At 70.9% G+C, this 57,067-nt stretch carries 50 protein-coding genes and 2 pseudogenes (1 of these 52 cut by a window edge); 34 read left to right on the forward strand and 18 right to left on the reverse strand.

The features are described from left to right. Window positions 1-259 (reverse strand): transposase (locus tag ACFU5K_RS03815; RefSeq protein WP_384056378.1); only part of this gene is annotated, 259 nt, incomplete at its 3' end. Between the two features lie 154 nt (window positions 260-413). Here ACFU5K_RS03815 and ACFU5K_RS03820 point away from each other — a divergent pair. The 3 genes from ACFU5K_RS03820 to ACFU5K_RS03830 all read left to right on the forward strand — a co-directional run bounded on the left by ACFU5K_RS03820 (window position 414) and on the right by ACFU5K_RS03830 (window position 4,958). Continuing rightward, complete coding sequence (locus tag ACFU5K_RS03820) at window positions 414-1,658, forward strand: EfeM/EfeO family lipoprotein (RefSeq protein ID WP_384056381.1); 1,245 nt, start codon at window positions 414-416, stop codon at window positions 1,656-1,658. Beyond that, window positions 1,655-2,866 (forward strand): iron uptake transporter deferrochelatase/peroxidase subunit, encoded by a 1,212-nt coding sequence (gene efeB, locus ACFU5K_RS03825; RefSeq protein ID WP_384056384.1) that lies wholly within the window; start codon window positions 1,655-1,657, stop codon window positions 2,864-2,866. The genes ACFU5K_RS03820 and efeB overlap by 4 nt, the downstream gene beginning before the upstream one ends. Window positions 2,867-3,062: 196 nt before the next feature. Next, window positions 3,063-4,958: a phospholipase C gene (locus tag ACFU5K_RS03830; RefSeq protein ID WP_384056387.1), complete on the forward strand. Its 1,896-nt coding sequence runs from the start codon at window positions 3,063-3,065 to the stop codon at window positions 4,956-4,958. Between the two features lie 267 nt (window positions 4,959-5,225). Here the strand turns inward: ACFU5K_RS03830 and ACFU5K_RS03835 are convergent, their stop codons facing one another. Further along, on the reverse strand, window positions 5,226-6,476 hold the full coding sequence (locus ACFU5K_RS03835) for a maleylpyruvate isomerase N-terminal domain-containing protein (RefSeq protein WP_384056390.1): 1,251 nt from the start codon (window positions 6,474-6,476) through the stop codon (window positions 5,226-5,228). Beyond that, window positions 6,473-7,054, reverse strand: a complete 582-nt coding sequence (locus ACFU5K_RS03840) for an RNA polymerase sigma factor (protein WP_384056393.1) — start codon at window positions 7,052-7,054, stop codon at window positions 6,473-6,475. The genes ACFU5K_RS03835 and ACFU5K_RS03840 overlap by 4 nt, the downstream gene beginning before the upstream one ends. 289 nt (window positions 7,055-7,343) lie before the next feature. Here ACFU5K_RS03840 and ACFU5K_RS03845 point away from each other — a divergent pair, with 289 nt between their 5' ends. The 3 genes from ACFU5K_RS03845 (at window position 7,344) to ACFU5K_RS03855 (ending at window position 9,340) form a co-directional block, all read left to right on the forward strand. Continuing rightward, the gene (locus tag ACFU5K_RS03845) at window positions 7,344-7,718 is read left to right on the forward strand and encodes an STAS domain-containing protein (protein WP_327115874.1); all 375 of its coding nucleotides are present in this window, start codon (window positions 7,344-7,346) and stop codon (window positions 7,716-7,718) included. Window positions 7,719-7,800: 82 nt separating this feature from the next. Further along, the gene (locus ACFU5K_RS03850; RefSeq protein WP_384056395.1) at window positions 7,801-8,337 is read left to right on the forward strand and encodes an EF-hand domain-containing protein; all 537 of its coding nucleotides are present in this window, start codon (window positions 7,801-7,803) and stop codon (window positions 8,335-8,337) included. A gap of 550 nt (window positions 8,338-8,887) precedes the next feature. Further along, complete coding sequence (locus ACFU5K_RS03855) at window positions 8,888-9,340, forward strand: ATP-binding protein (RefSeq protein WP_384056398.1); 453 nt, start codon at window positions 8,888-8,890, stop codon at window positions 9,338-9,340. 118 nt (window positions 9,341-9,458) lie between these two features. Here the strand turns inward: ACFU5K_RS03855 and ACFU5K_RS03860 are convergent, their stop codons facing one another. Continuing rightward, window positions 9,459-9,794 carry a hypothetical protein gene (locus ACFU5K_RS03860; RefSeq protein WP_384056676.1) on the reverse strand — a complete coding sequence of 112 codons (336 nt, stop codon included), beginning with the start codon at window positions 9,792-9,794 and terminating at the stop codon, window positions 9,459-9,461. 278 nt (window positions 9,795-10,072) lie between these two features. Here ACFU5K_RS03860 and ACFU5K_RS03865 point away from each other — a divergent pair, with 278 nt between their 5' ends. The 3 genes and pseudogenes from ACFU5K_RS03865 (at window position 10,073) to ACFU5K_RS03875 (ending at window position 12,270) form a co-directional block, all read left to right on the forward strand. Then, window positions 10,073-10,498 carry a DUF2809 domain-containing protein gene (locus ACFU5K_RS03865; RefSeq protein ID WP_384056400.1) on the forward strand — a complete coding sequence of 142 codons (426 nt, stop codon included), beginning with the start codon at window positions 10,073-10,075 and terminating at the stop codon, window positions 10,496-10,498. 67 nt (window positions 10,499-10,565) lie between these two features. Further along, window positions 10,566-10,816, forward strand: a pseudogene (locus ACFU5K_RS03870) (MFS transporter); the annotation flags it as partial. Between the two features lie 107 nt (window positions 10,817-10,923). Further along, a complete protein-coding gene (locus tag ACFU5K_RS03875; RefSeq protein WP_384056403.1) occupies window positions 10,924-12,270 on the forward strand; it encodes a hypothetical protein in 1,347 nt (448 codons plus the stop codon). A gap of 82 nt (window positions 12,271-12,352) precedes the next feature. On the opposite strand, the gene ACFU5K_RS03880 is transcribed toward ACFU5K_RS03875, so the two are convergent. From ACFU5K_RS03880 to ACFU5K_RS03900, 5 genes are all read right to left on the reverse strand, one after another. Next, entirely contained in the window at window positions 12,353-13,540 is a 1,188-nt protein-coding gene (locus ACFU5K_RS03880) for a flavin-containing monooxygenase (RefSeq protein WP_384056406.1), read from the reverse strand. 103 nt (window positions 13,541-13,643) lie between these two features. Beyond that, window positions 13,644-14,228, reverse strand: coding sequence for a hypothetical protein (locus tag ACFU5K_RS03885; protein WP_384056408.1), 585 nt, complete (start codon window positions 14,226-14,228; stop codon window positions 13,644-13,646). A gap of 9 nt (window positions 14,229-14,237) precedes the next feature. Beyond that, a complete protein-coding gene (htpX, locus tag ACFU5K_RS03890; RefSeq protein ID WP_384056411.1) occupies window positions 14,238-15,149 on the reverse strand; it encodes a zinc metalloprotease HtpX in 912 nt (303 codons plus the stop codon). 84 nt (window positions 15,150-15,233) lie between these two features. Beyond that, complete coding sequence (locus ACFU5K_RS03895; RefSeq protein ID WP_384056414.1) at window positions 15,234-15,899, reverse strand: pyridoxal 5'-phosphate synthase; 666 nt, start codon at window positions 15,897-15,899, stop codon at window positions 15,234-15,236. Window positions 15,900-16,042: 143 nt separating this feature from the next. After that, the gene (locus ACFU5K_RS03900) at window positions 16,043-16,690 is read right to left on the reverse strand and encodes a TetR family transcriptional regulator (protein ID WP_384056416.1); all 648 of its coding nucleotides are present in this window, start codon (window positions 16,688-16,690) and stop codon (window positions 16,043-16,045) included. 444 nt (window positions 16,691-17,134) lie between these two features. On the opposite strand from ACFU5K_RS03900, the gene ACFU5K_RS03905 reads away from it, so the two are divergent. Together ACFU5K_RS03905 and ACFU5K_RS03910 are read left to right on the forward strand one after the other, a co-directional pair. Next, window positions 17,135-17,947: a VOC family protein gene (locus ACFU5K_RS03905; protein ID WP_384056419.1), complete on the forward strand. Its 813-nt coding sequence runs from the start codon at window positions 17,135-17,137 to the stop codon at window positions 17,945-17,947. A 234-nt stretch (window positions 17,948-18,181) separates the two neighbouring features. Further along, the gene (locus tag ACFU5K_RS03910; RefSeq protein WP_384056422.1) at window positions 18,182-20,548 is read left to right on the forward strand and encodes a PQQ-binding-like beta-propeller repeat protein; all 2,367 of its coding nucleotides are present in this window, start codon (window positions 18,182-18,184) and stop codon (window positions 20,546-20,548) included. A 14-nt stretch (window positions 20,549-20,562) separates the two neighbouring features. Here ACFU5K_RS03910 and ACFU5K_RS03915 read toward each other — a convergent pair whose 3' ends face one another. Further along, complete coding sequence (locus ACFU5K_RS03915; RefSeq protein WP_384056425.1) at window positions 20,563-21,243, reverse strand: hypothetical protein; 681 nt, start codon at window positions 21,241-21,243, stop codon at window positions 20,563-20,565. 211 nt (window positions 21,244-21,454) lie between these two features. On the opposite strand from ACFU5K_RS03915, the gene ACFU5K_RS03920 reads away from it, so the two are divergent. Then, on the forward strand, window positions 21,455-21,988 hold the full coding sequence (locus tag ACFU5K_RS03920) for a hypothetical protein (protein ID WP_384056428.1): 534 nt from the start codon (window positions 21,455-21,457) through the stop codon (window positions 21,986-21,988). Between the two features lie 81 nt (window positions 21,989-22,069). Here ACFU5K_RS03920 and ACFU5K_RS03925 read toward each other — a convergent pair whose 3' ends face one another. From ACFU5K_RS03925 to ACFU5K_RS03935, 3 genes are all read right to left on the reverse strand, one after another. After that, a complete protein-coding gene (locus tag ACFU5K_RS03925) occupies window positions 22,070-22,225 on the reverse strand; it encodes a hypothetical protein (protein WP_384056431.1) in 156 nt (51 codons plus the stop codon). A gap of 207 nt (window positions 22,226-22,432) precedes the next feature. Further along, window positions 22,433-25,396: a BTAD domain-containing putative transcriptional regulator gene (locus tag ACFU5K_RS03930; protein ID WP_384056434.1), complete on the reverse strand. Its 2,964-nt coding sequence runs from the start codon at window positions 25,394-25,396 to the stop codon at window positions 22,433-22,435. 396 nt (window positions 25,397-25,792) lie between these two features. Further along, the gene (locus ACFU5K_RS03935; RefSeq protein WP_023587141.1) at window positions 25,793-25,996 is read right to left on the reverse strand and encodes a cold-shock protein; all 204 of its coding nucleotides are present in this window, start codon (window positions 25,994-25,996) and stop codon (window positions 25,793-25,795) included. A 285-nt stretch (window positions 25,997-26,281) separates the two neighbouring features. Here ACFU5K_RS03935 and ACFU5K_RS03940 point away from each other — a divergent pair, with 285 nt between their 5' ends. The 4 genes and pseudogenes from ACFU5K_RS03940 (at window position 26,282) to ACFU5K_RS03955 (ending at window position 30,616) form a co-directional block, all read left to right on the forward strand. Next, window positions 26,282-27,160, forward strand: a complete 879-nt coding sequence (locus ACFU5K_RS03940; RefSeq protein ID WP_384056437.1) for a menaquinone biosynthetic enzyme MqnA/MqnD family protein — start codon at window positions 26,282-26,284, stop codon at window positions 27,158-27,160. Window positions 27,161-27,482: 322 nt separating this feature from the next. After that, window positions 27,483-28,692 (forward strand): annotated as a pseudogene (locus ACFU5K_RS03945) (serine/threonine-protein kinase); the annotation flags it as partial. A gap of 72 nt (window positions 28,693-28,764) precedes the next feature. Then, window positions 28,765-29,964, forward strand: a complete 1,200-nt coding sequence (mqnC, locus tag ACFU5K_RS03950) for a cyclic dehypoxanthinyl futalosine synthase (protein ID WP_384056440.1) — start codon at window positions 28,765-28,767, stop codon at window positions 29,962-29,964. Between the two features lie 7 nt (window positions 29,965-29,971). Beyond that, entirely contained in the window at window positions 29,972-30,616 is a 645-nt protein-coding gene (locus tag ACFU5K_RS03955; RefSeq protein WP_384056443.1) for a hypothetical protein, read from the forward strand. A gap of 78 nt (window positions 30,617-30,694) precedes the next feature. Here the strand turns inward: ACFU5K_RS03955 and ACFU5K_RS03960 are convergent, their stop codons facing one another. Then, the gene (locus ACFU5K_RS03960) at window positions 30,695-31,576 is read right to left on the reverse strand and encodes a DUF3152 domain-containing protein (protein ID WP_384056446.1); all 882 of its coding nucleotides are present in this window, start codon (window positions 31,574-31,576) and stop codon (window positions 30,695-30,697) included. Window positions 31,577-31,766: 190 nt separating this feature from the next. Between ACFU5K_RS03960 and ACFU5K_RS03965 the strand changes: the two genes are divergently transcribed. Continuing rightward, complete coding sequence (locus ACFU5K_RS03965; protein ID WP_384056448.1) at window positions 31,767-32,459, forward strand: demethylmenaquinone methyltransferase; 693 nt, start codon at window positions 31,767-31,769, stop codon at window positions 32,457-32,459. 33 nt (window positions 32,460-32,492) lie between these two features. On the opposite strand, the gene ACFU5K_RS03970 is transcribed toward ACFU5K_RS03965, so the two are convergent. Beyond that, complete coding sequence (locus tag ACFU5K_RS03970; protein ID WP_384056450.1) at window positions 32,493-33,011, reverse strand: GNAT family N-acetyltransferase; 519 nt, start codon at window positions 33,009-33,011, stop codon at window positions 32,493-32,495. Window positions 33,012-33,108: 97 nt separating this feature from the next. Here ACFU5K_RS03970 and ACFU5K_RS03975 point away from each other — a divergent pair, with 97 nt between their 5' ends. Together ACFU5K_RS03975 and mptB are read left to right on the forward strand one after the other, a co-directional pair. Then, window positions 33,109-34,392, forward strand: a complete 1,284-nt coding sequence (locus ACFU5K_RS03975; protein WP_384056453.1) for a geranylgeranyl reductase family protein — start codon at window positions 33,109-33,111, stop codon at window positions 34,390-34,392. Window positions 34,393-34,466: 74 nt separating this feature from the next. Then, window positions 34,467-35,942 carry a polyprenol phosphomannose-dependent alpha 1,6 mannosyltransferase MptB gene (mptB, locus tag ACFU5K_RS03980; RefSeq protein ID WP_384056456.1) on the forward strand — a complete coding sequence of 492 codons (1,476 nt, stop codon included), beginning with the start codon at window positions 34,467-34,469 and terminating at the stop codon, window positions 35,940-35,942. 58 nt (window positions 35,943-36,000) lie between these two features. On the opposite strand, the gene ACFU5K_RS03985 is transcribed toward mptB, so the two are convergent. Then, window positions 36,001-36,825: a C40 family peptidase gene (locus tag ACFU5K_RS03985; RefSeq protein WP_384056459.1), complete on the reverse strand. Its 825-nt coding sequence runs from the start codon at window positions 36,823-36,825 to the stop codon at window positions 36,001-36,003. Between the two features lie 925 nt (window positions 36,826-37,750). On the opposite strand from ACFU5K_RS03985, the gene ACFU5K_RS03990 reads away from it, so the two are divergent. The 15 genes from ACFU5K_RS03990 (at window position 37,751) to recQ (ending at window position 55,909) form a co-directional block, all read left to right on the forward strand. Next, window positions 37,751-38,110: an NADH-quinone oxidoreductase subunit A gene (locus ACFU5K_RS03990; RefSeq protein WP_003967084.1), complete on the forward strand. Its 360-nt coding sequence runs from the start codon at window positions 37,751-37,753 to the stop codon at window positions 38,108-38,110. Between the two features lie 18 nt (window positions 38,111-38,128). Then, entirely contained in the window at window positions 38,129-38,683 is a 555-nt protein-coding gene (locus ACFU5K_RS03995; protein WP_014154689.1) for an NADH-quinone oxidoreductase subunit B family protein, read from the forward strand. After that, complete coding sequence (locus tag ACFU5K_RS04000) at window positions 38,680-39,390, forward strand: NADH-quinone oxidoreductase subunit C (protein WP_384056462.1); 711 nt, start codon at window positions 38,680-38,682, stop codon at window positions 39,388-39,390. The genes ACFU5K_RS03995 and ACFU5K_RS04000 overlap by 4 nt, the downstream gene beginning before the upstream one ends. Next, window positions 39,390-40,748: an NADH-quinone oxidoreductase subunit D gene (locus ACFU5K_RS04005; protein ID WP_384056464.1), complete on the forward strand. Its 1,359-nt coding sequence runs from the start codon at window positions 39,390-39,392 to the stop codon at window positions 40,746-40,748. The genes ACFU5K_RS04000 and ACFU5K_RS04005 overlap by 1 nt, the downstream gene beginning before the upstream one ends. A 29-nt stretch (window positions 40,749-40,777) precedes the next feature. Then, entirely contained in the window at window positions 40,778-41,611 is an 834-nt protein-coding gene (gene nuoE, locus ACFU5K_RS04010) for an NADH-quinone oxidoreductase subunit NuoE (RefSeq protein WP_384056666.1), read from the forward strand. Next, the gene (gene nuoF / locus ACFU5K_RS04015) at window positions 41,611-42,984 is read left to right on the forward strand and encodes an NADH-quinone oxidoreductase subunit NuoF (RefSeq protein WP_384056467.1); all 1,374 of its coding nucleotides are present in this window, start codon (window positions 41,611-41,613) and stop codon (window positions 42,982-42,984) included. The genes nuoE and nuoF overlap by 1 nt, the downstream gene beginning before the upstream one ends. Beyond that, the gene (locus ACFU5K_RS04020) at window positions 42,981-45,488 is read left to right on the forward strand and encodes an NADH-quinone oxidoreductase subunit G (protein WP_384056470.1); all 2,508 of its coding nucleotides are present in this window, start codon (window positions 42,981-42,983) and stop codon (window positions 45,486-45,488) included. The genes nuoF and ACFU5K_RS04020 overlap by 4 nt, the downstream gene beginning before the upstream one ends. Next, the gene (gene nuoH, locus ACFU5K_RS04025; protein WP_384056473.1) at window positions 45,485-46,900 is read left to right on the forward strand and encodes an NADH-quinone oxidoreductase subunit NuoH; all 1,416 of its coding nucleotides are present in this window, start codon (window positions 45,485-45,487) and stop codon (window positions 46,898-46,900) included. The genes ACFU5K_RS04020 and nuoH overlap by 4 nt, the downstream gene beginning before the upstream one ends. Beyond that, the gene (nuoI, locus tag ACFU5K_RS04030) at window positions 46,893-47,483 is read left to right on the forward strand and encodes an NADH-quinone oxidoreductase subunit NuoI (protein WP_384056476.1); all 591 of its coding nucleotides are present in this window, start codon (window positions 46,893-46,895) and stop codon (window positions 47,481-47,483) included. The genes nuoH and nuoI overlap by 8 nt, the downstream gene beginning before the upstream one ends. Further along, window positions 47,480-48,334 (forward strand): NADH-quinone oxidoreductase subunit J, encoded by an 855-nt coding sequence (locus tag ACFU5K_RS04035; RefSeq protein WP_384056479.1) that lies wholly within the window; start codon window positions 47,480-47,482, stop codon window positions 48,332-48,334. Before nuoI ends, ACFU5K_RS04035 begins: the two co-directional genes overlap by 4 nt. Beyond that, window positions 48,331-48,630 (forward strand): NADH-quinone oxidoreductase subunit NuoK, encoded by a 300-nt coding sequence (gene nuoK / locus ACFU5K_RS04040; RefSeq protein ID WP_327115797.1) that lies wholly within the window; start codon window positions 48,331-48,333, stop codon window positions 48,628-48,630. Before ACFU5K_RS04035 ends, nuoK begins: the two co-directional genes overlap by 4 nt. A 12-nt stretch (window positions 48,631-48,642) precedes the next feature. Further along, the gene (nuoL, locus tag ACFU5K_RS04045; RefSeq protein ID WP_384056482.1) at window positions 48,643-50,538 is read left to right on the forward strand and encodes an NADH-quinone oxidoreductase subunit L; all 1,896 of its coding nucleotides are present in this window, start codon (window positions 48,643-48,645) and stop codon (window positions 50,536-50,538) included. 2 nt (window positions 50,539-50,540) lie between these two features. Beyond that, window positions 50,541-52,151 carry an NADH-quinone oxidoreductase subunit M gene (locus ACFU5K_RS04050; RefSeq protein WP_384056485.1) on the forward strand — a complete coding sequence of 537 codons (1,611 nt, stop codon included), beginning with the start codon at window positions 50,541-50,543 and terminating at the stop codon, window positions 52,149-52,151. Continuing rightward, window positions 52,148-53,812: an NADH-quinone oxidoreductase subunit NuoN gene (nuoN, locus tag ACFU5K_RS04055; protein ID WP_384056488.1), complete on the forward strand. Its 1,665-nt coding sequence runs from the start codon at window positions 52,148-52,150 to the stop codon at window positions 53,810-53,812. The genes ACFU5K_RS04050 and nuoN overlap by 4 nt, the downstream gene beginning before the upstream one ends. Before the next feature lie 120 nt (window positions 53,813-53,932). After that, window positions 53,933-55,909, forward strand: a complete 1,977-nt coding sequence (gene recQ, locus ACFU5K_RS04060; RefSeq protein ID WP_384056491.1) for a DNA helicase RecQ — start codon at window positions 53,933-53,935, stop codon at window positions 55,907-55,909. 16 nt (window positions 55,910-55,925) lie between these two features. Here the strand turns inward: recQ and ACFU5K_RS04065 are convergent, their stop codons facing one another. Continuing rightward, entirely contained in the window at window positions 55,926-56,534 is a 609-nt protein-coding gene (locus ACFU5K_RS04065; protein ID WP_384056495.1) for a Uma2 family endonuclease, read from the reverse strand. A gap of 188 nt (window positions 56,535-56,722) precedes the next feature. Further along, on the reverse strand, window positions 56,723-57,067 hold the final stretch of the coding sequence (fahA, locus tag ACFU5K_RS04070; protein WP_384056498.1) for a fumarylacetoacetase. 882 nt of this gene lie beyond the right edge of the window; only the last 345 of its 1,227 coding nucleotides appear in the window; its start codon lies off the right edge, out of view; the stop codon is at window positions 56,723-56,725.

Genomic DNA, 57,067 nt, shown 5'->3' on the forward strand with positions numbered 1-57,067 from the left:
TGACCGCGACCGCGTAGGTCAGGCCGCGCTCGGTCAGGCCCTCGCGAAAGCCGGTGGCGTCGCCGTATCCGGCGTCGGCGACGACCGGCAGGCCGAAACCGACCTGCTCTCCACGCCATGCACTCTGGATACTGCGGTCACCGAACTGCCCACCACGGCGGGCCTTTACGCCTGGCGGGCACCGGCCGAAGTGCCCAACGCGCTCGATACATTCAATCCCTAGGCACCTATGGTTATCGCCGCACTGTCGAAGCCTCACCGGTCGTGGCGCCGCCAGATGGCTGGATGAACTGCGGACGAATTCTGGCTTTTCCTATGGTCAGGACCTGGTCAGGAACGCGGTTGCGGCCCGTTCGGCCCGCTTAGGCTCATCTGCGCCGCCTCAATTCGTACGACTCCCCCGGAGGCCCGACGTGCCCGAAGCCGCCCTCGACACCGAAGCCGGCCCCGTACCGCCTGCACCCCGCAACTCCGCTCGGCAGCGCACCGCGCTGCTCGCGGGCGGCGCTCTGGTAGCCGCGGCGGCCGGTGTGCTCGCGGCGGGAGGCACCAGCACGAGCGCCCACAAGCCGACTCCGGCCGACGGCCTGCGCCACACTACCGTCGAGGTCGCAGCCTCGGGCTGTGGCCGCGGCTGGACCCACCCGGAGCCCGGGCGCCAGGTGTTCGACCTGAGCAACACCTCCAGCACGGCGGCCGAGGTGTACCTGACCGACCCGAGGACCGGCGCCGTCTACGGCGAGGTCGAGGGGCTTGCCCCCGATACCGTCCGCTCGATGCCGGTGACGCTCGGAAACGGCTTGTACGCCTTCAAGTGCCTGCCCGATGACGCCGACGCCGTCACCGGCCCCACCGTGCGCCTCACCGGCTCGACGGTGACCAGCGGTCCCGCTGCCGTGCCCGTCTCCCAGCAGGACCTCATCCCGCTGACACTGGCCTACCAGAAGTGGATCCAGGGCCGCACCGTCGAGCTGGCGCGGAAGACCGACGTGCTGCGCTCCGCCGTGGACCGCGGGGACCTCGCCGCGGCCCGTGCCGCCTGGATGCCCGCGCACCTGGTGTACGAGCGGATGGGCGCGGCCTACGGCACCTTCGGCGATGCCGACGCCGCGATCAACGGGACCACGGCCGGACTGTCCGGTGGGGTGCGCGACAAGGACTTCGCCGGGTTCCACCGCGTGGAGTACGGGCTGTGGCACGGCGAGTCGGAGAGCAGTCTGCGCGGCCCTGCCGACCGGCTCGCCACGGACGTACACGCGTTGCGCGGCAGCTGGCCCGACCAGCGGATGGACCCGGCCGACGTCGGCCTGCGCGCGCACGAGATCCTGGAGAAAACCATGCAGTTCGAGCTGACCGGCCGCACCGACTACGGCAGCGGCACCAACCTGGCCACCGCCCGCGCCAACCTCGATGGCACCCGCGCGCTCCTCGGCTATCTGCGCCCGCTGCTGAAGACCCGCGACACCGGCCTCGCCGGGCTCGACTCCTGGATGGACCGCACCCGGCACACGCTCGACGGCTTCGACCACGACGACCACTGGACCCCGCTGGCCGGTCTCACCCGCGCCCAGCGGGAGAAGACCGACGCCGATCTGGGAGAACTGGTGGAGCGACTGGCGAACGTCGCCGCCCTCACCGACGCACGGAGGACCGCGTGAGCACCGTGGGCCGCAGAGGCTTCCTGGCCGGCGCGGCCGCCGTGGCCGGCACCGGACTCGTGGCCGCCGACCGGGCCGCCGCCACCGCCGCACCGGAGCGTACGAGCGCGAGCGTGCCCTTCCACGGCCGCCACCAGGCCGGGATCACCGCCCCGGCGCAACGCGCCACCGCTCTCGTCTCCTTCGACGCCACCGCCGAGAACCGCCGCGAACTGACCGACCTGCTGCGCACGCTCACCCACCGAGCCCGCTCCCTCACCGCCGGCGGCAGCCCGGACTCGCTCGGCATCACCGCCCCGCCCAAGGACTCCGGCACCCTGGGCACCGACATCCCGGCCGACCACCTGACCGTCACCGTCGGTGTCGGTGCCTCGCTGTTCGACGACCGCTACGGCCTGAAGAGCCGCAAGCCGCACCGGCTCACCGCCATGCCGTCCTTCCTGGACGACGACCTGGATGCCGCCTGGTGCCACGGCGACCTGAGCGTGCAGTTCTGCGCCGCGAGCACGGACACCGTTCTGCACGCCCTGCGCGACGTCACCCGGCACACCCGCGGCGGCATGCAGGCGCGCTGGCGGATGGACGGCTTCGTCAGCCCACCCCGCCCGTCCGGCACCCCGCGCAACCACCTGGGCTTCATGGACGGCACCGCCAACCCAGACATGGGCAACTCCCGTGAGATGGACCGCCTGGTATGGGTGGGCGCCGGCGGCGGCGAGCCCGGCTGGGCGACCGGCGGCAGCTATCAGGTCGTCCGGCTGATCCGGATGCTGGTGGAGTTCTGGGACCGGGTCTCTCTCCCCGAACAGGAGCGCATGTTCGGCCGTGCCCGCGACACCGGCGCCCCGCTGGACGGACGCCATGAGAAGGACGCCCCCCAGTACGCCCAGGATCCCAAGGGCGACGTGATCCCGCTGGACAGCCACATCCGGCTGGCCAACCCACGCACCTCGGCCACCGAGGACCAGTGCATCCTGCGCCGCAGCTACAACTACGACCGGGGTCTGGACAGCAACGGCAACCTCGACATGGGCCTGATGTTCTGCTGCTACCAGCAGGACCTGGCCCGCCAGTTCGAGACCGTGCAGAAGCGGCTGGCCGGCGAGCCGCTGGCCGACTACATCACCCCGTTCGGCGGCGGTTACTTCTTCGCCCTGCCCGGCGTCCGGGACGCGTCCGACTGGCTGGGACGGGGACTGCTGGCCTGATCCCGCCCACCCGTACCGGTCAAGAACAGACTAAAAGACCATGGGCAATTCCCTGAAGGACCATGGGACGTTCTTGACCGGCCGTTCGCTCACCCGCCTTGCCGCTCCCTCAGCATTGAGGACATTCCCCCCCGCAGGTGCCATGACCACGGATGTCGTGGCAGCGGAACGCAGTGCACTCGAAAGGCGAGACAGCATGATCGGCACAGGTAGAACCCCCGGCACGCGAGGCCGGCTGGCTCGCGTGGGCGCCCTGCTCGGCGTCGCCGTCCTGGCGACCGCGGGCGGCGCCGCCCCCGCCTTCGCCGCCCCCGCGCACGGCGGCCACGGCATCTCCGCCACGCGCACCGCGACGCCGATCAAGCACGTGGTCGTGATCTACGACGAGAACGTGTCGTTCGACCACTACTTCGCCACCTACCCCAAGGCCGCGAACACCGACGGCACGAACTTCAAGGCCGCGGCGCACACCCCGAAGACGAACAACCTCCTCAACTCCGGTCTGCTGAAAACGAACCCGAACCTCTACGCGCCCAAGCGGCTGTCCAGCGCGCAGGCCATGACCTGCGACCAGAACCACTCCTACGGCCCCGAGCAGTACGCGGCCAACGGCGGCAAGGCCGACAAGTACGTCGAGAACACCGAGGTCAGCAAGTGCACCGGGCTGTTCGGCGAGCCCGGCCTGGTGATGGACTACTACGACGGCAACACCGTCACCGGCCTGTGGAACTACGCCCAGCAGTACGCCCTCAACGACAAGTCGTTCAGCTCGGTCTACGGCCCCTCCACTCCCGGCGCGCTGAACCTGGTCTCCGGTCAGACCCACGGCGTCGTCTCGGTCGACCCGGCCTCCGGCACGGAGAACCCGAAGCAGACCACGAAGCCCGACTCGTACGCCGTGATTTCCCCGGATGCCAAGGGTGTGGGCACGCTCATCAACGACCCCGACCCGGCCTACGACGACTGCGCGGACAAGGACCACACCTCCACCAGCGCGCTCGCGGCGATGCAGGGCAAGAACATCGGTGACCTGCTCAACTCCAAAGACGTGAGCTGGGGTTGGTTCCAGAGCGGCTTCCGCCCGTCCACCGCCTGGGACGGAACCAGCGGCGACTACGCGAAGTGCGCCGGCACCACCCACACCAACGTCGGCGGCGCGGCGGTGGAGGACTACAGCCCCCACCACAACCCGTTCGCCTACTACAAGTCGACGGCCAACCCGCACCACCTCGCCCCGAAGAACATCGCCGAGGTCGGGCACAGCGGGCGAGCCAACCACAACTACGACCTGACCGACTTCGACGCGGCCCTGAAGGCCGGGAACCTGCCCGCGGTGAGCTTCCTGAAGGCCGCCGAGTACCAGGACGGCCACGCCGGCTACTCCGACCCCGTCGACGAGCAGCACTTCCTGGTCAAGGAGATCAACGCGCTCCAGCAGTCACCTGAGTGGAAGTCCACCGCGGTCGTGGTCACCTACGACGACTCCGACGGCTGGTACGACCACGTCACCTCCAAGGTCCTCAACGGCTCCAAGGACTCCACGGCCGGCTCCAACGGCAAGGCTCTCGACAGCGCCGCCTGCCAGGCGGGCCCGGCCGCCAAGGGTGGCTACGCGGACCGCTGCGGACCTGGCACCCGGCAGCCCCTGCTGGTCATCTCCCCCTACAGCAAGGTCAACAAGGTCGACCACACCGCCACCGAGCAGGCGTCGATCACCAAGTTCATCGAGAACAACTGGTACGCCGGCCGCATCGGCGACGCCTCCTTCGACCAGCGGGCCGGCAGCCTGAGCGGCATGTTCGACTTCCGCCACCCCAACAACAAGCAGGTGCTGCTGAACATGGACGGCTCGGTCAAGTCGGTGAAGAGGATCCCTCACCACAGCGGGGCTACCACGGCCGTTTCCGACAAGACGCCGTACCCGCCGTACGTACAGGACCTCAACGCGCAGAACGTCGCCGACAGCAGTTCGGCCTCCCCGGCGCTGCCGATCGCCCTCGTCGCCGGCCTCCTCACCGCGGGCGCGGCAAGCGGAGCGTTCGCTCTGCACCGCCGCAGGAGTCGCACCAAGCACACCGCGGCGGCCCTCTGACCCCTGCCGTTTCGACACCCGGGCGGCCGTGACCCGTTCGCTCTCCGTAGCGAGCGAGGCCGGATCGCGGCCGCCCACCCCGCATCGGCGCGGTGTCCATCGCCTCTCAGCGCGCAGGCCCCCGATGACAACGCGACCGTCCGCTCAGCCTGTTCCGCCCGCCTGGCAGCGGTCCCGGCTCCCTAGGTGGCCGTGCGCTGGTCTGTCGCGGGCAACCTGCAGGCGGGGGGTCTGCTGGGTGCCTGGCTAGCCCGGTCTGCCAGGCCCCTACAGCCTGCTGAGCGAGGCCGCGGCGAACAGCACGTCGCGGATGGCCTCGCGGTCGCCCTCCTGCCCGGCGGCCGCCTCCACCGGGGGCACGTGGCCCGCGACCAGCTGGCAGAACTCCACACCGTCGAGTGCCACCTGCGCGACCGTGTGGTCGGGGGAGCCCAGGGCGGCCGGTGAGTCCAGCGCGATGTACCAGTCGCCGCCGCCGCGGCCCTCGACCTCCAGGTGGAGGGAGCGGCCCGGTGCTCCCGCGCTGACGAGCTGGCGGGCGGGCGAGGCCAGACCCGCACGACGGCGCCCGGCCAGGGTGGCGGGCAGCAGCCGGGCCGCGAGGTCGATCATCCGGTGGAGGTGGGCGGCCGACGGCGGCTCGTACGGATAGTCCACCGCGTCCGCGATGTCCTCGCCGTGCACCCAGCACTCGAAGGCCCGCTCCAGGAGCGAGTCCTGCAGCGGGAGGGCGAAGCCGCCGTACGGGACGGAGAGTTCGGCGACGCCGCGGCCCGCGAAGGACACCGTGCGCACGAGGGCGTGACTCTGTTCGCGCCACGGCCCCCGCACGGTCCGGGTGGGCGGGCGGTGGGCTGCCGACCAGTGCGCCTCGGTGCGCTCGGTCGGTGACAGCGGCCTGTCGCCGCCGCCGAGCGGGTCGTCCAGGCCGAGTGCCCTGGAGACCAGGCCGTCGACCGCCATCAGATGGCTGATGACTCCCGCGACCGTGGTCTTGCGGTTCACCTGGTGGTCGCCCTCGAACCACTTCAGCCGCACCGGCGCGTGCCACTCCGAGTCGCCGATGTCCCGCAGCAGCGCGTCGAGCCTGGCGGTCTCCGCGTCGTACGGGACGGCCCAGTCCGGCACCGGGATGCGCGCCGGACGGCGCCCCAGGCAACCCTCCAGGACCCTGGAGCGCAGCATCGGGTCCAGGTCCAGCGTGCCGTCGGTGTGCAGCAGGCCCACGGCGTCGCGCAGCCGCAGGGCCTCGTCCGCGCACCGGGCGCACCCCGTGAGGTGTTCCTCCACCGCCGCGGTCTCCTCGGCGGAGCAGGCGGCCAGGGCCCAGGCTCCGAGCAGTGACTTCAGGACCCGGTGAGGGAGCGCGGGTGGGGCTGGCGGATCCGGCGGCACCGGTGGGGCGGGCTCCGCCGGTGGCAGGTACTCCCGGTCGTCCGCGGCCGCCCTCGGGCCGGGTATGCGCCGTTCGGCCGGCGCCTGCCCGTTTCGGTCGTCGCCGCCGTCGGACCCGCTCATGACGCGGGTCCGTAGCCGGGCGGTGACGAGCCCGCCGGTGTCCGGGCGGCGGCGGTGGACAGCAGTTGCAGTCCGAGCCGCAGCCGGCGCCTGGCTTCGTCCCCGGTGACACCGAGGTCGGCGGCCGTCTGGCGGTAGTCACGGCGCTGGATGTAGGCGAGCTCCAGGGCCGCGCGCAGCGGGGCGGGCATGGAGGCGACGATGTAGTCTGCGCGGGCGGCGGCGGTCGCCCGGAGCACCCGCTGCTCCAGTTCCTCGTCCCGCTCGCCGGCCTCGGGTCCCTCGCCCGCACCCTGGGCGACGCGGAGTCTGCGCACGGCCTCGCGGTGTGTGAGTCGCGCCACCCAGGAGCGCATCGAGCCGTTCCTGGGGTCGTAGGTGTCGGGGTGCTCCCAGACGTGGCCGAAGACCTCGCGGGTCACCTGGTCCGCGGCGTCCTCGTCCTCGAGCATGCGGTGGGCCTGGCTGTGCACGAGCGCGGCGAACCGGTCGTAGAGCTCGCCGAGGGCGGCCGCCTCGCCGCGCGCCAGCCGCTGCTGCATCCGGCGGTCCCAGCGCGGTGGTGCGTCCTTCACCATCAGCCCCCAGCCCTGTTCCCCGCGTCACGTCGAATGTAGTCGGCGGCCTGGTCCGAGCACGGGTGTTTCCAGCAAGTGCGTCCCCCGACTGGCCTCGGATGATAGGGAATACTCCAAACCTTGCCACTTGCTGACCGTGCAAACAGGCTGCAAGTGATCGCTTCTGATTGGATCCAGCGTCCGGCCCGAGGGGCGGAACGGGGTTTCGCTCACGGCCGAACGGGCAGCCGCGAGGAGGAACGGTAAATTCCGGATCCTCCGGAACCTCCGGAACGAGAGGCCTGGGCGCGTGACGCTGAAGGTGTACGAGACCGAGCAGGACGCGTGGACCGTGCTGCGGATCCGTGGCGAGCTCGACCTCGTCAGCTCACCCGTCGTGCGGCAGTCCGTACACGGGGCGGTCGCCGCCGGCCGTCACGACGTGGTCCTCGACCTCTCCGGTGTCCTCTTCTGCGATTCCAGCGGCGTCAACGTGCTGATCGCCTCCCGCCGCCTCATGAAGTCCTGCGGCGGCCGCCTGCGGCTGATCCTCCCGGACCGCGGCGCGGTGGACGGCTCCCACGTCAACAAGGTGCTCGGAGCCCTCGGTGTACGACGGCTGTTCGACTGCTACCCCGACGCGGACGCCGCGACCGACGAGGAATCCCAGCCACTCATCGCCTGACACGACCGGCGAGTACCGGGTTGTAACACCCGCAGAGGGATTCGGTGACACCTGACGCCCATCGGCGTCGTACGCTCCCCGCATGGACAGCGCAGAGTACGAGCGCAAGATCGCACACCGTTTCGCCGCCTTCGACCAGGACGGCAACGGCTACATCGATCGCGCCGATTTCAACGCCGCGGCGGCCCGCCTCCTCACCGAGTTCGGAACGACGGCCCGCTGCGACAGAGGCCAGGCCCTCTATTCGGGCGCCGAGGCCTTCTGGCAGGGCATGGCCGGTATCGCCGACGTGGACGGGGACCAGCGGGTCACCCGGGGGGAGTTCGTCGGAGGGGCCGTCAAGCGCCTGCGGGACAACCCCGACCGCTTCGCGGAGATCGCGCGCCCCTTCCTGCGGGCGGCGCTCTCCGTCGCGGCCGGAACGGACCCCGAGGGCGCCGCGGGTGCCTCCGCCCCGGTCGCATCGGTGGAACGCGCCCTGCGGGTGCTGGGCGCCGCCGACGACATCGCGAGCGTCGCGGCCCGGAGCCTGGACACCGACCGGGACGGACGGATCGTGGAGGAGGAGGCGGTCGCCGCGCTCTCCGCGTACTTCACCGTGATCGAACCCGACGCCTAGGAATCACACCCAACACGCCCAACAGCGCGAACAGTTCGCGCCGACCCGCGGGCCGGACCGGGCGCCTGCCCGGCTTGGCCCGAGGGGCCGCCCGGCGGAGAAGTGGCTGACCGGGGGCGTACGGAACGTCATCGGTGGGTGACGCGGCGCTGCGGCGGCGCTGGTCCGTCCCGGGCGCGATCCGTCACCGGACGCAGTCGCCGAGCGCCGCTCGGGTACGCTCCGTTGGATGCGAGTGGTAATGGAACCCGAGGTTCCGGGTGTGGCCCCTGCGGCAGGCCCTGCCGGTGAAGGATGCCCTGCTCGCGGCCCACGGAGCTGCGCCGGGCCGGCCGGGGGCACGCCTCCCCGGGTGCGCGGGCGCGGCTGTTCGACTCTACGCAGCAGGCGTCGCACAGTATGCAGCACGCGTACTCCTTCGCGCTGGAATATGCCCGAAGCGCTTGTTGCGGTGACTGTACGTCAACCATGCTGTCTCACAGGGGAGTCACGTTCTGTGACCCTGAGGAGGCGCTAGGCGATGTGTCCGCCGGTTCGGATGGTGTGAGCGGTGCAGGTGCTTCAGGTGCAGCTTGAGGTAGGGGCGGATCCCGCGGAAGTGGGACGGGCCCGCAGATGGGCACGCTCCCGGCTGATCGGGTCCGGGATGGAGGACGACGAGCCCATCGCGGAGACGCTCCTCCTGCTGATCTCGGAGCTCGTCACCAACGCGGTCGTCCACACGGGCTGTCCGGCCGTGCTCCGCATGCTGTTCGGCTCCACGGGCTCCTCGGGGACGGTCCGGGTCGAGGTGGCCGACACCAGTTGCCGGCCACCGCAGCCGCGTCATGCGCAGGGCGGGGACACAGGCGGCCGCGGGCTGGAGCTCGTGGACGGCCTTGCGGACCGCTGGGGCTGGCAGCCGGAGGGCGCCGGGAAGCGGATCTGGTGTGAGGTGGACCGGGGCGGCCCCATGATGGTCCCGGTGATCCAGGAGCAGCCCGGCGACCGGGCGCGGCTCTGAAGAACCGGTCCGCGCGCGGAGGTGTGGCCTGTGTCGGCCTTCGAGGTCCCGCCGTCGTGGTCCGTCCGCTCGCACCAGCGGCCGGACCAACCCGGGACGTGGCAGGTCCGGCAGGCTCTCAGCCCTTCCAAGGCTCGACTGTGTCAGCTTTCTGAGCGCCTGAATCCTTGCGTACCGCAAGCAGGAACAGGACTGCAGCGGCGGCGATGAAGCCGAAACCGACGCTCGTGCAGGCCATGACCGTCTCGAAGGAGGCGTCGGCGATCCGCGGGATGCCGTTGACGAGCATGAGGGCGTAGATGCACAGAAGGCCGTAAGCGCGAAGCCGCAGCCCGCCCCGACGCTTCCGCATCCATGGCGGCGTCCACCCTGCCAGTATCGACACCGATACCGGCAGCACGAGCGCCGTGGACACTACCAGCGCTATCCAGTGGTACAGCGGATTGCCGTTCACCCTGCCCCTTTCGTAGGCGATCAAAGCCTACGGAGGGTTGGCGAGGCCCGTCCATGACGAAGAACTTCCGGCGAGCCCATCCGGTCAGGGCACCAGGTTCTGTCCGGCGGGACCGGGCCCGGCCGGCACCCTGGGCGCTGTCGAAGATCCGCTGGGGAATGCCCAGTTCGAAGGGCAGGATGCCGTCCAGGGCGAGTACGACGACACGGTGCGGCATGCGGTCTCCTGATCCTCGGCGGACTGGCCGCCCGCCGCTCCGGGCTGATAGACGTCCTGCCATGGAGGTGAAGCCGGTGGAACAGCCGTTCATTCCCCGTCCGTCGGCGCACCGCGCGACGGCGGCGGCAGCCGCCCTCCTCACGGTGGCGGCGGGGCTCGGCGTCCGGGCGGTGACGGGCGGGGACTTCGCGAAGTACGCGGGGGACGCGCTCTACACCGTGCTGGTCCATGCGGTGGTGGTGTTCCTCGCCCCGCGGGTGCGCCCACCGGTGGCGGCCGGGGCCGCGCTGGCGTTCAGCTGGGCGGTGGAGTTGGCCCAGCTCACCGACGTACCGGCCCAGTTGTCCCGGCGGAGTGTGGTGGCGCGGCTGGTCCTCGGTTCGACGTTCAACGGCCCGGACCTCCTCTGGTACGTGGTGGGAGCCGGGTTCGCCTGGGCCGTGCACGCCCGGGTCGTGTCGTGGCGCTCCGGGACGCGGCCGTGACCGGCTTGGCCCGATCCCTGCGAAGAGTGTCTGCCCGGCCACTCGTCGCTGCGGCGCACCGGGCCCGATGCTGGGCCGCGTGAATCGGACAACCGACAGCGCGGCCGTCGCCGGCACCCCGCACGGGCTCCCCGGCCGACGGCGTATCCACCGGGCGTGGATCGTCGCAGCCGTCACCTTCGTGACGATCATCGGCGGCGCGGCCTTCAACTCCCTCCCGGGCTGCTCATCGACCCGCTCCACACGGAGTTCGGGTGGTCGCGCGGCGAGATCGGTCTCGCGGTCTCCATCGACATGGCGCTGTACGGGCTGACCGCGGCGCCGGTTGGTGGCACTGACTGCACAACCCCGGACCTTCCTTGATCGTCCAACTCTCGCCGGGGGCATGTCGGTCTCCGGCGGAGCACACCAGTCACTGGAGAAACATGAGACCCGTCTCCGTCCACCCGTTCGTACGCCGCGGCGCCTGCGCGGTCGCGACGGCCGGAATCCTGCTCGCCGGGATGTCCGCGCCTGCGTCCGCCGCCGAGACCGACCAGCTGTGGATCGCCGCGCCGCCCGAGAAGAATCTGGAGGCCGGCGGGGAGACCGGCACCCCGGTCGAGGTCGGCCTCTACCACGACAACGACAACTTCACCGTCACGGAAGGCCGCCTCACCGTCGACATCTCCGGTATCGCCGGGGTGGCGGACGTGACCTGGCCCGAGAACTGCGCCCCGACGGGCACGACGGCCGTCTGCAGCGTCCCCGAGGTGCCCACGATCGGATCGGACTACACCCCTCAGGTGCTGCTGAAGGTCCGTGCCGCGGAAGGCGCCGAAGCGGGTGCGCACGGCCGCATCACCTACGCCGCGATCGCGACCGGCGGCCCCCAGGGGACGCTGGAGGCGCCACGCGACTCGTTCGACACGACGGTCACCGTCGGATCGGGCCCCAACCTCGTCCTGAACGGCCTCGCCCCGATCGGGGACGCTCAGCCGGGTTCGGGGTACATGGTGCCGTTCTCGGTGACGAACGAGGGCAACGAACCCGCCGAGGGGTTCACGCTCGGCATGGTCGCGTCGCACGGCCTCGGATTCGACTCGGCGTACGACGCCTGCGTGTACACACAGGCGGGCGGCGTCGACGACGCGCCGTCGTCCCACGCCCAGTGCACCTTCGACCAGGTGCTCGAACCCGGTGACAGCTTCACGCTGCCCCAGCCGCTGTGGATCGCCGTCACCGGTCATGCGCTCCGGGAGCGCCTCGACGTCCACGTCCAGCCCGGGGGCGGTGCCACCGACATCGACACGGGGGACAACTACGGGATCGTCGCGGTGGACGCGGTCAACACGGCCGACTTCTCCGTGCGCGGTTCCAAGGTCTCCGGCGCAGCCGGCGAGACCGTCAAGGCCCGCCTCACCTTCCGCAACCACGGGCCGGCCTGGCTCGGCAACCTCGGCTCGGGCGACTCGGTGGCCGTCGTCGACTTCACCGTCCCCGAGGGCGTCACCGTGACCGGGGTGCCCGCCGCGTGCGACCCCCGGACGGCGGACGGTGGCTACCACCCGGGTCGCCTCGGCGCCCCGCGATACGTGTGCGACATGCCGTACTGGGTGCTGGAGGACGCCGTCCGCACGTTCCGCTTCAGCCTGCGCGTCGACACCGTCGTCCCGGACGCCAAGGGTCGTGTGGCCCTGAAGCCGGTGATCACGGGCACGGGCTTCCCGGACGACCCGAAGTCCGGCAACAACCAGGGCTGGGTCACGGTCAACCCAGCCCCGGCGGCGTAGGGGAGAACTCCGGCGGGGCCGGGCCCCGGTTCGGTTCCGCAGGGCCTGGCCCCCCGGGCGCCGGCCGTCCCGGCGACCGGGTTCAGTGCTTGGCGAGCCGCGCGGCTATCTTCCGTGCGTCGCGGGCTATTTCGCGGAGCATGCCGCTGATCGGGTTGGTGAATCCGGTGAAGTAGAGGCCCGGTGCCCCCTCCGGGGTGCGGGCGCCGTGCACCACGGGACGGCCCCGGGCGTCCAGCACGCCCAGGTGCCCGACCAGGTCCTCCAGGGCGCGCTCGTAGCCGGTCGCCGCGATCACCGCGTCGGGGGTGATCCGGCTGCCGTCCGCCAGCACCACGGTGTCCCCGTCGAACGACTCGACGGTCGCCACGGGCACCACCTGTCCGCGCTTCACCGCGTCGATCAGGCCGACGTCCTGGACCGGGATCGCCCCTTCCTTGACCCGGGAGTACAGCCCGGTGTCCGGACGGGGCAGGCCCTGCGCGGCCAGGTCGGGCACGGAGACGCGGGTCATGAGACGCCCGGCCCGGTCGACCAGCCGGACCGGCAGCCTGCGGACCAGGACGGCGGTCGCCTGCGCGGGCCAGCCGGCCGTGGAGCGGCGCACGATGTGCGGGACCGTGCGGACGGCGATCCGCACCCGGGCGGCGCCCCCTTCGACGAGGTCGACGGCGATCTCCGCCCCGGTGTTGCCGATGCCGACGACGAGGACGTCCTTACCGGTGTACGGCGCGGGGTCGCGGTAGTGCGCGGCGTGCGCCAGTTCGCCGGTGAAGTCCTCGCGACCTGGCCAGGCGGGTACGCGCGGGGTGTGGTTGAAGCCGGTGGCCACGACGACCGCGCGACCGGTCAGCACCCGGCCGCCGGTCGCGCTCAGCTGCCAGCCGGTGCCGTCCGCGGTCCGGTCGACGCGTGAGACCTCGACGCCGGTGACGATCTCCAGTTCGTGGTGGGCGGCGTACTTCTCCAGGTAGCGCACCATGTCGTCGCGCGACACCCACCGGCCGAACCGTCGTGGCATGGGCAGCCCCGGAAGGGCCGACCAGCGCCGGATGGTGTGCAGGTGGAGCCGGTCGTAGTGGCGGCGCCAGGAGGCGCCGACGTGGGCCGACTTCTCCAGGACCACCGCCCGTACGCCCTGCTCCCGCAGGGCCGCGGCGACGGCGAGGCCGCCCGGGCCGCCGCCGATCACGTAGACCGGCCGGCCGTCGGTGCGTTCGGTGGGGGTGGACTGCTGGGCGTCGCGGGGGGTGGATGTGCTGTCTGGCATGGTTCGGAGCGTAATCGGACATGAACATGATGGGTTCCGGTACGGGTGGGAATCGGTTGCGAAATGATCACGGGCGGGCGATTCGGCGGGTACGGGCGCCTGTTCAGATTCCGGGAGCGCCCCAGACCGGGAACCAGCGCGCGAGGTCGCCCTCCACCCGGAGGTCGTCGCCGAGCACCGCCCGCACCTGGAGCTCGAGTTGGCTGTCGCGCTTCTCCCCACCGCCCGGCACGGGGGCGAACGGGTAGAACGTGCCCCGCTTGTAGAGGTAGACCAGCGCCAGCGAACGCCCCTGCGGATCACGGAACCCGATCAGCGAGCAGAGCAGCTGCGGTCCGAAGCCGCCGTCCTGGAGCAGGGTGTTGACCGCGTGCAGGTCGTTGACGAGGCCGGCCGTGTCGTCGGGTGCGTGGCCGGCCAGCAGCCAGGTGTAACCGTAGTCGTCCCGGCTGAACTCCACCGGGATCCCGCCGCGCCCGGTGTCCGCGTCCAGCAGGTCCCGTACGTCCTGCCGGACGCGGGCGAACGCGCCGCCCTCCACTCCCGCGAAGCACACCGAACCGAGCCCGGTCGGGGTGAAACCAGTAGCCGCCTGGAGGGTGAGCGCCGCGGAGGGCACGGCGAAGAGCTGGTCGAGATCGGGGCGTACGGGCTTGCTGCGTCCCAGGATGCTGTCGAGCAGGCCCACGGGACCTCCTTACGGGCGGGACAGGTCCGCGGAGATGCGGGCCAGCTGGTCCAGGCGCTGTTCGAGGGTCGGGTGGGAGGAGAGCAGACGGCCCAGGCTCTCCTTGGTGGCGAAGGCGGGCACGAAGTAGAAGGCGTTGTAGGGCTCGGCCTTGCGCAGGTCCTCCGTGGGGATCCGGGCCATCTGCCCGCTCACCTTGGTCAGTGCGGAGGCGAGTGCCGAGGGGCGGCCGGTGAGCAGGGCGGCCGTGCGGTCGGCGGAGAGCTCGCGGTAGCGGGACAGCAGCCGGGTCAGCAGGAAGCTCAGGGCGTACACGGCCGCGCTGATCAGCGGGATGAGCATGATGATGATGCCCGCCGGATCGTTCCCCCGGCTGTTGCGGGCGAGGCCGCCCCACAGGGCGACGCGTGTCACGATCCCGGCCAGGACCCCGAGGAACGAGGCGATCGTCATCACGGCCACGTCGCGGTGCGCGACGTGCGACATCTCGTGGGCCAGGACGCCTTCGAGCTCCTCGGGCTCCAGTCTGCGCAGGAGCCCGGTCGTGGCGCAGACGAGGGCGGATCTCTCGCTGCGGCCGGTAGCGAAGGCGTTCGGCACGTCGCTCCGCGCGACGGCGACCCGGGGTTTGGGCATGTCGGCCAGGGCGCAGATCCGGTCGACCGCACCGTGCAGTTCGGGCGCCTCCTGCGGGGTGACCTCCCGGGCGCCCATCCCGTAGGCCGCGATGCGGTCGCTGAACCAGAACTGGGCGACGAAGAGGCCGCCCGCGATGATCAGGACGATCGGCCAGGCGCCCCGCAGGACGGCGAGGAGCACGCCCACCACGACGACGTACAGCAGCCCGATGAAGAACATCGTGCTCACCATGCGGGTGGTCAGCCCGCGGTCAGGGGCGTATCGGGAACGGGCTCGTGCCATGGGTGCCTCCAGCGGCTCACCTGTATCCCATAATGCTCCTTTCCTGGGCGAACCGGACCAGTGCGGGGTTCCGGGGCGCCGTGGTCACGGCCAGAGCAGCTCGCGGATCCAGTCCTCGCCCTCCCGGCGGTAGCGCAGCCGTACGTGGCGCCGCCGTGCGTCCCCCTGGAAGAACTCCACCTCCTGCGGCTCGACCACGTACAGCGTCCAGGTCCTCGCCTCGGTGTCCGGATCGGCCTGCGCGCGCTCCCAGGCGGCCTCCGAGGCCCTTACGAGGTCGTCGCGGGAGGGCAGCACCTCGCTCTGCGAGCCGGTCAGCGCTGAGGCCAGCGCACCGGCCGACCGCGCCCGCAGATCCGCCCGGCTCTCCTCCCTGCCGGCGGCGACGACCGTGCCCCGCACCCGTACCTGGCGGCCCTGGGCGGGCCAGTAGAAGCCCAGGGCGGCGTGGGGGCGGGCGGCGACCTGGCGCCCCTTCGTGCTGGTGGAGTGCGTGGCGAAGTGCCAGCCGCGCCCGTCCGCGTCGTGCAGCATCAGTGTCCGCAGGTCGGGGCGGCCCCCGGCGTCAGCCGTGGCCAGGGTCATCGTGTGCGGCTCGGTCTGCCCGGCGGCCACCGCCTCGGCGAACCAGGAGTGGAAGAGGGGGAGGGGGGCGGCGGGCGCGGTGCCGGGCTCGAACGGGGGGAGTGGCACGTCCCAGACGCGCTGCGCTCGGAGCAGTTCGCGGAAGGCCTTCTGTGCATCGCTCATGACCCCATTCCATCGTCCCGGGGCCGGGTGCGGAAACGCCGAAGGCGGACCACGCGTGTGGTCCGCCTTCGGCGCGACAGGACATGGGGAGCCGCGAAGGGTGTGCGGCTCCCGGTGTGAGGAGGGGGAGTCCTGGCCGGCGCCTACCTGACCGGCTTCTTGCCGGTGATGCCCAGATGAACCAACAGGGCAAGGTTCGAACGGAGTTCTGCCTGCTTGACGCCCCAGGTGGTGAAGCCCTTCTGGTGCGAGGCGGCCCCCGCGAGCATGACGACCAGGGCGCCCGCGACGGCTGCGGGGCTGACGTCCCTGTCCACCCTGCCCTTGCTCTGCAGTTCCTTGACCGCGTCGGTCAGCGAGCTGGTGACCGAGTTGAGGACCTTCATGCGGATCTTGTAGAACCGCTTGTCGCCCTCGGCCGCGCCGAGGTCGACGACCCGGAGGATCGCGTCGTGGTGGCGCCAGAAGTCGAGGAATCCCTCGACGAGTTCTTCGGAGGTCTGCCAGCCGGCCTTGCCGACCCAGGAGCGACCGCCGACCAGTTCGGTCAGTCCGGCACTCTCCTTGGCCATTTCCTCGGCGAGTTCGAGAACGGCGCCCTCGACGTCGGGGAAATACTGGTAGAAAGTCGCGGGTGAAGTCCCCGCCTTCCGGGCCACGTCGATGACTTTGACGTCCCGGTACGGCGAGGAGCTGAGCATCTCGCTGAGGCAGTCGAGCAGCTTTTGCCGCGTCTCCTGACCTCGCCGACCAGCCACGCGGCCGTCGACGGTGCGCACTTGTCCTGTCATGCCGTCAGCTTACCGAGGGGTGATCCGAGCGCGATCTGGCCGACTGCAAATGGGGAACGGGCCAGTGCGCACGGGGTGAACAGCGCAATTTCCGAGGTGCCGGAGTGTATTTTTTTTTGCGCCGGTGCAATGGGTAATTGAATTGCGCTTCTTCCGCGCCGGGGGATGTGCTCCGGTGTGATGTTGTTATCAACAGCCTGTGGATAACTTCGGTGGACAACTCGCGTCCACCGGCGGTGCGGAACCTTCACGATTCGGGCAAATGTTCTATTCGGCCCGCTCGGAGCGCGCCGCGCGGCCCCCGACGTTACGTTGAGTGTGACGGGGGTCACCGCTGCCCTCGTGGCGGCGCGCCGGGAACCCCGGTCGTCCCCACTCCGGCCCGGACCTCTGGGACTCCTCTGCGACTCCTCTGCGACTTTCTGCGACGGAAGGATCCGGGCCATGGCCGTGTTCGCGTCGGTGCCGTGCTGGGTGGACGTACAGCTCTCCGACCTCGAAGCGGGCAAGCGCTTCTACGGCGGGCTCTTCGGCTGGACCTTCCGGGCGGGCGACGGAATGCCCTTCGCCGACGCCTACAGTGAGGGGAGAATCGTCGCCGCGCTGGCCGCCAAGAAGGACGGCCGTATGCCGACGACCTGGGGTGTCTACTTCTCCACCGACGACATCCTCGCCACCGTCGCCGCCATCCGGACTGCGGGCGGGCGGATCATCACCGACCCGGTGCGAGCCGGCCGGGCCGGGGTCCTGGCCCAGGCCGCCGACCCGGACGGTGCGGTGTTCGGCCTCTGGCAGGCGGGCGACCGCGCGGGCTTCGAGAAGCAGAACGCGCCCGGCGCCTTCTGCTGGACCGAGGTGTACACCCGTCAGCCGGAGCGTGTGGACGCCTTCTACGAGGAGGTCCTGGGCTTCCAGGGCACCGACATCGAAATCCCGGAGCCCTCCGGTGGCACGGGAGCGGCGGAGGGGTTCCGGATGTGGTCCCCCGCCGGCACCGAACCGGGCGACGACACCGCGATCGGCGGTCGCGCCGTCATCACGGACGCTTTCCCCGAGATGCTGCCCAGCTATTTCCTCAACTACTTCGCCGTCACGGACTGCGTCCGCACCGCCGAGACCACCGTGCGCCTCGGTGGCCGGATCACGGCCCCGCCCATGGACATCCCGTACGGGCGGATGGCGGTGCTGCAGGACGACCAGGGCGCCGTATTCGCCGTGCTCCAGCCGGCCGAGTCGCTCCCCCGAGCCGTGGCCTGACGCGGCGGCGGGTACGGCCCGGGACACGCCCTGCTCAAGGAGGATCGCGCCGCTGTCCTGAAAGGATCGGAGTGCCACAGGACACCCCGATCCGCCCCCGGGTTCGCAACCGGGCCGCGAGCCAGGAAGAATCAGGGTGCGCACCGCCAAGTGGTGTCCAGTGGTGAGACGCTGCAAGGGGCGTGTTTTCGCGGGCTTCTGTTTCTGAGGTCCGTACGGGGAGGTGGCAGGCAAGTGGAACAGCTGACGCAGCATGACCCGCGGCGGATCGGCCCGTTCGAGGTGCTGGGACGGCTCGGAGCCGGGGGCATGGGGCTGGTCTACCTCGCGCGGTCGGCGTCGGGCCGACGGGTCGCGATCAAGACCGTTCGTACGGAACTGGCCGAGGACCAGCTGTTCCGGGTCCGGTTCACGCGTGAGGTGGAGGCCGCCCGCGCGGTCAGCGGCTTCTACACCGCCGCCGTGGTCGACGCCGACCCCAGGGCCGCCGTGCCCTGGCTGGCGACCGCCTACGTCCCCGCACCTTCCCTCGAGGAGATAGTGAGTGAGTGCGGGCCGATGCCCACGCAGGCCGTGCGCTGGCTGGCCGCCGGGATCGCGGAGGCCCTGCAGTCGATCCACGGGGCCGGACTCGTGCACCGCGACCTGAAGCCGTCCAACGTCCTCGTGGTCGAGGACGGACCCCGGGTCATCGACTTCGGCATCGCGTCCGGCGTCTCCAACACCCGCCTGACCATGACGAACGTCGCGGTGGGCACCCCCGCCTACATGTCCCCCGAGCAGGCCCGAGACTCACGCAGCGTGACCGGCGCGAGCGACATCTTCTCGCTGGGCTCCACCCTCGTCTTCGCGGCGACGGGGCACGCCCCCTTCCACGGGGCGAATCCTGTCGAGACCGTGTTCATGCTCCTGCGGGAGGGCCCCGACACCCAGGGGCTGCCCGACGACCTGCGCCCGCTCATCGAGTCCTGCATGCAGATGGACGCGACCCGGCGGCCCAGCCCGGCGGACCTGCAGGCCCAGCTGGCCCCCCACCTGTTCGGATCCGGCAGCGACGACAGCGGGACGGCCTCGGCCTGGCTGCCGACCGTGGCGACCGCGATGATCGAACGCCGCCGCGGCGGCGGCCGTACCGTCGTCGCCCCGCCCGCACCGGTGGCCGTGCCGCCGCCCCCGCGGCAGCCGCCGCCCGGAGCAGGCCGTGGGGCGGCGTGGGGCAACGGAGGCGAGCCGCGGACCGCGCCCGCCCCGGTGACGGCTCCGGTGCCCGACGGGGGTCCCGTGAGGCTGTCCGGGGCGAAGGTGCCGATCGGGCCCGGCCCGCGCCCGGTGGACGTGCGCGGGCCCGCCGCCGCGCACGCCGACCCGGCCACCGGCTGGGTGCGTCCGCCCGGCGGGCAGTCCGCGACACCGCCCACCGCGCCGGTGGTGCCCGCCCCCGCGCCCGCCCCGGACGCCGCCCCGGAGCGCTGGAGGCCGTGGCGCTTCCGCATGTCGAACGACGTGTGGGGCACGCCCGTCGTCGTCGGCGACCTGCTGTACGTGACGTCGTTCGAGGTCCACGCCCTGGACGTGGGCAACGGACGGCGCCAGTTCAAGACCCGGGACGTGGCGTGGTCGATGGCCGTCGACGGCGGCCGGATCCACGCCTCGGACGGCCCTTCGCTGTACGCGCTGGACGCGGCGACCGGCGCCGAGCGCTGGCGGCTCTCCACGGACGCCTGGGTGTACTCCCTCAAGGCCGACCGGGGCACCGTCCTGACCGCCACGCGCGGCGGCGGCGTGCAGGCGTGGGAGGCCTCCAGCGGCGAGAAGCTGTGGGAGACCAGGGGCGTCCAGACGGACTTCGAGACGCCGGAGGCGGGGCCCGTCATCCACGACGGCACCGTGTTCCTGTGGCAGGAGTCGCGGCTGCGGGCCGTGGACGCGCGCACCGGTGCGGAGCGCTGGTCCTACCCCGTCGGCGACGCGGCGTCCTGCGGCGGGGTGCCCGTCCGGGTGACCCCCGCACCGGACGGCTTCGTGTACGTCGCGGCGGGCACCCGGGTACTGGCCGTGGACAGCGTTTCGGGACGCGTGCGCTGGCACTTCGAATCACCGGCCGTCTTCCTGTCCCCGCCCGCCTTCGCGCCCGGCCCGGCCGTGACCGGCGGCGGGGTGTACCTCGCCGACTACCTCGGGACCGTGTACGCCCTGGACGCCTCGACCGGCAAGGACCGTTGGCGGATCGCGACGGAGGCCCGCCAGTCCGTCGAGCCCGTCCTGGTCGGCGCCGGAAACGTCCACGTCGGCAGCGGCAGCGCGCTGTACACGCTCGACGCGGTCACCGGGACGCCGAAGTGGCGTTTCGCGGCGGGCGGCGAGGTGGTCGGCTCCCCGGTCGTCGCCGACGGCCGCGTCCACTTCGGTTCGGCCGACCACGTGCTGTACACCCTGGACGCGGCGGGGGGCCAGCTCCGCTGGAAGCTGGCCACGGGCGGAGAGATCACGGGTTCCCCGGTGGCGCAGGCGGGCGTCGTGTACGCGTGCAGCAAGGACCGCTGCGTGTACGCCCTGGACGCGCTGAAGGGCACGGGCACGGGGAACCGGGCGCACGCCTGACGGGCGTCGGCGGTTCAGGGGTGCGGCGGGTGATACCGGTCGCGCTCCCCGTCGTCGTCCCGTCCGGGATGCGTGTCCCCGTCCTGGACCGGGTAGGCCGCGGTGTCCTCGTCGGCCGGTGACGTCCGGTGGCGGCCCGGTCCCGTGTACGGGTCCGCCTCAGGTTCCGGCCCCGGCGACGTCATCGCGGCCGGACCGGGTTCCTGCGTGGGTGGCCAGGTGTCCGGACGGTCGTCCGGCGGTACGGGATACGGCTCGACGGCGTCCCTTCGGCGGGGCCCCCGGCGAAGGCCCGACATCACCAGTGCGCCCAGCAGGAGCAGCACACCGCCCGCCAGTGCCTGCGCCACGCCCCACCCGAGCCCGGAATCCTCACCGCCGACCGTCAGGCTTCCCGCAGCCTGGCCCTGGCGGACCATCCACAGGGCGGTGAAGCCGAGCACGATCAGCCCCGCGAGGGCCACCACCCAGCGCGAGCGCAGAATGACCCCTACGAGGGTCATCAGGGCGGCGAAGAGGAACGGCAGCAGGATCGAGGCGATCACGGACGACGAGGCGCCGGTGATGCCGCCGAACAGGTCCTGGACCCGGTAGTCCCGGCCCAGGCGGCCGTCGTACCAGCTGTGGAAGGGGCTCTGAACCGCTGCGGCGGCGCCGACGAGGGCGACGACGGAGCCGAGGACGTTACGGACCATCGTCAGCCTCCCGGACCTTGGCGCACGGCTGTGCGCTCCGCTCCCCGGACCGACGCTACGCCCGGCCGATCTTCCCTGCCATCGGAGACCATGACGAGATCGTGACAGGGCCATGATGAGGCTGCGGGTGGGCGTCCGGAATGCTGTGAGTTACGGTGTCGCGTTCGTGCGACGGCCTCAGAGGCCGACTACAGCAAGGGGGGCTGCGTCGATGATGCGGCGACGGATCAGGTTCGCGGCGGTACTGGTCGTGGTGGTGCTCGCGCTCACCGGATTCTCCACCTCCAGCCACGGAGGCCGGAGCGGCAAGAGCCGAAGCGGCGGCTCCGGTGGTGGCGGATGCTCCAACTCCAGCAAGAGCAACGGCGGTTACCACGACTATGACGACGACTACGACGACACCTCGTCGAGCTCGTCCGGCGGCTCCACCTACGAGTCCGCCACCCCCGAGGCCACCGCCTCGGAGGACCCCGCGCTGCGCGTGATCCGCTGCGCCGGGCCCAGGAAGGGCAGGCGCGCGGGATCGAAGTCCTCGTCGGTCGAGATCCGCTCGACCGCCACGAGTGAGCACCTGTACGACGTGGTCGTGACGTTCGTCGATGCCAAGGGGCTGACGGTCGACACAAACAGGACCGAGGCCGAGGTCAAGGCCGGCGAGTCCAGGATCGTCACGGTCCCCATGGACAGCCCGCGTCTGGTCTCCCGCGTGAAGCGCTGCCTTGTCACGGCGGAGCTGCGCTACTGACCGTGCCCGTGGTGCGCACACGCCACGGCCGCGACGGCTCCCCCTCCGCGCCGCCGCGGCCGCTCCCCGTGCGGTTGAGGTCTAGTTGGCCGGCTCCGAAGTCGCGTGCATGTCGTCCGTGGTGGCCTCGCCACCGGTCGCGTGCATGTCCTTCGTCGTGATCGTGCCGGCGTCGCCGCCCGTGGCGTGCATGTCCTGCGGCCTGATCTCAGGGCTCTTCTTCGCTGCGTCCGCCATGCTGATCCGCTCCCGTTGTGTCGAGTGGCTGAGGCCCGCCCGGCTGTTCCCCCGTGGACTGCCGGGCGGGCGTACCAGGGCCGTTCACGATAGTGCGACGGCCACGACATCAGCCCGCCTGCCCCCCGTTGCGACGGGTTGACGTGGTAGAGACTGCCGGACCGCGATAAACGAATGATGAACGGCGCCGCCCGGACCGCCCGGCCCTCAGACCGTCATGGAGCTGCCGGAGGAGAGCAGGGCCCTTACGTCGTCGGCCTCGTGCGACCCCAGCTCGTCGTAGATGCTGAGCGCCTCGTGCCAGCAGGCCTCCGCCCGCCCGATCTGGCCGATGCCCGCGAGGGCGCGGCCGAGCACGGTGAGGACGTTGCCCCGCCGCCACGCACCGCCGATGCCGCTCAGGGCGGTCAGGGCCTGCTCGGCCTTGGTCGCGGCGTCCGCCGCCGCTCCGGCCGCCAGGTCCACCTCGGCCAGCCGGAAGAGGGTCATCCCCTCCCACAGGCGCTGGCGGCTGTCCCGGAAGACGTCGAGTGCCTCCAGGAGGCTGTCCGCGGCCTCGGCGAACTGACCGCTCTGCGTGTGGGCCATGCCCAGCGCGTAACGCCCGTTGGCACTCCGCAGGGCGTGCCCCATCCCGTCGTAGATCGCCGTGCCCTCCTGGGCGAGGGACACCGCACTCGTGATCCGGCCCGTGGCCAGGTGGATGCGCGACAGATTGCACAGTGCGCTCGCCTCGCCGGGCCGGTCGTCGATGCGCCGGAAACTGGCGATGGCCTGGGTGAGGTACTTCTCGCCGTCCTCGTGGCGGCTCTGGTAGAGCGCCATGATCCCGCGCGCGTTCGCGGCCCAGCAGCCCGGCAGCGGGTCCGCGTCCGCGTCGACGAGCCGCATCACCTGCTGCGCCTCCGCCTCCGCCTGGTCGAACCTGCCCGAGGTGTGGTGGACGTCGGCGAGCGTCATCAGCGCCCTGACCTCGGTACGCCGGTCGCCGCCCGCCCGGGCGGCGTTCAGCACCGAGATGGCGACCTTCTCGTACTGCTTCGCGTCGGCGCCGGACTCCCCGAGGTCGAGCGACGCCCACAGCAGGTCCACCGCCCTGCGCAGGGTGCCGGGACCGTACGACTGCTGTACGCAGGAGAGCAGCGGTTCCGCTTCGGCGTACAGCCAGTCCAGTGCCGTGTGCCGGTCGCCGAAGAACAGACCGGGGTGCTCGGTCGTCTCCAGGTGGTCCACGAGGCGGTCACCGGGCCGCTCCAGTGCGTAGACGCCCGCGGCCGTCGCCAGGTAGAAGTCCAGGAGCCGCGAGAGCGCCAGGTCCCTTTCCACCGGCGGGTTCTCGTCCCGCTCCGCGCACGCACGCGCGTAGAGGCGCACCAGGTCGTGGTACCGGTAGCGGCCCGGGGCCGCGGATTCCAAGAGGCTGGTGTCGACCAGTGACTCAAGGAGGGCCTCCGCCGTGCGGGTGTCCAGGTTCAGGAGCGCGGCCGCGGCGGCGAGGGAGATGTCTGGCCCGTCCGCCAGGCCCAACAGCCGGAAGGCACGCGCCTGGGCCGGCTCCAGCTGGCCGTACCCGAGCTCGAAGGTGGCCTTCACCGCGAGGTCGCCCGCCTGGAGTTCGTCCAGCCGCCGGCGCTCGTCGGCGAGCTTCGCCGCGAGGACCGAGACCGTCCAGGTGCGGCGCGAGGCGAGCCTCGAGGCCGCGATGCGGATGGCCAGCGGCAGGAAGCCGCAGGCGGCCACCACGTCCAGGGCGGCCTCGCGCTCGGAGTGGACCCGCTCTTCGCCGACGATGCGGGTGAAGAGCTGCAGGGCCTCCTCGGGGGACATCACGTCCAGGTCCACCAGGTGCGCGCCGGCCAGGTCGACCATGCGGACCCGGCTGGTGACCAGCGCGGCACAGCCCTCGGTTCCGGGGAGCAGGGGCCGGATCTGAGCCGCGTCGTGGGCGTTGTCGAGCAGGACCAGGACGCGCCGCCCGTCGAGGGTGGAGCGGTAGAGGGCCGCCCGTTCGTCCAGGGAGTCCGGGATGGCGGAGTCTGCGGTGCCGAGGGCCCGCAGGAAGGCGCCGAGCACCGTCTCGGGCTCGGCGGCCCGCGCCCCCGCGCCCTGCAGGTCGACGTAGAGCTGGCCGTCGGGGAAGTGGCGGCGGGCCTGGTGCGCGACGTGCACGGCGAGCGTCGTCTTGCCGACCCCGCCGATGCCGGCCAGGGCGGATACCGCCATGACCGACCCCTCGGCGGTCGCGAGCCGGCCCCCGAGCTCGCGCACGAAGGAGGAGCGGCCGGTGAAGTCCGGGACCGTGGCGGGCAGCTGGGCGGGACGGAGGGGTGCGGGCGCGGGTGCCGCCGTCTCGCCGGCGGCGTGGGCCAGGTCCTCGTCGGCCCGCAGGATCCGCTGCTGGAGCGCTGCCAGTTCGGGGCGCGGGTCGACGCCCAGTTCCTCGGCGAGCAGTCTGCGGGTGTCGGCGTACACCGCGAGGGCCTCCGCCTGCCGGCCGCTGCGGTACAGGGCGACCATCAGCAGCTCGCGCAGCCGCTCGCGCAGGGGGTGCGCCGCGGTGAGCGCGGTCAGTTCGGAGACGGCCTCGGCGTGGGAGCCCACCTCCAGGTCGAGATCGAGCCGGGTCTCGAGGAGCTGGAGGCGCCACTCCTCCAGTCCGGCGCGCCGGTTGTCCGCGTACGGGCCGGGGAGGGAGGCGAGTGCTTCGCCGTCCCAGAGGCCCAGGAGCTTGTTGATGAGGGTGCGGGCCTGGTGCCGGTCGCCTCCGCTCCGGGCCTTCTCCGCTTCGGACGCCAGGTCCTGAGCGAGCGTCAGGTCGAGTGCCTCGCGGGGGATGCGGACCGCGTAGCCCCCGGCCTCACTGACAAGTGTGTCCTGGCCCAGGGCCTTGCGGAGCCGGGACGCGTAGGTCCGTACGGTCGCCAGGGCCCTGGACGGGGGGTCGTCACCCCAGAGGGCGTCGATGAGTTCGGCCGCCGTCGCGGTGCGGCCGTCACGCAGGAGGAGGGCGGCCAGCAGGGCCCGTTGCTGCGGCGACCCGGACGGCAGGGACTCGCCGCCCCGCCAGGCACGCACGGGGCCGAGCACGGTGAAGCGGAGTCCGGCCCCGGCCGCGCGTTCCCGCGGCGCGCGCGGCTCCGGCACGCGCACTCCGGGTCCGTCGTCGTCCATGATGCCCCCTGTCCTGCTCGCCCCGCCGGTCCTGCCGTCCCCACCTGTTCCGTACCGCTGGTATCGCGCTCAACAGTCTGCCTTGTCGCGGGCGGGCTCGTCAGCATCGGGTGACGCTCTGCACAGGGCCTCGACAACGTTCGGGGGACCGGCGCCTCGTCCGGGCCCCGGGCGCTGTGTCCGGTGGGGCTCCAGAGGTGGGCGGGGCTGCGCGCCGAGCCCGGCGGGATCGTGCGGGCGGGAGCCCGGCGAACAGCGTCAGGGCCACACGGCGGGCCGGAGCCACGGGGGAGGGGCGGGAGCCAGGGAAGGGCAGGAGCCCCGTTCCCCGCCGAGGCGGGGGAACGGGGCTCCTTGGGTACTGCTCACTCGGCCGCGATCGGCCGACCCGGGCAACTAGGCCGGGGTGACGTTCTCAGCCTGCGGACCCTTGGGTCCCTGAGTGACGTCGAAGTTCACGGCCTGGTTCTCCTCGAGGGAGCGGAACCCGGACGCGTTGATCGCGGAGTAGTGGACGAAGACATCCGGGCCGCCGCCGTCCTGGGCGATGAAGCCGAAGCCCTTTTCAGCGTTGAACCACTTGACGGTTCCGGTAGCCATAAGCCCTCCTTGGGCCAAAGGGTTGCCCTGCTCCAGAACCTGCATACAAGTCTGAAAACTACAAAAGCCTGCGGGTTACATGCTCCGCAGGCTCTGTACTGCAAGGGAAACCAAACTGCAACTTGCGGGCGAGCCTAGCACGCAGTCCGCGGGGAGCGGTAGAGGGAAAGATCACTTCACCCGGAAGTCTGATCGGCCCCTCGGAGAGGTGACGGACAAGACTCAGGGAGGGCGTCCTGCGGCCCCGATGATGCCCGTCGGCGGGCACAGGTCTAGCCTCGCGATGTGGACAATTCAACCGTCTCTCCCGTAGAAGGCGACGACCGTCGCAGCAGGCCGCGCGTCGGCCACATCCAGTTCCTGAACTGCCTACCCCTCTACTGGGGCCTGGCACGGACCGGGACCCTGCTCGATCTTGAGCTCTCGAAGGACACGCCGGAGAGACTCAGCGAGCAGCTGGTGCGAGGGGACCTCGACATCGGCCCCGTCACCCTGGTCGAGTTCCTGCGCAACTCCGACGACCTGGTCGCCCTGCCGGACATCGCCGTCGGCTGCGACGGGCCGGTCATGTCGTGCGTGATCGTCTCGCAGCTGCCGCTGGACCGGCTCGACGGCGCCCGGGTGGCCCTCGGCTCCACCTCCCGCACGTCGGTGCGGCTGGCCCAGCTGCTGCTCTCCGAGCGCTACGGCGTCACGCCGGACTACTTCACCTGCCCCCCGGACCTCGGCGTGATGATGCAGGAGGCCGACGCGGCCGTCCTGATCGGCGACGCCGCGCTGCGCGCCAACCTCCACGACGCCCCCCGGCTCGGACTGCAGGTCCATGACCTGGGCGAGATGTGGAAGGAGTGGACGGGGCTGCCGTTCGTCTTCGCCGTCTGGGCCGCCCGCAAGGACTATCTGGCCTCGCATCCCGACTACGTGGAGAAGGTCCACGAGGCGTTCCTGGCCTCACGCGACCTCTCCCTCGAGGAAGTCACGAAGGTGGCCGAGCAGGCCGCGCGCTGGGAGTCCTTCGACGCCGAGGTGCTGGAGCGCTACTTCACCACCCTGGACTTCCGCTTCGGCCCGGACCAGCTGGCGGGCGTGCGTGAGTTCGCGCGGCGCACCGGTCCGACGACGGGCTTCCCCGCGGACGTCAAGGTCGAGCTGCTCGGGCGCTGACGCCGCTCGGCCGGTGGAAGGCGTACGGGAATGGTAGGGGGAAAAGAAGATGAATCCCGTACCTTCCCGGGCCTTCCCCGTGCGGCCCTCCCTTTCTCCCGGAGCGAGGTTCCGCCGGCCCCGCGGAGAAGTTCCGCTTACCACCGTGCGGGACTCCGCCGGCCCCGCCGCAAGCCTCCGGCATTTCCGTCCCCGTGAAAGGGTGTGAATGCCCGGAGGCTGTCGGGGAGTCCCCTTCCCCACGCCTGTGCGGCGAATAGCGGACGGCCCCGGGAATGCCTTCCGGTATCCCCCGGCGAACCCCGATCGGCGTGGACGAACGACGTATTCGCGCCTTTCGGTGTGGGTCTCCGTCGGGTCACCGGGCTACATGGCTCCGGAACAGATCCGGGGGCTGGAGATATCGGGGGCGGCCGACGTCTTCTCGCTCGGCGCCGTCCTCGCCTACGCGGCGACGGGCAACGCCCCCTTCGCAGGGGACTCGTCCGCCGTACTCCTCTACAAGGTGGTGCACGAGGAGCCCGAACTCGGAGACCTGGAGGGCGAACTGCGGGAGGTGATCGCCGGGTGCCTCGCGAAGGACCCCGCAGGCCGGCCCGCCCCCGCCGACCTCGCCCGCACGCTCGCGCCGGGCGGGGCCGCCGCGCTGGTCGCCCCGGGCTGGCTGCCGGACCCGCTGGTGCGCGAGGTGAGCCGGTCGGCGGTGGCGCTGCTGGACCTGGAACCGCAGGACGAGCCGGGTGCGGTCGGGCCCGGTGCCCTTCAGCAACGCGTCGCTCGGGAGCGCCGCGCTCGGCGTGTTCGGCCCGCCGCTGCCGGTTCCTCCGGCAGAGCCCCCGGCCGGCGGTGACACGAAGGGCAGGCACGGGTCCGGCGCCCGTGTCGCCGTCACCATGGGCACCGGTCCGCAGTCCGGCCGCCGCGCGGGACGGCGGGTCAGCTGCACCGTCGCGCTCGCCGTCGCGGGCGCCCTCGCGGTGGTGACCGTCGGCGCGGCGACGCTCGGAGACCTGTTCACCGGCAGGGACAAGGACGGCAGCAACGACGGGGCCGCCCAACCCCCGTCGAGTACCGCGTCGCGGAAGCCGCCGGACGCCTCGCAGGAGACCCCGGCCGCCACCGCCCCGGTGAGCGCGCTCCCCAAGGCCTTCGCCGGCACCTGGGTGGGGCCCACGACCGAGCGCAACGAGTCCCCGCACGGCACGCTCACGGCCGTCTTCAGCGAGGGGAGGAAGGGCCAGGACGTGGTCCAGCTGTCCTACGAGCTCGACCTGCTCGGGAGCAGCATCGTCTGCAAGGGCATCGGCACCCTGGTCTCCGGCACCGCCACCCAGCTCAGAATCCGGGAACGCACCGCCACCCAGCTCAGAATCCGGGAACGCACCGACCCCGGCTCCGCCACCGGCTCCCTGTGCACCGGCGGCGAGGCCGACCTGGACTTCACCCTCACCTCCGCCGGTGCCCTGGGCTACGTCTCCCACGAGGAGGCGGCGGGCACACCGAAGGGCACGCTCACCAGGTCCCGCGGCTGAGGCGGGCAAGGGCTGGCGTACGCTGGATCGGTCCGTGGATCCGCAGAAGAACCGCCGAAAGGTGACAGCCCGGTGACCGAGAAGGCCGACCTTCAGCCCGTCCTCGACCGCGCCGCCGAAGGCGGGCGGATCACTCCCGAGGAGGCGCTCGACCTCTACAGGTCGGCACCGCTGCACGCCCTGGGAGCCGCGGCCGACGCCGTCCGGCGCCGTCGTTACGCCGGTACGGAGCACATCGCGACGTACATCATCGAGCGCAACATCAACTACACGAACGTGTGTGTCACGGCCTGCAAGTTCTGCGCGTTCTACGCTCCCCCCAAGGACACCGCGAAGGGCTGGTCCCGCGGTCTCGACGACATCCTGCGCCGCTGCGCGGAGACCGTCGAGCTCGGCGGCACGCAGATCATGTTCCAGGGCGGCCACCACCCTGACTACGGCGTCGAGTACTACGAGGAGCACTTCTCCGCGATCAAGAAGGCGTTCCCGCAGCTGGTGATCCACTCGCTGGGTGCCTCCGAGATCGACCACATGGCCCGGATCTCCGGCGTCTCCGCCGAGGAGGCCATCAGCCGGATCCACGCCGCCGGTCTCGACTCCTTCGCGGGAGCCGGAGCCGAACTGCTGCCCGCCCGGCCGCGTACGGCGATCGCCCCGCTCAAGGAGTCCGGAGAGCGTTGGCTGGAGATCATGGAGATCGCGCACGGCCTCGGCGTCGAGTCCACCTCCACGATGCTGATGGGCACCGGCGAGACCAACGCCGAGCGCATCGAGCACCTTCGGATGATCCGCGACGTCCAGGACCGTACCGGCGGCTTCCGCGCCTTCATCCCGTACACCTACCAGCCGGAGAACAACAAGCTGAAGGGGCAGACGCAGGCCACGCTCTTCGAGTACCTGCGCATGATCGCCATCGCCCGGCTCTTCCTCGACAACGTCGCCCACATCCAGGGCTCCTGGCTGACCACCGGCAAGGAGGTCGGCCAGCTGTCGCTGCACTACGGCGCCGACGACCTCGGCTCGATCATGCTGGAGGAGAACGTCGTCTCCTCGGCGGGCGCCAAGCACCGCTCGAACCGGCTCGAGATCATCGACCTGATCCGCAAGGCGGGCCGCGTACCGGCCCAGCGCGCCACGACGTACGAGCACCTGGTCGTCCACGACGACCCGGCGAACGACCCCGTCGACGCACGCGTCGTCTCGCACATCTCGTCCACCGCGATCGCGGGCGGCACCGCGCACCCGGAGCTGAAGCTCCTCAACGCCAACTGACCTGCCTGTGCTGACCGTTCACGTCGCGCCACTGGTCCTTCCGGTCGGCGCGGCAGGCGTCCCGGGGGGCGCGGTCGCCGTGGACGGCGATCTGATCACGGCCTTCGGCCCGTACGACGAGGTCCTGGCCGCCCACCCGGCGGCCCGGGTCCGGCAGTGGCCCGGTGTCCTCACACCCGGCCTGGTCCAGTGGGACGGGCTCCCGCTACTGACCCGCTGCTACCACCCCGACCCGCGCGAGGCCGACGAGCTCGGCGAGCGGCCGCTGACCGGCGCGGAGTTCGACCGGCTGGCCGAGCGGATGGACGAGCCGCGCCGGGCCGGCAGCGTGCGGCGGGGGCTGCAGCGCATGCTCCGGCACGGCACCACGCATGTCGCCGGGGTCCTCGGCGAGCCCGCCGTCCGCACCGCCGCCGGCCGTGCCGGCCTGACGACGCTCCCGGCCGCCGGTGAGGCCGCCGGTGAGCCGTCCCTGGACCCGTTCGCACGAGGCCGGAGCCTGGCGGGATCGGCGCACGGACCGCTCGCGGCGGGAGGCCGCGCCGACCTCGCGGTCTTCGACGTCCGGGACGAGGCGGAGCTGCGCGCCGCGGGCGGCGCGTCCTGCGTGGCCACGGTGCTCGGCGGACGGCTGGTGTACCGGCGGCGGTGAGGCCCACCGGGCGCGTGAGCGCCGCGCCGCCCGGACATGTCCCTGAAGGATGCCGGGAGGCGGGACCGGGGCAGGGCCTCACGGCGCCGACGGCCCGCCCAGGTAGCGCCCCTTGTCGTCGTAGGGCCAGGCGTTGGACACGCATCCCTTCAGGCCCTTTATCTGCTGCATCATCGCGGGGGCGGGTCTTCCCGGGCCGGGACAGGTCTCGTGGCCGTGGCCCAGCCAGTGGCCGACCTCGTGGTTGATGATCAGGGCGCGGTACTCCGCCGGCGTGCCGTCGAACTCGGGCGAACCCAGCTGCCAGCGGCGCAGGTTGACCATGACGTCCTTCGCGCCCCGGCAGTTGAGCTCACCGCCGGTGTTCAGGCCGTACCGGCCGCACAAGCGGTCCGTCGTCGCGGGGGTGCCGATGCGGATCACCAGCCCGGCCGAGCCGTCGGCGACCTGGCGGAACGCGTGGGTACCGCCCTTGTTCCAGCCGCGCGGGTGGGTGAGTATCTCCGCGACGTCCGCGGCGGCCTCGTCCGGGTCGACCCCGCTGCCGTCCTCCACCTCGACGCGGTAACGGCTCCCCCGGCCCGTGGCCGAGACGCCCTCGCGGGCGACGGTGAAGGTGCCGGGGCCCGACTTCGGGACCTTCGAGGGGGCCGGCGGGGAGGCGGCCGGTGAGGCATCCGGGCTGATCCGGACGGGGGCCGGACGGTCCGCCCCGGTGGGCGTGGGCGCTGCGGCCCCGGAGCCGGCGGCGACGGCCGGTTCGCCGCCCCGCCACGGCGGTTCCGCGCAGAGGTAGGCCGCGCCGGCCAGGAGCGCGAGGAACAGCGCGGCCGCGCATCTTCGTCGTCTGCGGACGCGCTGTCCCGGCCGACGGCGGGGGGCGCGGCCGCCGGCTGCGGATAAGTCCCGGCGGCGGGGTGGGGCGGCGGTTCGTATGCGGCGGGTGTCGTTGCTCTCCATGGTCCCGTGAGTATCCGTGATCTTGGTGTGTGCCGAAGCCGGAGCGCCCCGCCGGAGCGCCCTGCCTGGGCATCCGGTCCGACGGTGCCGGCCGGGGTTCACCCGTGACGAGTGCCTGCGGACCGGAAAGGCTGGGTGCCGTGCACACGCCGCCGCAGGACCCGGGGGGCGCGGCTGCTTGAATGGGAGGGTGACCCGAGCATCCCTGGACAAGCAGCCGCACGAAGTCGCCTCGATGTTCGACGACGTGGCGGCGAACTACGACCTCACCAACGACGTGCTGTCGCTCGGACAGGCACGGCTCTGGCGCAAGGAGGTCGCCCGGGCCGTCGACGCCCGCCCGGCCCAGAAGATCCTCGACCTGGCGGCCGGGACGGCCACCTCCTCTCAGCCCTTCGCGCAGGCCGGCGCCTATGTGGTGCCGTGCGACTTCTCGATCGGCATGCTCCGGGTGGGCAAGGAGCGCCACCCGTGGATGCCGTTCACCGCGGGCGACGGCACGAAGCTCCCGTTCAAGGACGAGACCTTCGACGCGGTCACCATCTCCTTCGGGCTGCGCAACATCCAGGACACCGCCGCCGCACTCGGCGAGCTGTACCGCGTCACCAAGCGCGGCGGCCGGGTGGTGATCTGCGAGTTCTCGCAGCCGACCTGGGCGCCCTTCAGGACCGTCTACACCGAGTACCTGATGCGCGCGCTGCCGCCGGTCGCCCGGGCCGTGTCGTCCAACCCCGACGCCTACGTCTACCTCGCCGAGTCGATCCGCGCCTGGCCCGACCAGGCCGGCCTCGCCGCGCTGCTGCAGAAAGCCGGCTGGTCGGACGTCGCCTGGCGCAACCTCACCGGCGGAGTCGTGGCGCTGCACCGGGGTGTGCGCGACTGAGAGCCGGCGGGGCGGCCCCTGGTCCGGTGGGCCTCAGAGGTCCAGCCGGAAGCAGTACGCCTCCTGCTGGGTCACCGGCGTGGTGTACGTCTCGGCCCGCCGCATACCGAGACGTACGGCCACCGCCACCGAGCGGGCGTTCCTGGCGTTGATCATCGCCACCACCTCCCGCACCCCCAGTGCCCTCACGCGCTCCAGCGTGGTGCGCGCGGCGGCCGTCGCGTAACCGTGCCCCCACGAGGCCCGGCCCAGCCGCCAGCCGATCTCCACCTCGCCCACCGGGCCGAACGACTCGTGCGGCCACGGCTGGGCGCCCGTGAAGCCGAGCACCGCGCCGGAGTCGTCCAGCACCGTCCACAGGCAGTGACCGAGCTCGGCGTCGTGCCTGCGCTGGCGGGCGGTCAACTCCTCGTACACGGAGTACTCCGCCCGGCGGCCGCCGTGGAATTCCATCACCTCCCGGTCGTCGAACACCCGGTACCAGGCCAGGGCGTCCTCGTCGGTGGGGACACGCAGATGTACGGACGGCGTCGGGTCTGTCACGTGAGGCATCGGGGAGCCCTTCGGGAGGTTGATCAGCAGCCACCCATAGACTGCACGCGACATGTGCCGCGCGGCACGCGAATTCGAGTCTTCGGGAGATCCGACCGTGACCGAGCCCCTCTCCGACCACAGCGCGGACGTGATCGTCGTCGGAGCGGGCCCAGCCGGCTCCACGACCGCGTACTACCTCGCCAAGGCCGGTCTCGACGTCCTCCTCCTGGAGAAGACGGCCTTCCCGCGTGAGAAGGTCTGCGGCGACGGTCTCACCCCGCGCGCCACCAAGCAGCTCGTCTCCATGGGCATCGACATCTCCGAAGAGGCCGGCTGGCTGCGTAACAAGGGTCTGCGCATCATCGGCGGCGGCGTCCGCCTCCAGCTGGACTGGCCGGACCTCGCCTCGTACCCGGACTACGGTCTGGTGCGCAAGCGCGACGACTTCGACGAGCAGCTGGCCCGGCAGGCACAGAAGGCGGGAGCCCGGCTGCACGAGCGCTGCAACGTCGGGGAACCGATCAAGGACGAGCGCACCGGGCGCATCACCGGTGTCCACGCGAAGCTCGGCGAGGAGAAGACCCCGGTCACCTTCCACGCGCCGCTCGTCGTCGCCGCCGACGGCAACTCCACCCGGCTCTCCCTCAACATGGGGCTGCACCGCCGCGAGGACCGCCCGATGGGCGTCGCGGTCCGCACGTACTTCACCTCGCCCCGCCACGACGACGACTACCTGGAGTCCTGGCTGGAGCTGTGGGACCGCCGCGGCGCCGAGGACCGGCTGCTGCCCGGCTACGGCTGGATCTTCGGCATGGGTGACGGCACGTCCAACGTCGGCCTGGGCATCCTGAACTCCTCGTCGGCCTTCAGGGAGCTCGACTGGCGCGAGGTACTCAAGGCCTGGTGCGCTTCCATGCCCGAGGACTGGGGCTACACCCCGGAGAACATGACGACGCCGATCCGTGGCGCCGCCCTCCCGATGGCATTCAACCGCCAGCCGCACTACACCAAGGGCCTGCTGCTCGTCGGTGACGCGGGCGGCCTGGTCAACCCGTTCAACGGCGAGGGCATCGCCTACGCCATGGAGTCGGGCCAGCTCGCCGCGGACGTCATCGTCCAGGCGCACGCCCGCGCGACCCCGGCACAGCGGGAACTGGCCCTGCAGCACTACCCGAAGGTCCTGAAGGACACCTACGGCGGTTACTACACGCTGGGCCGCGCCTTCGTGAAGATGATCGGGAACCCGAAGGTCATGAAGATCGCGACCCAGCGCGGTCTGACCCACCCGGTCCTGATGAAGTTCACGCTGAAGATGCTCGCCAACCTCACCGACCCCACGGGCGGCGACGCCATGGACCGCATCATCAACGGCCTCTCCAAGGTGGCCCCGAAGGCCTGAGCGCACGGGCCCGGGTGACCCGGGCCCTGCTCCCGGGGGTGTGTGCTGCGGTAGGTTCTCGCCCCATGCGGGCAATGGGGGCACTGAGCGCCGACGGCTGCCGTCGGCTGGGCGCGGCGGGATCGGCGGCTGCCGCCCTGGGCGGCTGGGCCGTCGGCACACTGCCGGCCCACGACCCGTGGGGGCTCTGGGTGCCCCGCGGGACCGCCCTGACGGCGGCGGGTCACGCGGCGGCGTACGGCGGGCTGACGCTACTCGTCGTGGCCTGGTGGCTGTACGGGCGAACCGGCGCCTGCGTACGTCACACCCTCGCCACCCTCATGTGGTGGGCGGCGCCGCTCGTACTCGCGCCGCCGCTCTACAGCGCGGATGTCTACAGCTACATATCGCAGGGCGTCATGGTCATGGAGGGCCACGACGTCTACAGCGCGGGGCCGTCCGTCCTGGACCCCGAAGGACCGGGCGGGGACGCCGCGGCGAGCGTCGGCGGGCACTGGACCGACACCCCGGCGCCGTACGGGCCGTTCTTCCTGATCCTCGCGCGCGGCGTGGCCGGGGCGACCGGTGGCCGAATCGTCCCCGCCGTGCTGGGGATGCGCCTCATAGCCCTGGCCGCCCTGGTGCTGATCGTGTGGGCCCTGCGGAACCTCGCCCGGGAGCACGGCCGCAGCGAGAGCGCCGCGTTGTGGCTCGGGGCGCTGAACCCGCTGCTGCTGATCCACGTGGTCGGCGGTGTCCACAACGACGGGCTGATGACCGGGCTCATGCTGGCCGGTGCGCTGCTCGCCCTGCGCGGGAGGTGGATCACCGGCTCGGCGCTCGTCGGGCTCGCCGTGATGGTCAAGTCCCCGGCGGCGGTGGCGCTGCTGTTCGTCGGCGTCGTGGTGGGCAGGGCCGCGAGCGGTTCGACCGCGCGACGGGTGGCGAAGGGGCTGCTGGCGCCCGGCCTGGTCGCCGCGGCGGTGGCCGTCGGCGCCACGATCGTCTGCGGTACCGGTTTCGGCTGGCTCGGGACCCAGGGCGTCGCGGGACGCATCCACACCGCGCTGTCGCTCAGCAGCGACCTGGGCCTCGGTCTGGGCGAACTCCTGCGGTTCATGGCGGGAACCGACCCGGACCCGGTGAGGTCCGCGGTGCAGAGGCTGGCCCTGCTGGTGGCCCTGGTGCTCATCGGCCGCCTCGCGTGGCACGCCGCGACGGGACGGACCGAACCCGTCCGCGCGCTGGGCCCCGCGCTGCTGGCGCTGGTCGCCCTCTCGCCGATGGTCCAGCCCTGGTACCTGCTGTGGGCCACGGCCGTGATCGCCGCAACCGCGTCGCGGGGCAGGGCGCTGGACGCCGTGACCGTGCTGTCGGCCGCGCTGGTCTACGAGACGCAGCCTTCGGGGTCGACACCCCCGTACGGATTCGTCCTGGCCGCGCTCGCCTGCGGGGCGTGTGTACTCCACCTGCGCGGCGAGCGGGCCGTGGCAGCGGTCGGGAGGGTACCGGTCCAGCGGCGGCCCGTTGACGAGGCGGCCTTCTCGGACTCCCGGCACGCGACACGATGACGGGCCGTCACTCCTGCTGGGGGAGTGACGGCCCGCGGTCGTGCTCGGAGCTTGTGAATCAGAGAACGCGGACCGCGCCCGACGGAGGGTCGTAGTCCAGCGACTTCTGCACGACGCCCGTGCTGGAGTTCTGCGCGCCGACGAACTGGCCGCCGCCCACGTAGATCCCGACGTGGTAGGCGCTGCCCGCGCCGCCCCAGTACAGGATGTCGCCGGGCTGCAGGTTGTCGAGCGAGACCTGGGTGCCGGCCGTCGACTGGTCCTGGGAGACGCGCGGCAGGTCCACGCCCACCGTACGGAAGGCGGCCTGGACCAGACCCGAGCAGTCCCACGAGTTGGGGCCTGTGCCGCCCGAGACGTATGCGTCGCCGACCTGGGCCTGCGCGAACGCGACGACGGACGCGGCGGACCCGGTGGCGCTGGAGGAGGAGACACGGGAGGAGGAAGAGGAGGAGGGCGACCCCGTGGACGCGCTGAGCGTGGTGCGCTCGGCGCTGCGGGAGGCGCGCTCGGCGGCCTCCGCCTTGGCCTTGGCGGCAGCCTTGGCCTTCTTCTCGGCCTCGGCCTTGCGGACGGCCTCCGCCTTGGCCTTGGTCGCTGTCTTGGCGGCTGCTGCCGCTGCGGCGTCCTCGGCGGCCTGCGTCTCGAGGTCGAGAGCGATCGCCTGGGTCGCCTGCGCGGACGCGGCGACGGAGGTGGAGAGCCCGGCGGTGATGGTGGGCATCTCGATGGTCTGGGTCACCGGCTCGGCCTGGGCCGGACCGGCGGCACCCGCGACCGCGATGGTGCTGAGGACGCCACCGGCAACTCCTGCCCGCAGTGCCGTCTTCGAGGCGCGCTGGCGGGGCTTACGGTGGCTGGGTATGTGAGCGGTGTGGGACATGGGTACTAGCGCTATCAGGGCTGTAGGGGTCCCATCAAGAAACGTGTGTTGCGACACAGTTACGTTCGGAATCTGTGAATCCGCTTATTGACGGCCCTTATTGACGCCCTAACGGGCAAAACGGGCACGTTCGATCAGTGCTGTGATCACGGTGTTCTTTCAATACGTCCGAATTGCCCGTCACTTACCATCCGTTCACACGGATGGCCAAGCCCGCTTTTGTTGGAGCTTGAATGAAGTGATGCAGGTCACAGCATGACTCTCCCGTGAGAGGCAACCGCGTGGCCACGTGGCGCGTAGAGGGGCGGCCCGGCCGCGGCCCGGCTCCCACGTGACCTATTGGTGAGTCATGTCCCCTTATGCTCCCGCGCGTCGGGAGTTCCTCCCGTCGACCGTGGCGATCTCCGCCGTGAGGTCGACCGCGGGCGCGGTCCTGGGCCGGGTGAGCCGCGCCGGGTGATCGCACTGTGCCTCGCGGGTGCCCGTGACCACCGTCCGGAAGATCGTGAATGCGCGCGCAATGTCCACATCGGTACCGCCGACCCCTCGTGCGGGTGGCCCCGTTCTGCGACGGATTCCTATATCACCACCTCGATGCCCACCGCCAATTTGCCTGTACGGCACGCCGATTGGTAGTGCCGCGCGCCCTTGACCAGCGGTAACGCCGCGAGATGTCACGTCTCGTAACCGCTCGGCCGCTTCGCGTACGAAGATCACCGGTCATCCGACTTCATGATCGTTCGTCAGGTGGTGGAGATCACAAAGACGGTGGTGCACCCCGTGTCGCAGATCACAGGACGGCAGGCATAGGATGCGGGGCAGTCGGGCTTGTGAACTGCCTCACATGTGCACGATCTTGATGAGGTGGCGAGCCGGTCGCCCGATGCGGTCCAACGGTCAAGGACGACTGGAAGGAGCGAGGAGCGTGAATGCCTACGCGCCCATCCTCGTGCTCGGCGCCCTCGGGGCAGGGTTTGCGATCTTCTCCGTGGTCATGGCCACGCTTATCGGCCCCAAGCGGTACAACCGGGCAAAGCTCGAAGCGTACGAGTGCGGCATCGAACCCACCCCGACTCCGGCTGGAGGCGGCCGCTTCCCCATCAAGTACTACCTGACGGCGATGCTGTTCATCGTCTTCGACATCGAGATCGTCTTCCTCTATCCCTGGGCGGTCAGCTTCGACGCCCTGGGGATCTTCGGGCTCGTGGAGATGCTGCTCTTCGTGCTCACCGTCTTCGTCGCCTACGCGTATGTGTGGCGCCGGGGCGGCCTGGAATGGGACTGAGGGGCTGAGGGGCACACCATGGGACTCGAAGAGAAGCTGCCCAGCGGCTTCGTGCTGACCACTGTCGAACAGGCCGCCGGCTGGGTACGGAAGTCATCCGTCTTCCCGGCCACCTTCGGCCTCGCCTGCTGCGCCATCGAGATGATGACGACCGGTGCGGGGCGGTACGACCTGGCCCGATTCGGGATGGAGGTCTTCCGCGGATCACCGCGGCAGGCGGATCTGATGATCGTCGCCGGACGTGTCAGCCAGAAGATGGCGCCCGTCCTGCGGCAGGTCTACGACCAGATGCCGAGCCCCAAGTGGGTCATCTCCATGGGGGTTTGTGCGTCATCGGGTGGAATGTTCAATAATTACGCCATTGTTCAGGGTGTTGATCATATTGTCCCGGTCGACATCTATCTGCCGGGATGCCCGCCGCGTCCCGAGATGCTGATCGACGCCATCCTCAAGCTCCACCAGAAGATCCAGGGCTCCAAGCTCGGGGTCAACGCGGAGGAGGCCGCCCGCGAGGCGGAGGAAGCGGCGCTCAAGGCACTCCCCCTGATCGAGATGAAGGGGCTGCTGCGGTGAGCGACGAGAAGAACGACGCGGGACTGCCCACGCCGCGCGACGATTCCGGTGAGGTCATCGGCGTACGCAAGGGCATGTTCGGTGCCGGCAACGGCGGCGACACCTCCGGCTACGGAGGTCTCGTCCGCACGGTGACCCTGCCGGGCGCCACGTCACGGCCGTACGGCGGCTGGTTCGACGAGGTCGCCGACGAGCTGGAAGGCGCGCTGGAGGAACAGGACCTGCTCCCCTCCGAGGCGATCGGGAAGACGGTCGTCGACCGGGGTGAACTCACCTTCCACGTCGAGCGCGAGCACCTGGTCCGGGTCGCCCGCACCCTGCGCGACGACCCCGCCCTGCGCTTCGAGCTCTGCACGGGTGTCAGCGGCGTCCACTACCTCGGGGACAAGGGACGCGAGCTGCACGCGGTGTACCACCTGCGTTCACTCACCCACGGGCGGCTGATCCGCCTGGAGGTGTCCGCCCCGGACAGCGACCCGCACATCCCCTCGCTCGTCGAGGTCTACCCGACCAACGACTGGCACGAGCGCGAGACCTACGACTTCTTCGGCCTGATCTTCGACGGGCACCCCGCCCTGACCCGGATCATGATGCCGGACGACTGGCAGGGCTTCCCGCAGCGCAAGGACTACCCGCTCGGCGGCATCGCCGTCGAGTACAAGGGCGCCCAGATCCCGGCTCCGGACCAGCGGAGGTCGTACAGCTGATGACCACTCCCCATTCCCACGCGACGCCCGGCGTGTCCGGGACTCCGCTCTCCGACGCCCGAGCCACGACCGAGGGGACTGTATATACAGTCACCGGCGGCGACTGGGACGAGGTCGTCGAGTCCGCGGCGAAGTCGGACGACGAACGCATCATCGTGAACATGGGTCCCCAGCACCCCTCCACGCACGGAGTGCTGCGGCTGATCCTGGAGATCGACGGCGAGACCGTCACCGAGGCCCGCTGCGGCATCGGCTACCTCCACACCGGCATCGAGAAGAACCTCGAGTTCCGGAACTGGACGCAGGGCACGACCTTCGTGACCCGCATGGACTACCTGACGCCGTTCTTCAACGAGGCGGCGTACTGCCTCGGCGTGGAGAAGCTCCTCGGCATCGAGGACCAGATCCCCGACCGGGCCACCGTCCTGCGGGTGCTCCTGATGGAGCTCAACCGGATCTCCTCGCACCTGGTGTGCATCGCCACCGGCGGCATGGAGCTCGGCGCCACGACGATCATGATCTACGGCTTCCGCGATCGTGAACTCGTTCTCGATCTCTTCGAGCTGATCACCGGCCTGCGGATGAACCACGCGTTCATCCGGCCCGGCGGCCTCGCCCAGGACCTTCCCATGGGCGCGATCGACCGGCTCCGCGAGTTCATCAAGACCATGAAGAAGAACCTGCCGGAGTACGACAAGCTCGCGACCGGCAACCCGATCTTCAAGGCCCGTATGCAGGACGTCGGATACCTCGACCTGACCGGCTGCATGGCGCTCGGCGCCACCGGCCCGATCCTCCGGTCCGCCGGACTCCCGCACGACCTGCGCAAGACCGATCCGTACTGCGGATACGAGACCTACGACTTCGACGTGCCGACCGCGGACACCTGCGACTCCTACGGCCGGTTCCTCATCCGGCTCGAGGAGATGCGGCAGTCGCTCAGGATCGTCGAGCAGTGCCTGGACCGGCTGGAGCCGGGCCCTGTCATGGTCGCCGACAAGAAGATCGCCTGGCCCGCACAGCTCGCGCTCGGGCCCGACGGACTCGGCAACTCGCTCGACCACATCAAGAAGATCATGGGCACCTCCATGGAGGCCCTGATCCACCACTTCAAGCTGGTGACCGAGGGCTTCCGGGTCCCGGCCGGGCAGGCGTACACCGCCGTCGAGTCCCCCAAGGGCGAACTCGGCGTGCACGTCGTCTCGGACGGCGGCACGCGTCCCTTCCGGGTCCACTTCCGGGACCCGTCCTTCACCAACCTGCAGGCCATGGCAGCGATGTGCGAGGGCGGCCAGGTCGCCGACGTCATCGTCGCCGTCGCGTCCATCGACCCCGTGATGGGAGGCGTCGACCGGTGACCGCATCCAACCAAGAAGTCAGCCTGGGGATGCCGCAGCTCCCCGCCCCCGCCTACCCGGCCGAGGTACTCGCCCGGCTGGAAGCGGACGCGAAGGAGGTGATCGCCCGCTACCCCGGCAGCCGTTCCGCGCTGCTCCCACTGCTGCACCTGGTGCAGTCCGAGGAGGGGTACGTCTCCCGCACGGGCATGGCGTTCTGCGCCGACCAGCTCGGCCTCACCACCGCGGAGGTCACGGCGGTCGCCACCTTCTACTCGATGTACCGCCGCCGTCCGGGCGGCGACTACCAGGTCGGGGTCTGCACCAACACCCTGTGCGCGGTCATGGGCGGCGACGCCATCTTCGACCGCCTCAAGGACCACCTGGGCGTCGGCAACGACGACGCCGGCATGACGACCGACGACGGCAAGGTCACCCTCGAACACATCGAGTGCAACGCGGCCTGCGACTTCGCCCCCGTGGTGATGGTCAACTGGGAGTTCTTCGACAACCAGACGCCGGAGAGCGCCACACAACTCGTCGACGACCTGATCGCCGGCCGCACTGTGGAGCCCACCCGTGGCGCCCCGCTGTGCAGCTACAAGGAGACGGCACGCATCCTGGCCGGCTTCCCCGACCAGCGCCCCGGCGCGGTCGAGGCGAGCGGCGGCGCGGGCGCGGCCTCCCTGGTGGGACTGAAGCTCGCCAGGGGAGAGGCCGGCCCGCAGACACGTGTGGTCGGGCCGAGGGGCGAGGCCCCGCAGGACTCCGCACCCCACGACCCCTCGCCGACCGAGCACCTCAGCTCGCATGACGCACCGCAGCAGACCTCGGCCTCCGACCCGGAGCACCCGGCCGGGCCCACCGCCGAGGAGGGGGAGTGATGACCTTGGCAGCCGAGATCGACAAGAACGGGACGAGCCCGGAGAAACTCCTGGCCCCCGTCCTCTCCTCCTTCTGGGACGAGCCGGAGTCCTGGACCCTGGAGACCTACCGCCGCCACGACGGGTACGAGGGACTGCGCAAGGCCCTGGCCATGGCGCCCGACGACCTCATCGCGTACGTCAAGGACTCCGGTCTGCGCGGGCGCGGAGGCGCGGGGTTCCCCACCGGCATGAAGTGGCAGTTCATCCCCCAGGGCGACGGCAAGCCGCACTACCTCGTCGTCAACGCCGACGAGTCGGAGCCGGGGACCTGCAAGGACATCCCGCTCCTCTTCGCCAACCCGCACAGCCTCATCGAGGGCATTGTGATCGCGTGCTACGCGATCCGCTCCTCGCACGCCTTCATCTACCTGCGCGGCGAGGTCGTGCCCGTACTGCGGCGGTTGCACGAGGCCGTACGCGAGGCCTACGAGGCGGGCTACCTCGGCAAGAACGTCCTGGGCTCCGGGCTCGACCTGGAACTCACGGTGCACGCGGGCGCGGGTGCGTACATCTGCGGTGAGGAGACCGCCCTGCTCGACTCGCTGGAAGGACGGCGCGGCCAGCCCCGGCTGCGCCCGCCCTTCCCCGCGGTCGCCGGTCTGTACGCCTGCCCCACCGTGGTGAACAACGTCGAGTCCATCGCCTCGGTCCCCGCGATCCTGAACAGGGGCAAGGACTGGTTCAAGTCCATGGGCAGCGAGAAGTCCCCTGGCTTCACGCTCTATTCGCTCAGCGGGCACGTCACCAGCCCCGGCCAGTACGAGGCCCCGCTCGGTATCACCCTGCGCCAGCTGCTCGACATGAGCGGCGGCATGCGGGCCGGGCACCGCCTGAAGTTCTGGACACCCGGCGGCTCCTCCACCCCGATGTTCACCGAGGAGCACCTCGACGTCCCGCTCGACTACGAGGGCGTCGGCGCCGCCGGATCCATGCTCGGGACCAAGGCGCTGCAGTGCTTCGACGAGACCACCTGCGTGGTGCGCGCCGTCACCCGCTGGACCGAGTTCTACGCCCACGAGTCCTGCGGCAAGTGCACGCCGTGCCGCGAGGGCACCTACTGGCTCGTCCAGCTGCTCCGCGACATCGAGGCCGGCAAGGGCGAGATGGCCGACCTCGACAAGCTGAACGACATCGCCGACAACATCAACGGCAAGTCCTTCTGCGCCCTCGGCGACGGCGCGGCCTCGCCGATCTTCTCCTCACTGAAGTACTTCCGCGAGGAGTACGAGCAGCACATCACCGGCAAGGGCTGCCCCTTCGATCCCGCCAGGTCGACCCTCTGGGCCGACGACAGAGACGACAAGAACGCTCACCGGGGGGTGAACGCATGACAGTCACCACGAGTGCGCCCTCCGGGGGCGGCGAGGCGGCCATCCCGCCCGAGGACCTGGTCACGCTCACGATCGACGGCATCGAGATCAGCGTGCCGAAGGGCACCCTCGTCATCCGCGCCGCCGAACAGCTCGGCATCGAGATCCCGCGCTTCTGCGACCACCCCCTCCTCGACCCGGCCGGCGCCTGCCGGCAGTGCATCGTCGAGGTCGAGGGCCAGCGCAAGCCGATGGCCTCCTGCACCATCACGTGCACCGACGGCATGGTCGTGAAGTCACAGATCACCTCGCCGGTCGCGGAGAAGGCACAGAAGGGGGTGATGGAGCTCCTGCTCATCAACCACCCGCTGGACTGCCCGGTCTGCGACAAGGGCGGCGAGTGCCCCCTGCAGAACCAGGCGATGTCGCACGGCGGCGCCGACTCCCGCTTCGACGGGAAGAAGCGCACGTTCGAGAAGCCCGTCCCCATCTCCACCCAGGTGCTGCTGGACCGTGAGCGGTGCGTGCTCTGCGCGCGCTGCACCCGGTTCTCCAACCAGGTGGCGGGCGACCCGATGATCGAGCTGATCGAGCGCGGCGCCCTCCAGCAGGTCGGTACCGGCGAGGGCGACCCCTTCGAGTCGTACTTCTCCGGCAACACCATCCAGATCTGCCCGGTCGGGGCGCTCACCTCTGCGGCGTACCGCTTCCGCTCCCGGCCCTTCGACCTCGTGTCGACGCCGTCGGTGTGCGAGCACTGCGCGGGCGGATGCGCGACCCGGACCGACCACCGGCGCGGCAAGGTCATGCGGCGGCTCGCGGCCAACGACCCCGAGGTGAACGAGGAGTGGCTCTGCGACAAGGGCCGCTTCGGCTTCCGCTACGCCCAGCAGCGCGACCGGCTCACCACGCCGCTCGTACGCAACGCCGGGGGTGTGCTGGAGCCGGCGAGCTGGCCCGAGGCGCTGGAAGCGGCGGCGGCCGGACTGTCCGCCGCGCGCGGCCGGACCGGGGTACTCACCGGCGGCCGGCTGACCGTCGAGGACGCCTACGCGTACAGCAAGTTCGCGCGGGTCGCCCTCGCCACGAACGACATCGACTTCCGGGCCCGCGTCCACAGCGGCGAGGAGGCCGACTTCCTGGCCGCGCGCGTCGCCGGGCGGGGACGCGACCTGGACGGCACCGGCGTCACCTACACCACGCTGGAGAAGGCACAGGCCGTCCTGCTGGCCGGATTCGAGTCCGAGGAGGAGGCGCCCGGCGTCTTCCTCCGGCTGCGCAAGGCCCACCGCAAGCACGGGCAGCGGACCTACGCCCTCGCCTCGCACGCCACCCGCGGCCTGGAGAAGGCGGGCGGCACGCTGCTGCCCGCCGCGCCCGGCACGGAGACCGACTGGCTGGACGCCCTCGCGGGCGGGGTCGGCCTGGAGGGTGACGGAGCCGGCGCGGCCGAGGCGCTGCGCGGTGAGGGCTCCCTGATCGTGGTGGGCGAGCGGCTCGCCGGGGTGCCCGGTGCGCTGAGTGCCGCAGTACGGACCGCCGCCGCGACCGGCGCCGCGCTGGTGTGGATCCCGCGCCGGGCCGGTGAGCGGGGCGCCATCGAGGCGGGTGCGCTCCCGTCGCTGCTGCCCGGTGGCCGACCCACGACGGACCCGCGGGCCAGGGAGGAGGTGGCGTCCGTGTGGGGCGTCGCCGAACTCCCCGCCGGCTACGGCCGCGACACCGGTCAGATCGTGGAGGCCGCCGCCGGCGGCGGACTGGCCGCGCTGCTGGTCGCCGGCGTCGACCCCGAGGACCTGCCCGACCCGGCGGCTGCGCTGCGCGCACTGGACGAGGTCGGCTTCCTGGTCTCGCTGGAGCTGCGGCCCGGCGCGGTCACGGAGCGGGCCGACGTGGTGCTGCCCGTGGCCGCGGTCGCGGAGAAGCCGGGGACCTTCCTGAACTGGGAAGGCAGGGCGCGGATGTTCGAGGCCGCGCTCAAGCCCGAGCAGATGCCGAGGACGCTCTGCCCGACCGACGCCCGGGTGCTGCACATGCTGGCCGACGCCCTGGACGTACACCTGGGTCTGCCGGACCTGCGGGCGGCCCGCCGCGAGCTCGACCGCCTCGGCGGATGGCAGGGTTCCCACGCCGACGACCCCCGGGTGATGTCCCGTCCGGTGCCGAGGCCGGGTGACGGCGAGGCGGTCCTCGCGGGCCACCGGATGCTGCTCGACCGGGGCCGGCTCCAGGAGGGCGACGAGGCGCTGGCCGGGACACGGCACGCCGCCGTGGCCCGGCTCTCCGCGGCCACCGCGGCCGAGTCCGGGGTCAAGGACGGCGACCTGCTCGCCGTCACCGGGCCCGCCGGCACCGCCGAACTCCCGCTGGCCGTCACCGAGATGCCGGACCGGGTCGTGTGGGTGCCCCTCAACTCCGTCGGCCGGGGCGTTCCCGCCGACACCGGTGCCCTGCCGGGCGGACTGGTCCGGATCGGTCCGGCCGCCCCGGGTTCCCACGTCGTGACATCGGAGGTAGGAGAGTGACCGGCCTCGCCCAACTCGCCGCGGCGCCCCAGGGTGCCGTCCTCGCGGCCGAGGACCTCTCCATGTTCGGCACGGACCCCTGGTGGCTCGTCGTCGTCAAGGCGGTCTTCTGCTTCGCGTTCCTGATGGTGACCGTGCTCTTCTCCATCGTGTGGGAGCGCAAGGTCGTCGCCTGGATGCAGCTGCGCATCGGCCCCAACCGGCACGGACCCTGGGGCATGCTCCAGTCGCTCGCCGACGGCATGAAGCTGATGCTGAAGGAGGACGTGGTCGTCAAGCGTGCCGACAAGGTCGTCTACGTCCTGGCCCCGGTCATCGCCGCGGCGCCGGCGTTCATGGCGATCGCCGTGATCCCCTTCGGCCCCGCCGGCAACGAGGTCTCGATCTTCGGTCACCGCACGACGATGCAGCTGACCGACCTGCCGATCGCGATGCTGTACATCCTCGCGGTCGCCTCCGTCGGCATCTACGGCATCGTGCTGGCCGGCTGGTCGTCCGGGTCGACGTACCCGCTGCTCGGCGGTCTGCGCTCCTGCGCCCAGATGATCAGCTACGAGATCGCGATGGGCGCCGCGTTCGCCTCGGTGTTCCTCTACTCGGGCTCCATGTCGACGTCCGAGATCGTGGCGGCGCAGCAAGACCGCTGGTTCGTCCTGCTCCTGCCGGTCTCGTTCATCATCTACATCATCACGATGGTCGGGGAGACCAACCGCGCTCCGTTCGACATGCCGGAGTCCGAGGGCGACCTGGTCGGCGGCTTCAACACCGAGTACTCGTCGATCAAGTTCGCGATGTTCATGCTCGCCGAGTACGTCAACATGGTCACCGTCTCCGCGGTGTCCGTGACCCTCTTCCTGGGCGGCTGGCGGGCTCCGTACCCGGTCAGCACCTTCTGGGAGGGCGCGAACCACGGCTGGTGGCCGATGCTCTGGTTCGTCGTCAAGGTGCAGCTGCTCCTCTTCTTCTTCATCTGGCTGCGCGGCACGCTGCCCCGGGTCCGCTACGACCAGCTGATGAAGCTCGGCTGGAAGGTCCTGATCCCGGTCTCGGTGGTCTGGCTGATGCTGGTGGCCACCGTCAGGGCGCTGAACAACGAGGGTTACGAGTTCTCGAGCATCCTGCTGTACGTCGCGGGGGCCGTCATCGCCGTCCTGCTGGTCTCCTTCGTGGCGGACATCTTCCGTGACCGCAGGGCCAAGGCCGAGGAGGAGGCCGGACCCGAGCCGGCCTTCGACCCGATGGCGGGCGGATTCCCCGTACCGCCACTGCCCGGCCAGACGCTGCCGCCGGTGCCGCGCCGCAGTCCGCGGCGTGAGCGGGAGCTCGTTGTCAGTGGTGGACCGGATACTCGGAGTGACGAACACGCGGGTGCCGGAAGTTCGAGTGACGGAAGGGAGGCCGACGGTGTCTGACCCGTCAGACCCCTCAGGGGAGAAGTTCCAGAATCCTGTGGCCGGCTTCGGCGTGACCTTCAAGGCCATGTTCAAGAAGCGGCTTACCGAGCAGTACCCGGAGACGCCGAAGGTGACGGCGCCGCGCTTCCACGGCCGGCACCAGCTCAACCGTCACCCGGACGGGCTGGAGAAGTGCGTCGGCTGCGAGTTGTGCGCCTGGGCGTGCCCCGCGGACGCGATCTACGTCGAGGGCGCGGACAACACCGACGAGGAGCGCTACTCCCCGGGGGAGCGCTACGGCCGCGTCTACCAGATCAACTACGCGCGCTGCATCCTGTGCGGACTCTGCATCGAGGCGTGCCCCACCCGGGCACTGACCATGACCAACGACTTCGAGCTCGCCAACACCACCCGCGAGAGCCTCATCTACACCAAGGACGAACTGCTCGCGGGGCTCGACGAGGGCATGGTCGACAGCCCGCACGCGATCTTCCCCGGCATGGACGAACAGGACTACTACCGGGGCCTGGTGACCGAGGCCGCACCCGGCACGGAGCGTCAGACCGCCGTCTCCAAGGGAGAGAAGGAGGTGGACGCATGAGCCCCGCCCTGGCCGCAGCCGCCACCGCCACCTCGACGGGCGAGGCCGTCCAGTTCTGGCTGCTCGGCACCGTCGCCGTCATCGGCGCGCTCTTCACGGTCCTGATGAAGAAGGCGGTGCACAGCGCACTGTCCCTCGCCGGGACCATGATCGTGCTCGCGGTGTTCTACCTCGCCAACGGCGCCTACTTCCTGGGCATCGTCCAGGTCGTCGTCTACACCGGCGCCATCATGATGCTGTTCCTCTTCGTGGTCATGCTCGTCGGCGTCACGGCCGCGGACTCCCTGAAGGAGACCCTCAAGGGCCAGCGCTGGCTGGCCGCCGCCTGTGGACTCGGCTTCGGGATCCTCCTGATCGCCGGTATCGGCCAGGCCTCCCTGACATCGTTCAACGGCCTCGGTGCGGCGAACGCGCGGTACGGCGGAAACGTCGAGGGCCTGGCCAACCTCATCTTCACCAAGTACGTCTTCGCCTTCGAGATCACCGGCGCCCTGCTCATCACGGCGACCGTCGGCGCGATGCTGCTCACGCACCGCGAGCGCACCGAACGCGCGAAGACACAGCGGGAGCTCTCCCAGGAGCGGGTGCGCGGCAGCCACCTTCCGCCGCTGCCGGCCCCCGGTGTCTACGCCCGGCACAACGCCGTGGACATCGCGGGACTGCTCCCGGACGGAACCCCGTCCGAGCTCACCGTCATGCAGACCCTGCGGCAACGCGGACAGATCCGGGACGTGTCCAGCGAGTCGCTCGCCGACCTCAAGGCACTGGAACAGCGCTCCGTGGAGCGGCTGGGACGTGACCGCGGCAAGGCCGGCGTCCGCGCGGAGGAAGAGGAGGAGGTCGCCAAGTGAATCCGGTCAACTACCTCTACCTCGCGGCCCTGTTGTTCACGATCGGCGCCTCCGGTGTGCTGATCAGGCGGAACGCGATCGTGGTGTTCATGTGCGTCGAGCTGATGCTCAACGCCTGCAACCTCACGCTCGTCACGTTCTCCCGGATGCACGGCAACCTCGACGGCCAGATCATCGCCTTCTTCACGATGGTCGTCGCCGCCGCGGAGGTCGTCATCGGGCTCGCGATCATCGTGTCGCTGTTCCGCTCCCGCCACTCGGCCTCGGTCGACGACGCCAGCCTGATGAAGCTGTAAGGGGTCGGAATCGTGGAAAACCTGATTGCGCTGCTGGTCGCGGCGCCCCTGCTCGGAGCGGCGGTGCTGCTCTGCGGCGGCCGCCGGCTCGACCGGGCCGGACACTGGATCGGCACGGCGCTCGCCGCCGCGTCCTTCGTCATCGGTGCCGTCCTGTTCACCGACATGCTGGGCAAGGGCGCCGAGGACCGCGCCCTGCACCAGCACCTGTACACCTGGATCCCCGTCGAGGGCTTCCAGGCCGACGTGGCCTTCCAGCTCGACCAGCTGTCGATGACGTTCGTCCTGCTGATCACGGGTGTGGGCACGCTGATCCACATCTACTCCATCGGCTACATGGAGCACGACGAGCGGCGACGCCGCTTCTTCGGCTACCTCAACCTGTTCCTCGCGGCGATGCTCATCCTGGTCATCGCCGACAACTACCTCCTGCTGTACGTCGGGTGGGAGGGCGTCGGTCTGGCGTCGTACCTGCTCATCGGCTTCTGGCAGCACAAGCCCAGCGCGGCCACCGCCGCCAAGAAGGCCTTCCTGGTCAACAGGGTCGGCGACATGGGCCTGTCCATCGCGATCATGCTGATGTTCACGACCTTCGGAACGTTCGCCTTCGGTCCGGTGTTCGCCGCGACCGGGGACACCAGCGAGGGCAAGCTCACCGCGATCGGCCTGATGCTCCTCCTCGCGGCCTGCGGCAAGTCGGCCCAGGTGCCGCTGCAGTCCTGGCTCGGTGACGCGATGGAGGGCCCGACCCCGGTCTCGGCCCTCATCCACGCCGCCACCATGGTGACGGCAGGTGTCTACCTCATCGTCCGCTCGGCCGCGATCTTCAACGGGGCTCCCGACGCGCAGCTGGTCGTCGTGGTCGTCGGCGCGGTCACGCTCATCTTCGGTGCCGTCGTCGGTTGCGCGAAGGACGACATCAAGAAGGCCCTCGCGGGCTCGACGATGTCGCAGATCGGCTACATGATCCTCGCCGCGGGCCTCGGCCCCATCGGCTACGTGTTCGCGATCATGCACCTGGTCACGCACGGCTTCTTCAAGGCCGGGCTCTTCCTCGGTGCCGGTTCGGTCATGCACGGCATGAACGACGAGGTGGACATGCGGAGGTACGGCGGCCTGCGGAAGTTCATGCCGGTCACCTTCGTCACCTTCGGGCTCGGCTACCTCGCGATCATCGGCTTCCCCGGCCTGTCCGGCTTCTTCTCCAAGGACAAGATCATCGAGGCGGCCTTCGCCAAGGGCGGTACCGAGGGATGGATCCTCGGCTCCGTCGCTCTGCTGGGCGCCGCGATCACCGCGTTCTACATGACGCGCGTGATGCTGATGACGTTCTTCGGGGAGAAGCGCTGGCAGCCCGACGAGCAGGGCCACGAGCCGCACCCGCACGAGTCGCCGAAGTCCATGACGATCCCCATGATCGTGCTGGCCTTCGGGTCGGTCTTCGCCGGAGGCTTCTTCTCCATCGGCGACCGGTTCCTGCACTGGCTGGAGCCCGTCACCGGCCATGACCACGGGCACGCCCCGGTCAGCGCGACCACCGTCACCGCCGCCACCATGGTGGTGCTCGTCATCGGCGTCGCCATCGCCTGGGCCATGTACGGGCGCAGGCCCGTGCCCGCCATGGCCCCCCGCGGTTCGCTGCTCACCCGGGCGGCGCGCCGTGACCTGCTCCAGGACGACTTCAACCACGTGGTCCTGGTCCGCGGCGGCGAACACCTCACCCGGTCCCTGGTCTACCTCGACCACAGCCTGGTGGACGGCGTGGTCAACGGCACGGCCGCCTCGATGGGCGGGCTCTCCGGCCGGCTGCGCAAGCTGCAGAACGGCTACGCCCGCTCCTACGCGGTCTCGATGTTCGGCGGCGCGGCGGTACTCATCGCCGCGACCCTGCTGATGAGGGCGGTCTGATCATGTCCTTTCCCCTCCTGACGGCGACGGCGGCGCTCCCGGCGATCGGCGCGATCGCCACCGCCGCCGTCCCGGCCACGCGCCGCACCGCCGCGAAGTGGCTCGCACTGCTCGTGTCGCTGGGCACCCTGGTCCTCGCGGGTATCGTCTTCGCCCGTTTCGAGCCGGGCGGCGACCGTTACCAGCTCACCGAATCGCACGCCTGGATCCGGGACTTCGGTGTCCGTTACGAACTCGGGGCCGACGGCATCGGGGTGGCGCTCATCGCGCTGACCGCGCTGCTGATCCCCTTCGTCATCCTGGCCGGCTGGCACGACGCCGATCCTTCCCCAAGCTCTCAACTCCGTTCGAGCAGGGGAGGCCCCAACGAGACCAGCTCCTCCCGCTGGCGCCCCACCCAGGGCTTCTTCGCGCTGATCCTGATGGTGGAGGCGATGGTGATCCTCTCCTTCGAGGCCACCGACGTCTTCCTCTTCTACATCCTCTTCGAAGCCATGCTCATCCCGATGTACTTCCTCATCGGCGGCTTCGGGGACCGCGCGCACTCGGGCAGCGACGAGAACGCGGCGGCGCAGCGCAGCTACGCGGCCGTGAAGTTCCTCCTCTACAACCTCGCCGGCGGACTCATCATGCTGGCCGCGGTCATCGGTCTCTACGTCGTCGCGGGGAGCTTCTCGCTCTCCGAGATCGCCGAGGCCCGGGCCAACGGCTCGCTGGAGATGGCGACCAGCACCGAACGCTGGCTGTTCCTCGGCTTCTTCTTCGCCTTCGCGGTGAAGGCCCCGCTGTGGCCGCTGCACACCTGGCTGCCCAACGCCATGGGGGAGTCCACCACGCCGGTCGCCGTCCTGATCACCGCGGTCGTCGACAAGGTCGGCACCTTCGCGATGCTCCGCTTCTGCCTCCAGCTGTTCCCGGAGGCCAGCAAGTGGGCGACGCCGGTGATCCTCGTCCTGGCGCTGATCTCCATCGTCTACGGCGCGCTGCTCGCGGTCGGCCAGCGCGACATCAAGCGGCTCATCGCCTACGCCTCGATCTCGCACTTCGGCTTCATCGTGCTCGGGATCTTCGCTATGACGAGCCAGGGACAGTCGGGCGCCACGCTCTACATGGTGAACCACGGTCTCTCGACGGCCGCGCTGATGCTGGTCGCCGGATTCCTGATCACCCGGCGTGGTTCACGGCTCATCTCCGACTACGGCGGGGTGCAGAAGGTGGCCCCGGTCCTGGCGGGCACCTTCCTGATCGGAGGCCTGGCCACGCTCTCGCTGCCCGGCCTCGCCCCGTTCGTCAGCGAGTTCCTCGTCCTGGTCGGCGCGTTCAGCGCGTACCCGGTGGCCGGCATCATCGCCACCGTCGGCATCGTGCTCGCCGCGCTCTACGTCCTCGTCCTCTACCAGCGGACGATGACGGGGCCGGTCAGGGAGGGGATCGGGGGCATGCCCGACCTGAAGGCCCGTGAGCTGGCGGTGGCCGTTCCGCTGATCGCCCTGCTGATCTTCCTGGGCGTCTTCCCGAAGCCGCTCACCGATGTCGTCAACCCGGCGGTGCAGCACACCATGCAGGACGTACAGAAGAAGGACCCCCAGCCCGAGGTGGAGGCCGCCAAGTGAGCGCAACAGCTGTCCACAGTCTGTGGACGACGGCGGGCGGGGTGACATCCGCTGCCCCGGGCGACGCGTTCACCGCGCCGGACATCGAGTACGCCCAACTCGCGCCCGTCCTGATCGTGGTCGGCGTCGCCGTCCTCGGTGTCCTGGTGGAGGCGCTCGTCCCGCGCCGGGCCCGCTACACCACGCAGGTCGCCCTGACCGTGGTGGCCCTCGCCGCCGCGTTCGCCGCGGTGATCGGGCTCGCCGCGGACGGGTACGCCTCGAAGAACGCGCACATCGCCGCGATGGGCGCGGTCGCGGTCGACGGTCCCGCCCTGTTCCTCCAGGGCACCATCCTGCTCGTCTCGATGGTCTCCGTCTTCACGTTCGCCGAGCGGCGCCTCGATCCGGCCTCGCACGGCAACCGCGTGGACTCCTTCGCCGCACAGGCCGGTTCGGTCCCGGGCAGTGAAGGGGAGAAGGCGGCGGTCAAGGCCGGTTTCACCACGACCGAGGTCTTCCCGCTGGCCATGTTCTCCGTGGCGGGGATGCTGGTCTTCCCCGCGGCCAACGACCTGCTGACGCTGTTCGTCGCGCTGGAGGTCTTCTCCCTCCCGCTCTACCTGCTCTGTGCCGTCGCCCGCCGCAAGCGGCTGATGTCGCAGGAAGCGGCCGTGAAGTACTTCCTGCTCGGCGCCTTCTCGTCGGCGTTCTTCCTCTTCGGGATCGCCCTGCTCTACGGCTACGCGGGCACCGTCTCGTACGCCGGTATCGCGAACGTCGTGGACGGCACGGTCCAGGACATCGACCCGGCGCTCGCCGACACCATGGGCAACGACGCGCTGCTCCTGATCGGCGCGGCGATGATCCTCATGGGCCTGCTCTTCAAGGTCGGCGCCGTGCCCTTCCACATGTGGACCCCGGACGTCTACCAGGGCGCCCCGACCCCGGTCACCGGCTTCATGGCGGCGGCCACGAAGGTCGCCGCGTTCGGTGCGCTCCTGCGCCTGCTGTACGTGGTGCTGCCCGGCCTCACCTGGGACCTGCGTCCCGTCATGTGGGGTGTCGCGATCGTCACGATGCTGGGCGGTGCGATCGTCGCGATCACCCAGACCGACATCAAGCGGCTCCTGGCCTACTCCTCGATCGCCCACGCGGGCTTCATCCTGGCCGGTGTCATCGCCTCCAGCCCCGAGGGCATCTCCTCCGTCCTCTTCTACCTGGGCGTGTACTCCTTCGTGACCGTCGGCGCCTTCGCCGTCGTCACGCTGGTGCGCGACGCGGGGGGCGAGGCGACGCACCTGTCGAAGTGGGCCGGGCTCGGCCGGCGCTCGCCGCTGACGGCGGCGGTCTTCGCGGTCTTCCTGCTGTCCTTCGCCGGCATCCCGCTTACCTCGGGCTTCTCTGGGAAGTTCGCGGTCTTCAAGGCGGCGGCGGACGGCGGCGCGAGCGGCCTCGTCGTGGTCGGTGTGATCTCGTCGGCCATCGCCGCGTTCTTCTACATCCGGGTCATCGTCCTGATGTTCTTCAGCGAGCCGAAGGCGGACGGCCCCACGGTCGCCGTCCCCTCCCCGCTGACGATGACCACGATCGCGGTCGGCGTCGCGGTCACCCTGGTGCTGGGCCTCGCCCCCCAGTACTTCCTGGACCTGGCGAGCCAGGCGGGAGTGTTCGTGCGGTAGCGCCCCGCAGCACACGACGACGCCGGACGGGCCAGGAAGTCAAGCCCGTCCGGCTTTGTCGTACACGGCGCCTATGGTTGCAAGGGAGAGTCGGACGGCAGGGACGGGCGGACGGGAACGATGAGTGTGACGACCGAGAGCGCGGCGCGGCAGACGCTGCACCGGGTGTTCGGGTATGAGGCGTTCCGCGGTGAGCAGGGCGCGGTGATCGACCATGTGGTCGACGGCGGCGATGCGGTCGTGCTTATGCCCACGGGTGGCGGCAAGTCGCTCTGCTACCAGATCCCGGCCCTGGTCAGGCCCGGCACCGGCATCGTGATCTCCCCGCTCATCGCGCTCATGCAGGACCAGGTGGACGCCCTGCGCGCCCTCGGTGTCCGGGCCGGCTTCATGAACTCCACGCAGGACCTCGACGAGCGCCGCTCGATGGAGGCCCAGTTCCTGGCCGGCGAGCTCGACCTGCTGTACCTGGCGCCGGAGCGGCTGCGCCTGGACTCCACGCTCTCCCTGCTGGCCCGCGGCGAGATCTCCGTCTTCGCCATCGACGAGGCCCACTGCGTCGCCCAGTGGGGCCACGACTTCCGCCCCGACTACCTGGCCCTGTCGGTCCTCGGCGAGCGCTGGCCCGACGTGCCGCGCATCGCGCTGACGGCCACGGCGACCGACGCCACCCACCGCGAGATCACCCAGCGCCTGGGCATGCCCGAGGCCAGGCACTTCGTCGCCAGCTTCGACCGGCCGAACATCCAGTACCGCATCGTCGGGAAGTCCGACCCCAAGAAGCAGCTGCTCACCTTCCTCAAGGAGGAGCACGCGGGCGACGCGGGCATCGTCTACTGCCTCTCGCGCAATTCGACGGAGAAGACCGCCGAGTACCTCAGCCGCAACGGCATCCAGGCGGTGCCCTACCATGCGGGTCTCGACGCCGCGACGCGCGCGAACCACCAGGCCCGCTTCCTGCGCGAGGAGGGGCTGGTCGTCGTCGCGACGATCGCCTTCGGCATGGGCATCGACAAGCCCGACGTGCGCTTCGTCGCCCACCTCGACCTGCCCAAGTCCGTCGAGGGGTACTACCAGGAGACCGGCCGCGCCGGCCGCGACGGCGCACCGTCCACGGCCTGGATGGCGTACGGCCTCCAGGACGTCGTCCAGCAGCGGAAGCTGATCCAGGGCGGCGAGGGCGACGAGGCGTTCCGGCGCCGGGCGGCCTCGCACCTCGACTCGATGCTGGCGCTCTGCGAGACCGTGAAGTGCCGCCGCGCCCAGCTCCTGACGTACTTCGGCCAGGAGTCCGGACAAGAGGCGTGCGGCAACTGCGACACCTGCCTCACCCCGCCCGAGACCTGGGACGGCACGGTGGTCGCGCAGAAGCTCCTGTCGACCGTCGTCCGGCTGAAGCGCGAGCGCAACCAGAAGTTCGGGGCCGGGCAGATCATCGACATCCTGCTGGGCCGCAAGACGGCGAAGACGATCCAGTTCGACCACGACCAGCTCTCGGTCTTCGGCATCGGCGAGGAGCTCGCCGAGGCGGAGTGGCGCGGTGTGGTGCGCCAGCTGCTGGCTCAGGGCCTCCTCGCCGTCGAGGGCGAGTACGGCACGCTGGTGCTGACCGAGGAGAGCGGTTCCGTGCTCGGCCGGGAGCGCGAGGTGATGCTGCGCAAGGAGCCGAAGAAGCCGACGTCCCGGTCCTCCAGCGGCGAGCGCAGGGGCAAGGCGGCCGCCGTGGCGGCCGACCTTCCGTCGGAGGCCGTCCCGGTCTTCGAGGCCCTGCGTGCCTGGCGGGCCGCCCAGGCGAAGGAACTCGGCCTTCCGGCGTACGTGATCTTCCACGACGCGACCCTGCGGGAGATCGCGGCCCTGCGCCCGGGTTCCCTCGCGGAGCTGGGCGGGGTCGGCGGGCTGGGAGAGAAGAAGCTGGCGACGTACGGCGAGGGGGTGCTGGAGGTACTCGCCGGGCTGGGGGAGGCGGAGCCTTCGGCCGCACCCGAAGTGCCCTCCGTCCCGGCCACCCGTACGGAGGTGCCTTCGGCCCGGACCACTGTTCAGGACGCGGACCCGGAGTTCGGCTGGGACGAGGAGCCGCCCGAGTTCGAGTGAGCCGGGGCGGTGCGAGTTATCGAGGGTCCGCGGGCCCTCGGCGGCGGACGATCGCGGTCAGGTCGAGGTCGACAGGAAAGGGCGTGGAGACCTTCATCCGGTCGTGGAAGATCCCGGTGGACGTGTACGCGCCGGTGGCAGGCTCCAGCTCGAAGACGTAGACCACGGCACGGCCGTCCTGGTTCTCCACCCGCCAGTAGTGCGGGATCCTGGCCCGCGCGTACTTCGCGGGCTTGGTCTCCCGGGCGCGGGTGACGGACTCGTCGGACACGACCTCGACGGCGAGCAGCACGCTGCTCGCGGAGAACCGTGTCTGCCGCAGACTCTCGACCGCGTCAGCGCGCACGACGACGACGTCGGGTTCGGGCCGGTTCTGGAAGTCGATGTCGATGGTGAACTCCCGGACGGCCTCCAGTTCAGGCGGTGCCAGTGACTGCAGTTGCCAGTTGAAGAAGTCGACCGCCCGTGTGTGGAACAACGTCTGCGGACTCATGAAGACCAGACTCCCGTCGATCAGCTCCGTGTGCGGAGGCAGATTCGGGAGTGTGTCCAGGTCATCGGCGGTCCAGCCGCCCACGGGCGGGACCGCCCACCGCGGCTCGGAGGCCTCGGGTTCGATGCTCATCAGTGCTCCCATGGGAGGCAGTCTCGCGGGACTCTTCAGCGTATCCGCGGGGAACGGAGTGAGGTCCCCCCGAACGTGTGACCGCCCCGCGCGTCGCTGACCAGCGCTCCGTCCCGGCCCCTTCCGCCCCGGCCGCCGGCGCCCCCGCCCCGCCACCGCTGTCCGAGCGAGCCGGGGCGGTGCGCTTCCTACGAGGCCACGATCCGTCCGGTGACCTCTCCCAGCCCGACGCGTGTGCCGTGCGGGCCGGGTGCCCAGGCCGTGAGCGTCACCGTGTCGCCGTCCTCCAGGAACGTGCGCTTGCCCTCGGGCAGGTCCAGCGGATCGCGGCCGTTCCAGGTGAGTTCGAGCAGGGACCCTCGCTCGCCGGGCTCGGCGCCGCTGACGGTGCCGGAGCCGTACAGGTCGCCCGTCCGCAGCGATGCGCCGTTCACCGTCATCTGCGCCAGTTGCTGAGCGGCCGTCCAGTACATGGTGGAGAACGGCGGCTCGGACACGGTCTGCCCGTTGACGGCGACCGAGATGCGGATGTC

Origin of the sequence: Streptomyces sp. NPDC057428 (assembly GCF_042803195.1) — a bacterium.
In the GTDB taxonomy this organism is placed as follows: domain Bacteria; phylum Actinomycetota; class Actinomycetes; order Streptomycetales; family Streptomycetaceae; genus Streptomyces.

Excerpts from the sequence above, each read along its gene's own strand:
- ACFU5K_RS03830 (WP_384056387.1), top strand. The coding sequence starts at position 3,063 with ATGATCGGCACAGGTAGAACCCCCGGCACGCGAGGCCGGCTGGCTCGC.
- ACFU5K_RS03835 (WP_384056390.1), bottom strand. The coding sequence starts at position 6,476 with ATGAGCGGGTCCGACGGCGGCGACGACCGAAACGGGCAGGCGCCGGCC.
- ACFU5K_RS03840 (WP_384056393.1), bottom strand. The coding sequence starts at position 7,054 with ATGGTGAAGGACGCACCACCGCGCTGGGACCGCCGGATGCAGCAGCGG.
- ACFU5K_RS03850 (WP_384056395.1), top strand. The coding sequence starts at position 7,801 with ATGGACAGCGCAGAGTACGAGCGCAAGATCGCACACCGTTTCGCCGCC.
- ACFU5K_RS03865 (WP_384056400.1), top strand. The coding sequence starts at position 10,073 with ATGGAGGTGAAGCCGGTGGAACAGCCGTTCATTCCCCGTCCGTCGGCG.
- ACFU5K_RS03875 (WP_384056403.1), top strand. The coding sequence starts at position 10,924 with ATGAGACCCGTCTCCGTCCACCCGTTCGTACGCCGCGGCGCCTGCGCG.
- ACFU5K_RS03880 (WP_384056406.1), bottom strand. The coding sequence starts at position 13,540 with ATGCCAGACAGCACATCCACCCCCCGCGACGCCCAGCAGTCCACCCCC.
- htpX (WP_384056411.1), bottom strand. The coding sequence starts at position 15,149 with ATGGCACGAGCCCGTTCCCGATACGCCCCTGACCGCGGGCTGACCACC.
- ACFU5K_RS03895 (WP_384056414.1), bottom strand. The coding sequence starts at position 15,899 with ATGAGCGATGCACAGAAGGCCTTCCGCGAACTGCTCCGAGCGCAGCGC.
- ACFU5K_RS03900 (WP_384056416.1), bottom strand. The coding sequence starts at position 16,690 with ATGACAGGACAAGTGCGCACCGTCGACGGCCGCGTGGCTGGTCGGCGA.
- ACFU5K_RS03905 (WP_384056419.1), top strand. The coding sequence starts at position 17,135 with ATGGCCGTGTTCGCGTCGGTGCCGTGCTGGGTGGACGTACAGCTCTCC.
- ACFU5K_RS03915 (WP_384056425.1), bottom strand. The coding sequence starts at position 21,243 with ATGGTCCGTAACGTCCTCGGCTCCGTCGTCGCCCTCGTCGGCGCCGCC.
- ACFU5K_RS03920 (WP_384056428.1), top strand. The coding sequence starts at position 21,455 with ATGATGCGGCGACGGATCAGGTTCGCGGCGGTACTGGTCGTGGTGGTG.
- ACFU5K_RS03925 (WP_384056431.1), bottom strand. The coding sequence starts at position 22,225 with ATGGCGGACGCAGCGAAGAAGAGCCCTGAGATCAGGCCGCAGGACATG.
- ACFU5K_RS03930 (WP_384056434.1), bottom strand. The coding sequence starts at position 25,396 with ATGGACGACGACGGACCCGGAGTGCGCGTGCCGGAGCCGCGCGCGCCG.
- ACFU5K_RS03935 (WP_023587141.1), bottom strand. The coding sequence starts at position 25,996 with ATGGCTACCGGAACCGTCAAGTGGTTCAACGCTGAAAAGGGCTTCGGC.
- ACFU5K_RS03960 (WP_384056446.1), bottom strand. The coding sequence starts at position 31,576 with ATGGAGAGCAACGACACCCGCCGCATACGAACCGCCGCCCCACCCCGC.
- ACFU5K_RS03970 (WP_384056450.1), bottom strand. The coding sequence starts at position 33,011 with ATGCCTCACGTGACAGACCCGACGCCGTCCGTACATCTGCGTGTCCCC.
- mptB (WP_384056456.1), top strand. The coding sequence starts at position 34,467 with ATGGGGGCACTGAGCGCCGACGGCTGCCGTCGGCTGGGCGCGGCGGGA.
- ACFU5K_RS03985 (WP_384056459.1), bottom strand. The coding sequence starts at position 36,825 with ATGTCCCACACCGCTCACATACCCAGCCACCGTAAGCCCCGCCAGCGC.
- ACFU5K_RS03995 (WP_014154689.1), top strand. The coding sequence starts at position 38,129 with ATGGGACTCGAAGAGAAGCTGCCCAGCGGCTTCGTGCTGACCACTGTC.
- ACFU5K_RS04005 (WP_384056464.1), top strand. The coding sequence starts at position 39,390 with ATGACCACTCCCCATTCCCACGCGACGCCCGGCGTGTCCGGGACTCCG.
- nuoE (WP_384056666.1), top strand. The coding sequence starts at position 40,778 with ATGCCGCAGCTCCCCGCCCCCGCCTACCCGGCCGAGGTACTCGCCCGG.
- nuoF (WP_384056467.1), top strand. The coding sequence starts at position 41,611 with ATGACCTTGGCAGCCGAGATCGACAAGAACGGGACGAGCCCGGAGAAA.
- ACFU5K_RS04020 (WP_384056470.1), top strand. The coding sequence starts at position 42,981 with ATGACAGTCACCACGAGTGCGCCCTCCGGGGGCGGCGAGGCGGCCATC.
- ACFU5K_RS04035 (WP_384056479.1), top strand. The coding sequence starts at position 47,480 with ATGAGCCCCGCCCTGGCCGCAGCCGCCACCGCCACCTCGACGGGCGAG.
- ACFU5K_RS04050 (WP_384056485.1), top strand. The coding sequence starts at position 50,541 with ATGTCCTTTCCCCTCCTGACGGCGACGGCGGCGCTCCCGGCGATCGGC.
- recQ (WP_384056491.1), top strand. The coding sequence starts at position 53,933 with ATGAGTGTGACGACCGAGAGCGCGGCGCGGCAGACGCTGCACCGGGTG.
- ACFU5K_RS04065 (WP_384056495.1), bottom strand. The coding sequence starts at position 56,534 with ATGAGCATCGAACCCGAGGCCTCCGAGCCGCGGTGGGCGGTCCCGCCC.